Below are 42,098 nucleotides of genomic sequence, written 5' to 3' on the forward strand. Positions count from 1 at the left end.
CACCGCGCCGGACGCGCCCCGCTGATCGACCTCGGCGCGCTCGCCGACGACAGCCGCCGCGGCGCCCTGTTCGAGAGCATCGGGCCGATGATGGCCGCGCTGACGCCGGAGACGGTGGCCCGGGACACCGCCGCCTACCTGGACTTCCTCGCCGCCCAGCCGGACGTCGCGCCGGGTCCGGCGGCGATCACCGGGTACTGCATGGGCGGCATGAACGCGCTGCGCGCGATCGAGGCGCTGCCGGACCGGATCGCCGCGGCGGCCGCGTTCCACGCCGGGCGGGTCGTCACCGACGCGCCGGACAGCCCGCACCTGGGCCTCGGCGCGGTGAGCGGCGAGCTCTACTTCGGGCACGCCGACGCCGACCCGTCGATGACCGCCGAGCAGATCGCCGTGCTGGAGAAGGCGCTGGACGCGGCCGGTGTCACCTACCGCTCCGAGGTCTATCCCGGCGCCCGCCACGGCTACACCCAGTCGGACACGCCGATGTACGACGAGCAGGCCACGAAGCGGCACTGGGCCGCGTTGTTCGACCTGCTCGACCGCACCTTCGGGCGCTGATCCGGGCGCCGGCCGGGCCGGGCGGACGATTCACCGGCACGGGGGCGGGTAACCGGCGACATGGCCGACCGCCCTCGCGACACCGTCCGCTCGCCCCTGGACCGGGTGGTCGAGCGGGGCGGCAGCGCCCTCGCCCGGGCCCGTGCCGAGGGCGGCATGGCCAGCCGGAACCGGATGCGCCAACTGGAGATCACCTTGGTGATCTCCGCGCAGGCCGGGCTGGCCGCGGCGCTCGCCGCGCTGCTCGCCCAGTGGCTGCTCGGCTCCGGCGGGCACGTCTTCGCCCCGGCCGCCGCGGTCGGCACCATCGCCACCGCGATCGGCCAGCGGGCCCGGCGCACGTTCGAACTGCTCATCGGCGTGGGCCTCGGCATCGTGGTCGGTGACCTGCTGCGCGCCCTGCTCGGCAGCGGCTCCTGGCAGACGGGCCTGGTGGTCACGCTCGCCATCGCCACCGCGCTGCTGGTGGCCGGGCGCGGCGGCGCGCTGGTCGGCCAGGCCGGTGGTACGGCGGTGCTGATCGCCACGCTCGCGCCGGTGCAGCCCGGTCTGGAACTGCCCCGGCTCTTCGACGCGCTGGTGGGCGGGCTGGTCGGCCTGTTCGTGGTGGCGCTGCTGCTGCCGGTCAACCCGATCCGGGTGCTGGGCAAGGCGGTGGAGCCGGTGACCGCCGGGCTCACCGCGCAGCTCGACGCCGTCGCGCACGCGCTGACCCGGGGCGACGCCGACGAGGCTCAGCGCGCGTTGGAGGACCTGCGCGGACTCGAGCCGGACATCGGGCGGCTCAACGACGCGCTCAGCGGGGCCGAGGAGGTGGTGACCATCGCGCCCGTCCGCTGGCGCCGCCGGGCCCAGTTCCACAGGTACGCCGAGGCGACGCAGCACCTGGAACGGCTGGTGCTCTACGCCCGGTCGATCGCCCGGCGCTCCGCCACCGCGTTGCAGTACGACGAGCCGATCCCGCCCGCGCTCCCGGACGCGGTGGTCCGCCTCGGCGCGGCCACGCGGGAGCTGAACCGGGCCTGCCGCGGCGGCGACGACGAGGACCTGGAACGCACCCGGGAGTTGGTGCGGGAGGGCGCGGAGCTGGCCGGACGCGCGTGGTCGCAGGGGGTGCGCACCTACGGCGAAGCGATGATCAGCGACCTGCGGACCGCGCAGAGCGAGCTGCTGCGGGCCACCGGCTGCCGGGCCGAGGACGCCAACGGCAGCGTGCGCCGGGCCGCCGGCGCGGGCGAGGCCGAAGCGCGCCCGCCGATCCGGGCCCGGATGAGCCGGCCGGTCCGGCGCCGGGTGGCCGGGCGGGGCGTGCCCGGTCGGCGCCCGGACATGTTCCGCCCGCCGACCCGCGTCGGCTGAGCGCCGCCGAAGGCCACCGGGCGGCAACTGGCACCTGCCCCGGCCGGTCCGGCTCGTTAGCGTCGGCCCATGGACACCCGTCACGCCGCCCTGGTCGCGCGGTTCGCCGCGCTGACCACCGCTCACGTCGCCGACGCCTGCCTGCGCGCCGGCGTCGAGGTCCGGTGCGCTCCGGCCGCCGTACGCCCGGTGCTGCCCGGGCGGCGGCTTGCCGGGCCGGTCCGCCCGGCCCGGCACGTCGGCAGCGTGGACGTCTTCCTCGAGGCGATCGAGCGGGCCGCCGAGGGGGACGTGCTCGTCGTCGACGACGGCGGGCGCACCGACCGGGCCTGCGTCGGCGACCTGGTGGTGCTGGAGGCGCGGGCCGCCGGGCTGGCCGGCCTGGTGGTGTGGGGCGCGCACCGCGACACCGTCGACCTGGTGGCGGTCGGGCTGCCGGTGTTCAGCCGCGGCGCCACCCCGAGCGGGCCGCTGGAGCTGGACCCGCGCCCGGACGGGGCACTGGAGCACGCCCGGGTCGGGTCGTTCACCGTCGGCCCGCGGGACCTGGCCCTGGCCGACGACGACGGCGTGCTGTTCGTGCCCGCCGACCGGGCCGGGGACCTGTTCGGCCTGGCCGAGTCCATCCGGGACACCGAGCGGCGGCAGGCCGACCGGATCCGGGCCGGCGAGTCGCTGCGGTCGCAGGTCGGCTTCGCCGCGTACCTGACGGCCCGCGCGGCCGACCCGGCGCTGACGTTCCGGGCGCACCTGCGCGCCGTGGGCGGCGCGATCGAGGAGTGAGCCGCTCAGCCGCCGCGCGCCCACAGCGCCAGGCGTACCCGGTTGGGGCTGCCGGTCTTCGTCATCAGGCTGGTGATGTGCGTCTTCACCGTGGTCACGCCGATGTGCAGCCGGTCGGCGATCTCGGTGTTCGACAGTCCATCGGCCACCAGGTCCAGCACGTCCCGCTCGCGGGCGGTCAGCTCGGCCGCGCGCCGGGGCGCGCCGGCGCGGGCGTGCACCGCGCGTTCGACCAGCCGGCGCAGGATCTCCGGGCTGAACGGGCTGTCCCCGGCGGCGGCGCGGCGGATGCCGTCCAGCAGGTCGGCCGGGGGCGCGTCCTTGAGCAGGAAGCCGCAGGCGCCGGCGGTCAGCGCCGGGTAGAGGTGGTCGTCGTCGCCGAACGTGGTGAGCACCATGATCCGGGTGGCGGGCCGGTCGGCGAGGATCCGGCTGGTCGCGGTGATGCCGTCGACGCCGGGCATCCGCAGGTCCATCACCACTACGTCCGGCCGCAGCCGGGCGGCGAGGGCGATCGCGTCCCGGCCGTTGTCGGCCTCGCCGACCACGTCGAGGTCGGGCTGGGCGTCGCAGAGCATCCGCAGACCGGCCCGGATGAGGTGCTGGTCGTCGACCAGCAGCACCCGGATCACGCCGGCTCCGGCGCGCCCGCGCGGGGGCGGGGCGTGTCGGGGGCGGGCCCGGCCGCCGGCAGCACGGTCCGTACCCGCCAGCCGGACCCGGTGGGCCCGGCCTCCAGCCGACCGCCGAGCACCTCCACCCGTTCCCGCATGCCGACGATGCCGTGGCCGCCGCCGGAGGGCACCCCGGCCGGCGCCGCGCCCCGCCCGTCGTCGGACACCGCCCAGTGCACCGCGCCGTCCTCGACCGACACGGTCAGCTGCGCCCGCGCCGCCGCGCCCGCGTGTTTCGCCACGTTCGTCAACGCCTCCTGGGTCAGTCGCAGCACCGCCTGGCCGCGTACCGCGTCGAGCGCGCCGACAGCCGGGTCGACGTCGGCCTCCACCACCACGCCCGCCTGCCGGGCCCGGTCCACCGCCGCGCCGAGCGCCGCCGGAAGCGCCGACGGCTCGATCGCGGTCAGGGCGGCGTCGCCGCGTACGCCGTCCGGGTCACGCAGCACCGCCACCAGCCGCCGCAGGTCGGTCAGCGCCGCCGTGCCGGTGGCGTGCACGTCGTCGAACACAGCGCCGACCCGGGGGTCCAGGTCGGGCAGCACGTGCCGGGCCACCCCGACCCGCAGCACCATCGACGCGACGTGGTGCGCGAGCACGTCGTGCAGTTCCCGGGCGATGGCGCCGCGCTCGTCGGCGCGGGCCGCCCGGCTCTCCGACTCGCGCCGGCGCCGGTCCGCCTCGGCCCGCTCCTCGGCCTGCCGGCTCAGCTCCCTCGTGGTCCGCACGACCAGCCCGAGCAGCAGGGGCAGGCAGACGGTGACGGCGAGCCCGAACAGCCCGGTCAGCGCTGTGCGGACCGGTTCGCCGATCAAATTGGTCAGGTCGACGGCGGCGAGCAGCCCGGCGCCGAGCCAGATCGTGCGCGGCCGGGTGGCCCGCATGGTCAGCTCCAGCAGCGCCCAGCTCGCGCCGACCTGGTTGATCATCACGTCGTCGACCAGCGGGAACGCCGCCGCGAGCAGCGCCGACTGGAGGAGCAGGTTCAGCAGCGGCCGGCGGTGGCACAACAGCGCCAGGAGAAACGCCGGGACCGCCAGCGCCCACTGCGTTCCGGTGGGCCCGGGGCGGCCGTGCACGCCGACGACCAGGTAGCCGATGCCGCTGAGATCCAGCAGCAGGATCCGCGCGAGCGTGTCGCGTGCGTCGAACAGCCGACCGACCCAGCCCACCGCGTCAGCCTAGGCAACCGGGGCGGCCGGGGCCACCGCGTTGGCTCGCCGCCGCCGGACGGCGCGCAGTCCGAGATGGACGGCCAGCCCGAGCGGGCCGAGCAGGACGGTGAGCAGCAGCACCGGAGCGGTGAGCAGGGCCGGCAGCCCGCGCTCCCGCGCGTCCTGCCAGATCCACCGGCCGACGAACAGGTCGAAGGCGATCATGTGGGCCCAGGCCGCCGCCGCGCCGTCTGCGGTGCCGAGCAGGTCCCGCAGCCCGTCGAGGGTGGGCGCTGTCACCACCGGCAGCACCGTTCCGAGCGACGGGAGCACGAGGACGGCGTAGACCAGCAGCACCGGCGCGACGATCAGCGGTGAGCCGACGATCCGGGCGGTCCAGGACCAGCGCGGCGCGAGGATCATCAGCGCCCAGAACGGGGCGGCGAGCAGGAACGTCAGGTCGAACAGGATCCCGGTCATCCGACGAGCACCACCCCGGCGCGGCGGGCCCGGCGCGCCAGCACCAGCGCGGAGGCGGTTGCCGTGGCCGCCACCAGCACTCCCGCCGCGGCGAGCGTGAGCGCGTCCGGGGCGAGCAGCGGCTGCCCGCGCAGGGCCTGGGCGGTCACCAGCAGCGTGAGTCCCGCGTACGCGGCCCCGCCGACGAGCACCAGCCGGGCCCGGGTCAGCCCGTCCAGCCGCCGGCCGAGGAACCGGTCGAGCAGGATCGCCAGCAGCGGCAGCGCCTGCAGCGCGTGCATCCCGACGAAGTGCCCGACGCGCAGGTCGCCGCCGGTGGTGCTCCAGCCGAGCAGCGGCAGCCCGGGACCGCCGTCGGGCACCCCGACGCTGTGCGCGCCGCTGATCCCGGCCGGCGCTCCGGCGGGCTGCCGCATGACCATCGGGAACGCGACGACCATGCCGAGCAGGGACACGGCGAGGCCGAGCCGTACCGCGTATCCGCCGGCGCGGTCCGCGAGCGACCGGCGGGACAGCACGACCGCCAGCACGAGCTGGGCGGCGAACAGCACGGTGATCGCCGCGCCCATGACGCTGTACAGCATCGCGTCCAGTGTCGTGGCGCCGTTGAAGTGGCTCGCGGTGCCGCGCAGCACCTGGCCCACGATGATCGTCATCTCCAGCACCGCCATGGCCACGATGAGTGTGGCCGCCCGCTCGGCGGCCCGGCTGCGGCGCGGCAGCAGGGACAGCATCCAGGCCAGCGTGACGCCGTAGAGCACGAACGAGATCGCGAACTTCAGCGGCTTGGCCCAGATGGGCGCGCCGGTCAGCACGCGCGGGTCGGCGACGACGCCGACCGCGGCGACGACGGTGAGCACCGCCATCGCGGACACGAGGAGCATCAGGGGGCGGTGCCATCCGGCCGCCCGGTTCCGCACGGTAGTCATGCCTGTAGATGCTGGTGGCGGACCGGGACCCGCGCGCCCGTCCGCAGGCCGCGTCCGTGACCCCGGGTCGGAGCGCGCCTCCTACCGGGGGAGGAGGCGGAGCGGTCAGTCCGGCAGCCGGGGCATCTCGACGCCCGGATCGCGGCCGAGCAGCACCCCACGGGTCAGCGCCCGTGATCCGAAGCGGTCGCGTACCGCGTCGACGGCGGCGTCCAGCGCCGGACCCGGGTCGGCGGTGAACGGCAGGGCCAGCTGGGTGTGCCCGCCGCCGAGGTTTGCCACCGAGACGCCGAGCAGCGTGACGCCGCGCAGCGCGATCTGCGGCAGCGCGGCGCCCAGCAGGTCACGGGCGGCGTCGCGCAGCGGCGCGGTCTGCGCGGTCGGCTCGTCGAGCGTGTGCGACCGGGTGACCCGCGTGTAGTCGGCGAAACGCAGCCGCAGCGTCACCGTGCGGCCGGTGCGCCGGGCCGCGCGCATCCGCCCGGCCACCCGGTCGACCAGACCGGCCAGCACCGCGTCCAGCTCGGCGGGGGAGTGCGGGCCGCGCCCCAGCGCGTGCTGCGCGCCCATCGAGGAGCGGCGGCGGCCCACCTGCACCGCCCGGGGGTCGCGGTTGTGCGCCAGGGCGTGCAGGTGCCGGCCGGCGCCCGCGCCGAGCAGCGACACCAGCGCCGGCTCGTCCAGCCGTGCCACCTGCCCGACGGTACGGATGCCGCGTTCGCGCAGCCGGGCGGCGGTGACCGGGCCGACGCCCCACAGCCGCTCCACCGGCAGCGGGTGCAGGAACGCCAGTTCCCGCTCCGGCTCGACCACCAGCAGCCCGTCCGGCTTGGCCACGCCGCTGGCGACCTTCGCCAGGAACTTCGTCCGGGCCACGCCGACGGTGATCGGCAGGCCGACCTCGCGGCGTACCCGCTCCCGCAGCGTGGCCGCGACGGCGGCCGGCGTTCCGGCGAGCCGCCGCAGCCCGCCCACGTCGAGGAACGCCTCGTCGATGCTGAGCCCTTCGACCAGCGGGGTGGTGTCCCGGAAGATCTCGAACACCGCCCGGCTGGCGGCCGTGTACGCGGCCATCCGGGGCGGCACCACGATCGCGTCCGGGCAGAGCCGCCGCGCCTGCCGGCCGCCCATGGCGCTGCGCACGCCCCGGGCCTTGGCCTCGTAGCTGCACGCGAGCACCACGCCGCCGCCGACGATCACCGGCCGGCCGCGCAGCCGGGGGTCGTCGCGCTGCTCGACCGAGGCGTAGAACGCGTCCAGGTCGGCGTGCAGGATGGTGGCCTCGCTCGACACCCCGCCATCCTCGCACACATGTTCGAACAGGCGCGGCTGACCTGCCCGGACGCACGCGACCGGCCGGCGGATGGCTCCCGCCGACCGGCCGCGTGCGCCTCACCGTCCGTAGACCTCGAACTCGTAGAGCGAGAAGCCGTACGAGGTCGCCCGCGTCACGCCGTACATCCGCACGTAACGGGCGCTGACCGGGGCGAACGTCACGTTGTCGACGCCGCCGTTGCCGGTGGTGGTGCTGAACACCGGCTGCCAGGAGTTGCCGTCAGCGGAGACCTCGATCCGGTAGCCGGTGGCGTACGCGGCCTCCCACCGCAGCACCGCCCGGCTGATCGTCCGGGCCGAGCCGAGGTCGACCCGCAGCCACTGGTTGTCGTTGTAGCTGCTGGCCCAGCGGGTGCCGAGGCTGCCGTCGACCGCCTTGGCCGGGGTGTTGCTGGTCAGGAACTGCGTGCTGGACGCGGTGGCGGTACGGCCCTGCGCCAGGTTGGTCACCGTGTCGCCCCGGCGCGCCGGGAACGACACGACCTGCTGGTACGTGGGCCGGTTCTGCCAGCCGATCAACGGGTGGGTGATGCCGCCGAGCCCGGACTGGGCGATCGCGTCGGCGCACCACTGGTCCCCGGCACCGCAGGACGAGTCACCCGGGTAGACGGTGGCCGCCGGGGCGGCGGTGGCCTGGCCGAGCGTGTCCAGCAGCGCCTGCCGGCACGCGCCCAGGTTGCCGTTGCCGCAGTACGTGCGCCCGAGCCCGCCGGCCACCGGGTCGCCGAGCACCGCGCGCAGGTCCTTGTCGACGTAGCCCCACCAGCCGTACTGGAACGCCGAGCCCTTGTGCGCCTGGCCCTGCGACGCCCAGCTCACGCTGCCGTCGCGCGCCGCGTTCTGCCCGCCCGAGGGCGACTCGTTGACCTGCAGCGCGTCGACCAGCGCGCCGTACAGGTCGGGGCCGAGGCCGGGCCGGAACTGCGCCGCCGCCAGCAGCGGCCACCAGGCGTCGAAGATCCGGATGGCGTCGGCGTGCTGGTAGACCTTCGAGCCCGGTGACGTCTCCACCCGGCGGGACCCGGCCTGCTGCCAGGCCCGCAGCTTGGTCACCGCGGCGGCGAGCGCCGGGTCGGTGACCGGCGTGCTGTCCAGCACCCGCAGCAGTTCGCCGAGGACCTGCTGGCCACGCAGGTCGGTGACTCCCGCCTCGGCGGTGATCCGGACGACGTCGGCGCGGCTGAGCTTGCGCTGGGCGATGGCGGCCTTCACCGGGCCGTCGAGCAGTTGACCGCGGTGCACCGCGCCGTAGCTGAAGTTGCCGTCGGCCGCGCCGAAGTCCCGCGCCTGCTTGTTGTTCCAGCTGACGTAGTAGTCCTGGTTGACCGACTGCGGGTGGGCCGACGCCGGTGCGTAGGTGGCGTCGTTGGTGTCCGGGTTCCAGCCGACCCACTCGTACGCCGGCTCGGCCTTGGCCGGCAGGTTCGGGTCGAGCGTGGCCGGGCGGACCGGGTTCGCGCCGGAGTTGTAGTACGCCGCCTCGGTCGAGTTGACGTAGAACCAGTTGAACGCGTACCCGACGTTCGCGGCGGACGCCTGGAACGCCGCCGCGCTGCCCATCGCCGCCGGGTCGTTGAACGCCTGGAAGCCGATCGCCGAGTCGGCCTCGTGCCGGTAGGTGGAGCGCAGCTTCGTGAACGCGGTCGGCTGCCCGTTCACCATGCCCCGGTAGGCGACCAGCCCGTACTTGGTGCGCAGCGCGCGCAGCGTGTACGCGCCGGCCGGGGTGGAGTCGGCGAGCGTCGGCGACCACGAGTTGCGCTTCTCCAGCACCTCCATGGCCACGCACTGACCGCGGTAGAGGTAGCGGTTGGAGCGCAGCGTCGGCGCGGTGCCGTCGGTGGTGCACAGCGGCACCGCGTACGTGTCGGTCAGGTCCTGGGAGGCGGAGGTGGCGCTCCACGCGTAGTCCTGCCCGCGGCCGAGCAGCACGTAGAGGTTCAGCCCGGCGAACGCGGCGCCGCGCGCGCTGATCCCCGGCCCCTGCAGTTCCTGGAGCATGAGCAGCTGCGGGGCGAAGTAGCCGGTCTGCGGGCCGAACACGGCCACCGGGTTGCCGGTGGTGGTGTGCCGGCCGGAGACCACCACCGCGTTTGACATGCCGTGCGTGCGCAGGGTGGACAGGCCGCCGAGCAGGTCCTTGGTGGCGGCGCTGCTGCCGGTGCGGGCAGCGGCCCCGCCGGTGGCGTCGTACGCGAGCGGCTCGGCGACCACGGTGCCCGCGTCCGGCAGCACCGCGCTGGTGGCGCCGGGCGGTGTCGCGCCGTACGGGAAGCTCTGCCCGTCGTGCAGCGTCAGCACGGTCTCCGGGTCGTTCTGCGAGCGGAACGCCGCCCAGACCCGGTCGCCCTCGGTCGGGCCGTACTTGGCGCGGGCGGCCACCCGGACCAGCGCGGACCGGACCTCGCTGCCGCCGCCTCCGCCGAACAGCCCGCCGATGACGCCGGCGGTGGCGATCAGGTCGGTCATGGTGAAGTGCTTGGGCTTCCCGGCGCCGGTGAGCACGTACTCGCCGGGGTAGTTGTCGTCGGCGATCGACTTGTCGATGTAGGCGTTGATGCCGGCGATGTAGTCGGCCACGTCGGTGTAGAGCTGCTGGCCCCGGGTGCCCTTGAGGCGCAGCGCGTCCACCTGGGCCTGGAGGTCCGCCTCGGTGTAGGGCGAGTTGGCCCAGACGCTCTGCTCCAGCTCGCGGTTGCCGGGGGCGCCACCGGCGAACGAGCTGACGTTGCCGCGGCCGACGTGCCGCAGCAGGTCCATCACCCAGAGCCGGTCCTGGGCTCCGGCGTACCCGGCGCCGAACATGGTGCCGCCGCGGGTGGTGCCGGTGACGTGCGGGACGCCGGTGGCCTTGTCCCGCACGATGGTGACGTCCGAGCGTGGCGAGATCCTGCTCTCGACCTGCGCGTCGGGGACGCCGAACGAGGCGTCGTTGTAGAAGTGGGCGATCTGCTCGTCGGTCAGCCCGGCGTAGTTGTAGACCAGGTTGGCGTACTCGTCGAGCTGGTCGCTGGAGTGCGCGGGCCGGGTGCCGAGCGCCTGGTGGGCGAGGATCGCCACGAGCGTGGCGTTGCCGTTCTGCCCGGGCGGCAGGATGTCGGCGCACTGGCCGAGGCAGTAGTCGTCGGGGGTGAACGTGGTGGCGGCGAGCGCCGGTGACGGCGCGATGACCGTCAGGACGCTCGCGGTGAGGGCGGCGGTGGTGAGCGCCGCGAGGCGGGCACGGATGGCGGGTAATGGCATGGCGATCCTCCGGGGGACGCGGAGTAGGGCCGTTCGGTACGCCCGGCTGACGGCGTCTCGGCCTCCGCGCCCGGGCGTCCTGCCCGGAGGTGAGAATGACTCATATCTATCTGCGGGCAATGATCGGGGCACCACCGCCGTCCGGGATAGCCGTCGTTCACCAGTCGTCAATGCCGACGTTTCGCCGTGATCCCGGCCGTAACGACGCGGTGGGGGTGGCGCCGTTGCCACCCCCACCGCTCTCCCCGCCGGTGCGCCGTCAGTGCTTGTGGAACGACTGGCGCACCACACCCCCCACCAGCGCGCACCAGGTGGTGGTGCTGATCTTGCCGTTGGGTGGTAGTCCGTGCAGGCGCTGGAGGTCCTTCACCGCCGTGCGGGTGGCGTGGTCGTACTCGCCGGTCTCGATCACCTCGGCGTAGCCCTTGGCGGCGAGCATGAACTGCGCCGCGGCCACCGGGACGCCGGTGGACTTCTGGTCCAGCTCCGGGGCGAGGGTCTCCCAGGTCGGCGCGGTCAGCGTGGCGTCGACGTCGACCGGGATGCCGTTGCGCGCCTGCCAGTCCTGCACGGCGGCGACGGTGGCCGCGTCGAACACGCCGGTGACCGGCACGGTGTAGCCGCGGAACGTCAGCAGGCGCTGGGCGACCTGGACCACCGGGCCGCCGACGAAGCGCCAGATGTCCGGCCAGCGGCGGGCCGGCACGTCGCCGAGCCTGGTGCCGAGCTGCTTGAACACCGCGCGGCGCAGCGCCGGGAACTCCCGGTAGAACATCGCGCCCGGGCAGAGCGTGGCCCGGAAGTCCCAGTGGCCGAAGATGTCGTGGGCGTGCAGCCCGTACTGCCGGCAGATCGCGGCGCACAGCCGGGCGAGGGAGTCGAGCAGTTCCTCCGGCGGCGTCTCGGTGACGTACGTGCCCTCGTTCTCGATGCCGATGGCCCGCCCGTTCTCGCCGGGGCAGTGCGCGGCGATCATCTGCCGGTCGCCGGCGCGCAGCCGGTCCAGGCTGCCGTGCCGTCCCTCCAGGACGTGGCCGCCGCGGCTGACGGTGAAGTGCTGCCCGGTGTCGGACCAGCCGTTGCCGTCCATGTGCAGGTCCTGGCAGTCGCGGGCGAGCTGCTTGGCGTGCTCCTCGGAGTAGTCCGTGACGTTCGGGAACGCCATGTGGTGCACGATGATCTTGTTGGTGGGGGTCGCGCTCACCGACAGCGGATCGGCCGGCGGGCGGGCGGCCCACTCGTCGCAACCGATGATCCAGTCGAGGTCCGCGCCCGGCGCGGCGTGCGCGGCGGTCGGCCGGACGAGCTCGCTCCCGACGACCGCGACCGCGGCGGCGCCGAGGCCGGCCCGCAGCAGCGTACGGCGGTCCAGCTCGGGGTGGTCGAAGTGCATTCCGCCTCCTCGATGGCCCGGCCGGGGCCGGGTGATGTAAAGGAACTCCAACGGCTGCGCGCGAGGTGGAGAATATTGCCAAGGCGGCGCGGCGCGCCAGAGGACAAAAGCGACGTTCGCCGGGCCGCTCCTACCGCCGGAGTAGGCGATCTCACGTCCGCTGACCGGGATGGACCATGTCGCGTCGTGATCGGCCGTGGCAGCCTGGACCCGTGCAGTCGCCCAGCCCGGCCGGGATTCTCGTGCTCGTCGCGGTGCTCGCGGCCGCCACCGCGTTCGGCTGGTGGCGCCGCCGCCACGACGGGCGGCTGCGCGCCGTCCGGAAGCGCCCATCGGACGCCGCCGCGCCGCACCGGGCCACCCTCACCGCCCTCGGGGTACGCCCCGGCGAGCGCACGCTGGTGCAGTTCTCCGCCCCGGTCTGCGCGCCCTGCCGGGCCGCCCGCCGGGTCCTCGCCGACGTCGCCGCCCGCCTCGACGGGGTCACGGTGCTGGAGGTCGGCGTGGACGAGCACCTCGACGCGGCCCGGGAACTGGACGTGTGGCGTACCCCGACCGTGCTGGTGGTGGACGGCGCCGGCCGCGTCGTGCGCCGGGCCGCGGGCGTGCCCGACCGCGACGAGCTGATCGCCGCGCTCACCGCCGGGGCGGCCCGATGACCGGCGTACGGCTGACCCGCCGCCGGGTGGTGGACCACGGGCGGCTCGCCGCGAGCCTCTGTGCGCCGGTCCGTCCCGCCTGACCGACCGCCCCCGCACGAACGGACCCACCCCATGCTGCTCGACCCCCGGGGACCGCGCTTCGCCGCCGTCCTCACCACAGTCGTCCTCGCCGTCGTCCTCGTCACCGGCTCCGGGCTGCTCCTGCTCGCCCAGGCCGTCGTGTTCGCGCTCACCGCGCTCAACCCGCGCCTCGGCCCGTACGGGCTGCTGTTCCGCGCCCTGGTGGCGCCCCGGCTGGACCCGCCGGCGGAGCTGGAGCCGGTCGCCCCGGTGCGCTTCGCCCAGCTCGTCGGCCTGGTCTTCAGCGTCGTCGGCGCGGCCGGCTGGCTCGCCGGGATGCCCGCCCTCGGCCTGGCCGCCACCGGCGCGGCGCTGGCCGCGGCGTTCCTCAACGCCGCGTTCGGGCTCTGCCTCGGCTGCGAGGCGTACCTGACGATCCGCCGTCTGACCGGGCGGCCGCTGGCCGGCCGGGTGGCGGCGCCCCCGCGCTGACCGCCCGCCCGTACGCTGGCCCCGGCGGATGGGGGAGGGGCATGGCAGGTCGCGCACGGCTGGACCGGCGCAGCGTGCTCGTCGCGGCGGGCGGACTCGCGGTGGCCGGGATCGGCGTGCCGGTCGGCCTGGCCGCCACGAACGACCGGCCACCGCCGCCCGCGCCGCGCGGACGGCGGCCGATCAGCATGGCGATGCACCTGCACGCCTCGTTCAGCGAGGGCGTGGCCAGCTACGCCGCCCACCTCGACCAGGCCCGCCGCAATGCCGTCGACGTGCTCTGGTGGACCGACCACGACTTCCGGGTCGCCGCCCACGACCACCGCCGGGTCGTCCACTTCGACGGCCCGGAGGAACGCGAGGGCGGGCTGGCCTGGACGTGGCAGCCGGCCACCGAGGGGCGGCTCGCCGCGTCGGCCGCCGACTTCGTGGACGTCCCCGATGCCCCCGACGGCCCCGGCCGCGCGCTGCGCCTGGTCGCCGCCGGGACCGGCGCCCACTGGTACGCGGGCAAGGCGTGGAACTGGACGCACACCTCCAACATCTCCGACACCACGCTGCACCTCGACGTACGCCCCGAAGCCGCCGGCCGGGACGCCACGCTCACCGTGGAGATCGCGCTGTCGCACCACCCCGCCGGACCCGGCCGCCCCGCCGGGCAGCTCGTGCTGCGCTACCGCCTCGGCGGCGTCGACACGGTCCGGCACTCGGTCGACGGCCGTTTCGGCACCGTGGAGCGGCCCGCCCCGGCCGGCGCCTGGCAGCGGCACACGTTCGAGCTGCTCGCCGACGTGCGGCGGCTCTGGCCCGGCCTGGTGGCGGGCGACAACTCGCTGCGCGGGCTGCGCCTCGGCGTCACGGTGGCAGGAGGCGCGCGCGGCGCGTACCTGGTGGACCGGCTCGTCTTCGACCGCGCCCGCCGCGCCGGGCAGGCCGGCGAGGAGATGCGCGCCGAGGTGCTGCGCGGCTACGACGGGGCGTACCCGGGCGTGACCCACCACCGCGCGTACGAGGTGTCGATGGTGCGGCACCTCAACTGGTTCGGCGGCGACGGCACGCTGCCGAGCTTCCCGTCCCCGCCGTACCGGGACAACGACGTCGAGGCCACCGAGAAGATGGTGCGGTTCCTGCACTCGCACGGCGGGGTGGTGTGCTGGAACCATCCGCTGGACACCGAACGCCGCGAGTCACTGGCCCGGCTGCTGGTCAGCCGCAACGCGCTCGGCGTCGACCTGATCGAGATCGGGCGCCGGCCGGTCGAGGACTACCTCTGGGCGTACGACGTGGCGGCCCGCAACGCGATCCCGCTGACCGCCGTGGGCGTCACCGACGACCACGACGGCACCGACTGGCGGGCCGGCCGGGACCGGAACGTCACCTCCGTCTGGGCGGCCTCGACCGGCCGTGACGACCTGGTCGCGGCGCTGCGCGCCGGGCAGGCGTGGTTCGCCGACCTGGCCGGTTACCGGGGCGCGCTGGACCTGGAACTCGGTGGCCGCAGCGGCATGGGCGCGCTCGCCGTGCTCGCCGAGGACACCGTCACGGTGCGGCTGCGCGCCACCGACCTGCCCGCCGGGGCCACACTGGAGGTGGTCACCGGCGAGGTCGACCGGGCCGGTGTCGCGGACCCGACTCCGGCGGTCCGGGTCGGGCGGGTCCCGTGGCGGCAGTTGCGGGCGGGCTGGCACGACCAGCCGGTGCGCGTCGGCGCCGGCACGTACGTGCGCACCCAGGTACGCGACCGTGAGGGCGAGATCGTCGGCGCCAGCAACCCGATCTGGCTGCTCCGCACCCCTCCGCCCGCAGGCATCCCCCCACCCCGCCGCTTCTGACCGCCACCCTCCGCCTGTTCCGTCGATCATGAAGTTGACGGCGATGTCGGTCCCTTTTGTCCACGCCAACCTCATGATCAACGAGGTGAGGGTGGTTGCCGGGATCTGGTACTCGTGGCGGTGTGTCCGATACCGACCACCTACCGCGCCGCGCCGTGCCGCGCGGGCGCCCGGCCGCCGACCGGCGGCCGGAAGCAGCCGTTGCGCCGATGGCCGGCCGCCCCGGCCCGGTGAGAATGACCAGCGAGGCGGCATCCGACACCCGCCCGTGGGACGCGGTGGAGTCTGTCGCATGAGCGGCTGGGAACTGTCCGGCTACACGCCGGTCCGCCGGCTCGGCGCCGGCGCGTCCGGCAGCGTCGTGCTCGCCACCCACGACCGGACCGGCACCCCGGTCGCCATCAAGTACCTGGTCCGTGACCTCGGCGAGGACTCGTCGTTCCGGACCGCGTTCCGCGCCGAGGCCCGGCTGCTCGGCGAGATCGACGACCCGCACGTCAGCCGCCTCTACGAGTACGTGGAGAGCCCGCACGGCGCGGCCATCGTGATGGAACTGGTCGACGGCGTGTCGCTGCGCCAGATGCTGCGCGCGCACGGCCCGACCACGCCCGAGGCCGCGCTCTGCGTCCTCAAGGGCTCACTCGCCGGCCTGGCCGCCGCCCACGCCCACGGTGTCGTGCACCGCGACTACAAACCGGAGAACGTGCTCGTCACCGGCGCCGGGCTGAGCAAACTCGCCGACTTCGGCATCGCCATGCCGGTCGGCCAGGGCTCCGACACGACTGTCTCCGGCACGCCCCGCTACATGGCCCCCGAGCAGTGGACCGGCGCCCCCGCCGCCCCGACGTGCGACGTCTACGCCGCCACCGCCACGTTCTTCGAATGCCTCACCGGCCGGCCCCCGTACCAGGGACCGGACCTGCTCTCGCTGCGCGACCAGCACGCCTTGGCGCCGATCCCCGCCGAGGCGGCGCCCCCGCCGGTGCACGAGCTGCTGCGCCACGGCATGGCCAAGCGCCCCGACGAGCGGCCCGAGTCCGCCGAGGCGTTCCTCGGCCTGCTGGAACAGGTGGCCGGCGCCGGCTACGGCCCGCAGTGGGAGGAACGCGGGCTGCGGGAGCTGGGCCGCCGGGCGGCGCTGCTGGCCGCGCTGTGGCCGTTCCCCGAGCGGGCCGAGGGGGCCACCGCCGTCGCCTACACCGAGGTGGCGGACACGGCGCTCGGCGCGCGCTCCGGCCGGCGCGGACTGTTCCGCAAGGGCCGCACCCGTACCGCGCTGGCCGCCGGAGCCCTGGCCGCCGCCGTCGTGGCCGGCGGCGCCGGCTACAGCTACGCCGCCAACGACGGCACCGACGCCGCCGCCCCCACCGGCCCGGCGAGCGCCGCCCCGGCCACCACGACCGCGCCCACACCGGACCCGACCGCCGCCGGGTCGCCGAGCCCGTCGCCGACACCCACCCCGCCCACCGCGTCACCGCCGCCCGCGCCGTCCGCCACCCCGGACCGGACCGGGTCGCCGACCCGCGCCGGCACGCCCACCCCCAGCGCGTCGCGCAGCACCACCCCGCCACCGCCGGACGTGACCGCGCCGGTCGTGGACGGGGTACGCGCCGACCCCGGCGAGCTGGACCCGAAGGGCTGCCCCTACGGCGCGAAGAGCAGCACCGTCACCGCCACCGTCACCGACGACCGCAGCTCCCCGGCCGCGCTGACCGTCACCTTCGGCTACACCCTCGACGGCGCCACCGGAACGGTCCGGATGGCCGCCGCCGGCCGCGGCGTGTTCACCGGCACGCTCGGCCCGCTGTCCACGCCCAAGCGCAGCGCCCGCATCCCGATCCGGGTCACCGCCGCCGACGCCGCCGGCAACACGACCACCTCGGCGTCACCGGTGTACGTGACGCTCTACCACGACTGCACCCCCGGCTAGGAGTACGACAGTGCCCGCTGCCCAGCACCGCATCCCGTTCCGGGGACGTCCGGCGTGACCCGGCCCGACGAGCCCACCGAGGCGCTGCCGACCCGCGCCCTGCCGGTGACCCCGCCCGGGGACGCCGATGCCGCCGAGCCGACAGTCCACCTCGTCGCGCCCCGCGCCGCCGCCGAGGCGGAGCCGACCGTTTCTCTGTCTGCGGTGAACGGCGAGCCGACGGTGCCGCTGTCCGTGGACGGCGCGGAGCCCACTGTGCCACTCGCCCGGCCGGAGGTGGACCGCTCGCCAGATGCCGAGCCGACCGTCCACCTGAGTCCGGCTCCGGCTCCGGCAACGGCTCCGATTCCGGCCCCGGGCACCGTGACCGGGCAGGCGACAGTGCGTCCGCGGCCGGCGCCGCCGGCCAGGGGCCCGGGCGTGGAGCCGACCGTCTCGTGGCAGCCCACCGGGGTACCGCATGGGCACCAGGCCGGCGGGCCGCCGGCGGCGACGGGCGCCGGGGCGTACCCGGATCGGACCGTGGGCGCGCGGGCGCCCAGCGGCGTCCCGGCGCCCGCGCCCGGCGGCGAGTTGCGCTTCGGGCCGGGCGTGCCGGTGACGCCGCCGCCCGCGCCGCCCTGGCCGACCGCGCCCCCGATCCGGCCGCGACCGGTCTGGCGGCGTGTCGTCTCGGTGCTGTCCACGCTGCTCACCGCCGCGCTGCTGCTCACTGTCGGCCTCTACCTGTGGCAGCGGCTGCGCCCGATGGAGGTCGAGCAGGTGTCGGTGGCGGCGAACCGGCCGGCCGGTGTCGCGTGCGACGTGACGGTGGACGTGGTGGCCACGGTACGGACCAACGGGCGCGCCGGAACGATCCGCTACCAGTGGTTCCGCTCGGACGGCCCGCCCGGCGCGGTGCTCACCGAGCGGGTCGGCAGCGGGCAGCACACCGCGACCCTCACCCTGGAGTGGACGTTCTCCGGAGTGGGCACGACAGTCGGCACGGCCACCGTCAACATCATCGAACCGGCGCCGATGCAGGCCGGCACCCGCGTCAGATACCGCTGTCCCGGCGGCTGACCGCGTTTCCCCGCGCGCGGGTCCGGGTAGCCCCACCCGAACAAACCTGGACCACGTACGTGGAGGCCCTTCGATGAGAGACAACTTCGGGGACGCGGTGGGCGACGCGTTCCGTTCGGTGATGCTGTTCCTGCCCAAGGCGGTCGCGTTCGTCGCGATCCTGATCGCCGGCTGGCTGATCGCCAAGGCCGTGCTGAAGCTCGTGGACAAGGTGCTGGAGCGGGTCCACTTCGACCGGGCCGTCGAGCGCGGCGGCATCAAGACCGCGCTGGCCCGCTCCAAGTACGACGCCAGCGACATCGTCGCCAAGCTCGCCTACTACGGCGTGCTGCTGGTCACGCTCCAGCTCGCGTTCGGCATCTGGGGCCCCAACCCGATCTCCGACCTGATCGCCGGTGTGATCGCCTGGCTGCCCCGGGCGTTCGTCGCCATCGTCATCGTGGTGGTCGCCGCGGCCATCGCCCGTGCGGTGAAGGACATCATCTCCAGCGCGCTCGGCGGCCTCTCCTACGGCCGGGTGCTGGCGAACCTCGCCTCGGTGTTCATCCTGGGCCTCGGCGTCATCGCCGCGCTCAACCAGATCGGCGTCGCCACCACTGTCACCACTCCGGTGCTGATCGCGGTGCTCGCCACCGTGGGCGGCATCCTGGTCGTCGGCGTCGGCGGCGGCCTGGTCCGGCCGATGCAGAGCCGCTGGGAGAACTGGCTGACCCGGGCCGAGGAGGAGTCGCGCACCATCGCCACGCACGCCCGCGCGTACCAGGCCGGGCGCCGCGACGTCGAGGCCCGCCTGGCCGCCACCGGCCCGTACGCGGACTCCGAGCTGACCCAGCCGGTGAGCCGGGACGCCGAGGCGGACCGCACGCAGCCCGTCCCCGCGTACCCGGCCACCCCGGCCGCCGCCGGTGCGGACGCCACCGAGCCGGTGCCGGCGGAGGCCACGCAGCACATTCCGGCGTACGCGGACTCCGACCGCACCCAGCCGGCCACGCCGCGTCAGCCGACCGCCGAGCAGGCCGCGGACAGCGAGGCCACCATGGTCATCCCGCAGGCCGACGTGGAGAAGTTCCGCCGCTGACCTGGCGGCAGTGACACTCGGGGCGGGACCGCACGGTCCCGCCCCGATCTCGTGCCCGCCGGGGGACCACCGGGGCGCCTCGCGGCGGATAGGATCCCGGCATGACCTGGCGATGTTGATGCCCTACTGAGCGACGAGGCCGCGGGCCGCCGCGGACGCCGTGCATTCCGGCCGGTGTCCGTCACGTCCCGTGGGAAGGTCCCATGCTCGTCGCTCCTGCCCGCGTACCCGCGACCCGCCGCCTGGCGGCGACGCTCTACGGGTACGCGTTCCTCACCGACCTCGTCCTGCTCTACCCGCTCTACGTGCTGCTGTTCGCCGACACCGGGTTGTCGGTCGGGCAGATCTCCTCGCTGTTCGTGCTCTGGGCGGCCGCCGGCATCGTGCTGGAGGTGCCCTCCGGGGTGTGGGCCGACACGGTGTCGCGCCGGCTGCTGCTGTGCCTGGCGCCGCTGCTCGCCGCCGCCGGTTTCGCGCTCTGGGTGCTGCTGCCGTCCTACCCGGCGTTCGCCGTGGGTTTCCTGCTGTGGGGCGCCGGTGGCGCGCTGCGCTCGGGCGCGCTGGAGGCACTGGTCTTCACCGAGCTGGAGCGTCTCGGTGCGGCCGACAGGTACGCCCGGCTGATCGGCCGGGCCCGCACCGCCGAGGTGCTCGGCGCCGTCGGGTCCGGGGTGCTCGCCGGGCCGGCGTACGCGCTCGGCGGCTACCTCGCGGTCGGCGCGGCCAGCGTGGCGACCTGCCTGCTGGCGGTAGCCGTCGCGGCCCGCTTCCCGGAACACCGCCCACGATCGTCCGCGCCGGTTCCAGGTGGCGAGCCGCCCGGGCCGCGCGCGAGTGCCGCGCCGGGTTACGACGAGCCCGGCTGGCTGGACAGCCTGCGCCTGGGCCTGCGCGAGGTGCGCGCCGACCGCCGCGTCCGGGCCGCCGTGCTGCTGGTCGCGGCGGTGACAGCGATCTGGGGTGGGCTGGACGAGTACACCGGGCTGCTGGCCGCCGACATCGGTATGGCCGAGGTGGGCGTACCGCTGCTGCTCCTGCTGGTCTGGGCCGGGATGACTGTGGGTGGGCTGCTCGCGCCGCTGGGCGAGCGGCTGTCCCACCGGGGGTACGCGGGCCTGCTGGTGTTCGCGGCGGGCGCGACGGCGGCCGGGGCGCTGCTGCGGCACCCGGCGGGGTTCGTGCTGCTGGCCGCCGCGTTCGCCGCGTTCCAGCTCGCCACGGTGCTCGCCGACGTGCGGCTGCAGGCCCGGATCGCCGGGTCGGCGCGGGCCACCGTCACGTCGCTGGCCGGGATGGCCACCGACCTGACCATCGTCGCCTTCTACGCCGGGTACGGGCTGCTCGCCGGCGCGGTCGGCAACCCGGCTGCCTTCGCGGTCGCGGTGCTGCCGTACCTGCTGGTGGCGCTGTGGCTGTTCACCGGTCGAGCATGAATCACCAGAAAAGGGACCAATGGTCGCGTTCGCGGCCTAGCGTGGGTCCGGAAATCGGCGACCCCGGGGAGACGATCGCGGTGACGTTGGAAGCAGAGCGCACACTGCGCGACGAGGACCTGACCGGGCTGGCGGAGCTGGCCGCCCAACTCCGTGTGGACGCCATCCGGTGCAGCACGATGGCCGGCTCCGGGCACCCGACATCGAGTCTCTCCGCCGCCGACCTGCTCGCCGTGCTGGTCGCCCGGCACCTGCGCTACGACTGGTCCTACCCGGGCAACCCCGGCAACGACCACCTGATCCTCTCCAAGGGGCACGCCTCGCCGCTGCTGTACGCGGTGTTCCGGGCCACCGGCGCGATCAGCGAGCAGGAGCTGCTGGAGACGTACCGGCAGGCCGGGTCGCGCCTGCAGGGCCACCCCACGCCGGTGCTGCCCTGGGTGGACGTCGCCACCGGCTCACTCGGGCAGGGGCTGCCGGTCGGCGTCGGGGTGGCGCTCGCCGCCCAGTACCTCGACCGGTCACCCGCGCACGTCTGGGTGCTCTGCGGCGACAGCGAGACCGCCGAGGGATCGGTGTGGGAGGCGCTGGACAAGGCCGGGCACTACGGGCTGCGCAACCTCACCACGATCGTGGACGTCAACCGGTTCGGCCAGCGCGGCCCCACCGAGCTGGAGTGGGACCTGGACACCTACCGGCGTCGTGTCGAGGCGTTCGGCTGCCGGGCGATCGTCGTCGACGGCCACGACCTGGGCGCGATCGACGAGGCGTACGGGCAGGCACGCGAGGCCACCGGGCCGACAGTGGTGCTGGCCCGCACGGTCAAGGGCAAGGGCGTGCCGGAGGTGGAGAACGACCCGGCCTGGCACGGCAAGGCGTTCGACCCAGAACTGGCCGACCGGGCCGTACGGGCGCTCGGCGGCCCCCGCCGGATCCGGGTCGCCGGACCGAAACCTCCCGCCGCGCCGCGCACCGCCGCCGCCGAGCACCGGCAGCCGGAGCTGCCCCGGTACGAGCGCGGGACGAAGGTGGCCACCCGGAACGCGTACGGCGACGCGCTGCGCGCCCTCGGCGCCGCCCGGCCCGACGTGGTCGCGCTCGACGGAGAGGTCAGCGACTCCACCCGGGCGGAGAGCTTCGCCGCCGCGTACCCCGATCGGTTCTTCCAGATGTTCATCGCCGAGCAGCAGCTCGCCGCCGCGGCGGTGGGCCTGGCGGTACGCGGCTACCGGCCGTTCGCGGCGACCTTCGCCGCGTTCTGGTCCCGGGCGTACGACTTCATCCGGATGGCCGGGGTGTCCCGGGCCGACATCGCGCTCGTCGGCTCGCACGCCGGGGTCGAGATCGGCCCGGACGGCCCGTCCCAGATGGGGCTGGAGGACATCGCGGCGCTTCGCGCGGTGCCCGGCTCCACGGTGCTCAGCCCGGCCGACGCGGTCTCCTGCGCGGCGCTGGTCGCCCAGATGGCCGACCACCCGGGCATCACCTACCTGCGCACCACGCGCGGCAAGTACCCGGTGCTCTACGACGACGGCGAGCCGTTCCCGATCGGCGGCAGCCGAATGGTGCGCGACGGCGGCGACGTGGCGCTGCTCGGCACCGGCGTGACGGTGCACCTCTGCCTCACCGCCGCCGACGAACTGACCCGCGAGGGCATCGACGCGCGCGTGATCGACATGTACTCGATCAAGCCGGTGGACCGGCAGCGCCTCGCCGAGACCGTGGTGGAGACCGGCGGGCGGCTGGTGGTGGTCGAGGACCACTACCCGGAGGGCGGGCTGGGCTCAGCGGTGCTGGAGGCGCTCGCCGACCTGGGCGAACCGTCCCGGGTCAACCACCTGGCGGTACGCGGGCTGCCCGGCTCCGGCACCCCCGCCCAGCAGTTCGACCGGGCCGGCATCGGCGTCGGCGCGATCGTCTCGGCGGCGCGGGCCCTGGCCTGAACGCCTGGTCGCCGGGGCCAGGTCAGCGGCGGTGTTTGCCGAAGCCGGCGGCGGGTAGCCACGCTGCCGTTGCGACGGGAGGACAGACGATGGCTGAACCGGAGTTCTACGCGCGGGTGTCCGCCCGCGCCGGCGTACCGGTCGAGACGGCCCGCGCGCTGACCGAGGCGACGCTGCGCACGCTCGCCGAACGGATCAGCGGCGGCGAGGCCGACGACCTGTCCGCGCACGTCGCGCACGAGCTGCGTCCGCTGCTGGCACGCGCCCGGGTCGAGGACCCGGAGGTCTTCGGGTACGACGAGTTCCTGCGCCGGGTCGCCGAGCGCTCCGGCGCGACCCCGTCCGACGCCGAGCGCGGCGCGCGGGCGGTGCTGCAGGCGCTGCACCGGGTGGTCGGGCCGGCCCAGTTCAACCGGGCGCTGTCCCAGCTGCCGCGCGAGATCGCCGAGCTGGCCCAGCCCGCCCCGCGCCCGGCCTAGGCGAAAGGAAGGGCCCCTTGTTAACGCCTCCGGTAGAGGAAGGGCCCCTTGTTAACACCCGCCGCCGCAGGCTGCGCGCGTCGGTGCCGGGGAGGCGTCACTCGGGCAGCGCGTCCAGGTAGACCCAGCGGCCGTCCTCGCGGGCGAAGCGGCTGTGCTCGGCCAGCACGCCCGCCCGGCCACCCTCGCGGTAGTGCGCCCGGAACCGGACCGTGCCGGCGCTGTCGAACAGGCCGCCCTGACCGGTCTCCACGATCTCCAGCCGGGTCCAGCGCGTGCCCGGGTCCAGCTCCAGCCGGTCGGGCCGGGTGCTGGGGTGCCAGCTGTGCCGCAGGTAGGCGGCGTCGCCGAGCGCGAACGCGCTGAACCGGGACCGCATCAGCGCCTCCGCGGTCGCCGCCGTCGCCTCGCCCCGGTGGACCGGGGCGCAGCAGTCCGCGTACGGCCGGCCGGTGCCGCACGGGCATGCCGCCGTCCGTTCACCCCGTCTCGCCATGCCGCGATTCTCCCAAGCCTCGGAGAGGTGTTAACAAGGGGCCCTTCCTCTACCGGAGGCGTTAACAGGGGGCCCCTCCTTACACCTCAACCCAGTAGGCTTCCCGGACCATGAGCGTGAGTCCGACTCAGCGTGTCCTCGACCCCGATCAGGTCCGCCGATACCTCACCGCCTCGCTCGGGCCCGGCGTCGAGGTGGCCGACTGCGGCCCGCTGTCCGGTGGCGGCTTCGCCGCCGTGTGGCAGGTACGCCTCACCGACGGCCGGGACGTGGTGCTCAAGGTCGGTCCGCCGCCGCACGTGCCGCTGCTGCGCTACGAGCGGGACATGGTCGGCGCGGAGGCGCACTACCTGCGCCTGGTGGCCGACCGCGCACCGGGGGTGCCGACGCCGGTGCTGCTGCACCACGGAACCGACCCCGAGCTGGGCGACTGGCTGCTCATGGCGCGGCTACCAGGTCGTACCCTCTGGGACCTGAGCCAGGCCGGCGCGGACGTCGGGCCGCTGCGCGAGGAGTTCGRCCGCGCGCTCGCCGCGCTGCACGCCGTCACCGGCGAGCGGTACGGCTACGACGGCGACCGGGCGCACGGGGCTACCTGGCGGGACGCGTACACGGCGATGGTGGACGACATGCTCGCCGACGCCGCCGACTGGGCGGTGCCGCTGCCGGTGCCGGCGTCCCGGATCCGGGAGCTGGTGGCGCGGCACGCGGCGGTGCTCGACGCGGTACGCCGCCCGGCGCTGCTGCACTTCGACGGCTGGGCCGGCAACGTGCTCGCCGTGGACGGGCCGGACGGCACGCCCCGGCTCACCGGCCTGGTCGACGGCGAACGCTACCTGTGGGGCGATCCGCTGATGGACCTGGTGTCGCCGCTGCTGTTCCGCCGCGCCGAGGACGAGCCGGACGACCCGCTGGTGCGCGCCTACCGGGCGGCGGCGCCGTTCCCGCTCGACGCCGGGGCGCGGCGGCGGCTCGGGTTGTACCGGCTGTACCTCTACCTGCTGATGACCGTCGAGATGCCCAGCCGGAACATCACCGCCGACAACGATCCGGGCCGGGTGGCGCTGCTGGCGAAGCTGCTCGACGCGGAACTGGCCGACCTGGAAGGCTGAGCGTCAGCGGGTAGCGGTGGCGAAGACCACGATGTTGTCCGGGTAGCTGCCGGTCCGCGGGTCGAACCGCCCGCCGCACGTGATCAAACGCAGCCGCGCAGCAGCGTCGCCGCCGTAGACCCGCGCGGTGGGGAAGCGTTCCTTCGGGTACGCCCCGACGCCGTCCACGGTGAACGCCGCCGTCCGGCCGTCGGCGCGCAGCACCCGGATCGTGTCGCCGGGGCGCAGCCGGCCGAGGTCGAAGAAGACCGCCGGGCCGTGCTGCGAGTCGACGTGCCCGACCAGCACCGCGTTGCCGGCCTGGCCGGGGGCGGGACCGGGGTGGTACCAGCCGGTGACCTCCGGGCGTTCCAGCGGCGGCACCTCCAGCGCGCCGTCGGCGTCGGTGGCCACCGGCACGATCTCGGCGTCCACGCCGATGCGCGGGATGGTCACCCGCACCGGTGTGGCGCGGGGGAGCGCCGGGCCTGCCGTACCCGGTCGTTCGGTGGCGGGCGCGGCGGAGACGCCGGGCTGTGGCGGTGGCGTCGACGTGGTGCCGAGCCCGGCCGAGACCAGTCCGGTGCCGGTGGCGGCGGCGACGGTGACGGCGGTGACCACGACGGCGGTGCGCAGCCGCGACCGGCGCTGCGACTCCGACAGCATCCCACCTCCGTCCGACAGGGACGTGCCGCCCGCGCCGGGTGCTCCGGCGCGGGCGGACCGCTCGACGATCCGGTCAGGCGACGGCGCCCGCGCGGCGTCGGCGGATGACCGCGTACGCGCCACCGGCGAGCGCCCCGGCGGCCAGCACGCCCCCGGCGACCAGCACCCCGGTGTCGCCGTCGCGCCCGCCGCCACCGGCCTGCGCGCCGCCGATCGGGGTGACGGTGAACGTGGCGCTGCCGCCGTCGCTGCCGTCGCCGCACGTGGTGGCGACGGTGTACGTGCCGAGCGTGAATCCGGCGGTGAACAGCTCGGCGCTCAGGCCACCGCCCGCGGCCGCAGTGGTGGACCGGACGTTCTGGTCCCGGTCCGGGCCGGTGACCCGGAAGATCGCGTCACCGGCGTTCGGGTTGCACGTGGTGGTCAGCACGACGGTGCCGCCGACCGGGGTGGCGGCGGGTGAGACTCTGGTGTCCGCCAGCGCGGCGGCCGGGAGCAGCAGTGCGCCGAGGCCCACGCCGAACGCCGCCGATCCGAGAAATGACTGTGCCTTCATCCGCGTCTTCCCTCACTTTTCGTCCGCTGTAGGCGTGGGACGTCGTTCGGGTGGCCAACTCCGTGACGAGCACCGGTGTGGCCAACACTAGGAGGGTTGCGGCGGTCACTGGGGGTAATTGAGAAATCTTCGTTGCCGTCCGGTGTGCTCCCTGCCGCCGTCGGAGGGTGGACATGCCGGGCCAGGCCGGACGGCGAGCCGTCCCGCTTCGCCGTGTCTGGGTCCGCTGTCCGTTTCGCGCCTACCGGACGGGCGGTTCCGGCCGGACCAGCCCGGTGTCGTACGCGAGCACCACCGCCTGGATCCGGTCGCGCAGGCCCAGCTTGGTGAGGATCGCCGAGACGTGTGTCTTCACGGTGGCGGTGCTCAGGTGCAGCCGGGCGGCGATCTCCGCATTGGACAGTGCCCGCGCGGTGAGCGTCAGCACCTCCCGCTCGCGGGCGGTCAGCACTGCGAGGGCGTCACCGGTGGGCGTGGGCGCGGGCAGCCGGTCGGCGTACCGGTCCAGCAGCCGCCGGGTCACAGTCGGCGCGAGCAGCGCCTCGCCCCGGGCCACCACGCGTACCGCCTCGGCGAGGTCGGCCGGGCGGGTGTCCTTGAGCAGGAACGCGCTGGCCCCGGCGCGCAGCGCGGCGTAGACGTGTTCGTCCAGGTCGAACGTGGTCAGCATGACCACCTTGGCCGGGTTGCCGGCGGCCACCAGGTCGCGGGTGGCGGCGATGCCGTCGCGGCGGGGCATCCGCACGTCCATCAGCACCACGTCCGGCCGCGTACGCGTCGCGACTGCGACCGCCTCGACCCCGTCGGCGGCCTCGCCGACCACGCTCAGGTCGGGCCGCGCGTCGAGGACTGTGCGCAGCCCGGCGCGGATCAGCTCCTGATCGTCGGCGATGACCACCCGTACCGTCATCGGGCCGCCTCCACCGGCAGCCGGGCGTGGACCCGGAATCCGCCGGCCGGCAGCGGGCCGGCGTCCAGTGTGCCGCCGAGCAGCCGGGCCCGTTCCCGCATGCCGACGATGCCGCGCCCGGTGGTCGTGCCGGGGCGGCGGGCGGGCGCCGGGCCGTCGTTGACGACCTCCAGCCGCAGTACGCCGTCGCGGTAGTGGACGTCCACGTCGGCGTGGGTGGCGTGCCCGTGGCGCAGCGCGTTCGTCAGCGACTCCTGCACGATCCGGTACGCCGACAGCTGCACCCCGCCGGGCAGCGCCTCGCCGTCGTCGTCGCGCCGCAGCGTCACCCGCAGGCCCACCGCCCGTACCGCGTCGGCGAGCGCGTCGAGCTGCGCCAGTCCCGGCTGCGGTCCGTCCGGTTCGGACCCGTCGTCGAGGGCGAGCGCGTGCAGCATGGCCCGCAGTTCGGTCAGCGCCGACCGGGCCGCCGTGTCGATCGCGGCGAGCGCGGCGCGGGCCTGCTCCGGCTGCTCGTCGAACACGTCCTCGGCGGCGGCGGCCTGCACCGCGATGACCGCGACGTGGTGCGCCACCACGTCGTGCAGCTCCCGGGAGATCCGCTCCCGTTCGGCGGCGCGTACCTGCCGTTCGCGCTCGCCGCGCCGTTGCGCCTGGCCCCGTTGCAGTTCGCCGAGCGTCCAGCTCAGGCCCAGCGCGGTCACCGCCAGCAGCAGGTCCCGCCAGCCGCCGGTGACCAGCTTCCACGGCGTGGGCGCGAGCAGCAGCCCGAGCGCGACGAGCGAGTACCGGGGCGGGCGCAGCCGGGCCACGTACGCCATCGGCACCGCGACCAGGCCGAGCCAGCCGAGCTGCGGGCAGAGCGCCTCGAGGCCGACGCCGGCGAGCGCGGCGACGCCGAGGGCGTACCCCGGGTGGCGCCGGATCCACAGCAGACAGCCGGCCTGCGCGACGGCGAGGCCGACCGCGACGGCGGTCGCGCCGCTCGTGTCCGGGCCGGCGTCGGAGGCCAGCAGCGCGAGCAGGCACACGGCGAGGCTCACGGTGGCGATGCCGCCGTCGAGCAGCAGCAGGAACCGGGACCGGGACGCGCACCTCATGTCCGGATGCTAGGCCGCGTGCGCACCGCTTCTCATCGGTCGCCAGACCGAGATCCGGGCGGGTGATCGGTCCGGCGACGGAGCCGGAAACCGCTCCGCGGCGCGATCCGCGGGGCGGCCCGCCGGACCTAGCGTCGGCGGCAGTCGTCCCGATGCCGAGGAGCCACCGATGGAAACCACGATTCCGACCGCCGCCACCCGCCCGACCCGCCGCCTGGTGCGGCTGCTGACGGTGCTCGCCGCCACCGTGGCCACGCTGCTGGGCTGGGTGGTCGCGGTGCCGCTGGCCGGGGTGGATCTGACCGCGCGCACCGGTTCGGACGTGCAGCGGGTGACGCCGGTGGCGGTGGCGGTGAGCACGCTGCTCGCCGGGCTGTCCGGCTGGGCGCTGCTGGCCCTGCTGGAGCGGCTCACCGCCCGCGCCCGGACCGTCTGGACGGTGGTCGCGGGCCTGGTGCTGCTGGTGTCGCTGCTCGGGCCGCTAAGCGGGGGAGTGGGGGGTGCGGCGACGCTGACGCTGGTGGCGTATCACCTGGTCGCGGGCACGGTGCTGATCACCGGTCTGCGCCGCGGCGCCGCCGCCTGACGGGCCGGGCCGCCGCGACGGGGGCAGGCGGCCCGGCCTCCAGAACTAGCCTCCTAGGATGCCCTACGCGATGTGACGCTCGAAATTCCTCCGCCACCGATGTCGAGAACGGGCAGGCGGCTTCGTCCCCGGAGTGAACGCGGCCAGAATGGGTCGCACCCTCCACGAGGAGACACAGATGAAGTACCTGCTCCTGAAGCACTACCGCGGCGGTCCGACCCCGGTCACCGACATGCCGATGATCGACAAGTGGACGCCGGAGGAGATCTCCGCGCACGTGAACTACATGCAGGAGTTCGCGGCCCGGCTGCAGGAGAGCGGCGAGTACGTCGACGGCCAGGCGCTCGCCCCGGAGGGCACGTTCGTCCGCTACGACGGCGAGGGCCGACCGCCGGTGACCGACGGTCCGTTCGCCGAGACGAAGGACCTGATCGCCGGCTGGATGGTGATCGACGTGGACAGCTACGAGCGTGCCCTCGAACTGGCCGCCGAGCTGTCGGCCGCGCCGGGGCAGGGCGGCAAGCCGATCCACGAGTGGCTGGAGCTGCGCCCGTTCCTGACCGCGCCGCCGACCATCACCGAGTGATCCGTCCGATGGACGAGGTCGCGCTCCGCAGCCTCATCCCGGGCGTGCTCGGTGTCCTCGTCCGCCGCGGAGCAGACTTCGCGGCGGCCGAGGACGCCGTGCAGGACGCGCTGATCGAGGCGTTGCGTGTCTGGCCGGCCGACCCGCCCCGCGACCCGTTGGGCTGGTTGGTGACCGTGGCGTGGCGCCGGTTCCTGGACGCGGTCCGCGCCGACGCCGCCCGGCGCCGACGGGAGGACCTGATCGAGGAGGAGCCGCCGCCCGGCCCGGTGCCCGCCGTGGACGACACGCTGCGGCTCTACTTCCTCTGCGCGCATCCGTCGCTGAGCCCGTCGTCGGCCGTCGCGTTGACGCTGCGCGCCGTCGGCGGGCTCACCACCCGGCAGATCGCGCAGGCGTACCTGGTGCCGGAGGCCACCATGGCGCAGCGGATCAGCCGGGCCAAGCGCACCGTCTCCGGGGTTCGCTTCGACCAGCCCGGTGACGTCGCCACCGTGCTGCGCGTGCTGTACCTGGTGTTCAACGAGGGCTACTCCGGCGACGTGGACCTGGCCGCCGAGGCGATCCGGCTCACCCGGCAGCTCGCCGCCGCGATCGACCACCCGGAGGTGGCCGGGCTGCTCGCGCTCATGCTGCTGCACCACGCCCGCCGGGCCGGCCGGACCGCGCCCGACGGCAGCCTGGTGCCGCTGGCCGAGCAGGACCGTGGCCGGTGGGACAGCGCGCTGATCGCCGAGGGCGTGGGCATCCTGCAGACCGCGCTGTCCCGCGACCGGCTCGGCGAGTTCCAGGCCCAGGCCGCGATCGCGGCACTGCACGCGGACGCGCCCGCCGCCGCGGAGACCGACTGGGTGCAGATCGTCGAGTGGTACGACGAGCTGGTGCGCCTGACCGGCAACCCGATCGCCCGGCTCAACCGGGCGGTCGCGGTCGGCGAGGCGGACGGCCCGCGCGCCGGGCTGGCGGCGCTCGCGGCGCTTGACGACACGCTGCCCCGGTACACGGCGGTGGCCGCGTACCTGCACGAACGCGACGGCGATCCGGACCGGGCGGCCGGCCTGTACGCCGACGCGGCCCGTCGCGCGGCCAGCCTGGCCGAACGCGACCACCTCAACCGGCAGGCGGCCCGCCTCAACTCCCGCCGCCCCGGATAAACCGGTCGGCAGGGTTCGTCGCCGCTGGTAGGTTGCCTCGCCGTGACGGGGGAACGGCTCGGCGGGCGCTTCGCCCGACTGTGGACGGCGAGCACGCTGTCCGCGCTGGGCAGCGGGACGGCGACTGTGGCCGCGCCGCTGTACGTGGCGTCGCTCACCGACGATCCGCTGGTGGTGTCGGCCGGGGCGGCGGTGTCGTGGCTGCCGTGGCTGCTGTTCGCGCTGCCCGGCGGCGTGCTGGCCGACCGGGTGGACCGGCGGCGGCTGATGGTGCTCATCGACTGGGTACGCGTCGGCGCGCTCGCCGTGCTCGCGGCGGCGATGCTCGCCGACCGGGCCGGGATCGCGCTGCTGTACGCGGTGCTGTTCGTGGTGAACACCGGCGAGGTGGTGTTCCGGACCGCCGCGCAGGCGGTGCTGCCGGCGGTGGTGCCGCGCTCGCTGCTGGAACGCGCCAACGGGTGGCTGGGCGGCGGCACCCAGGTGATGCAGAACATGATCGCCGGCCCGCTCGGCGGGTTCCTGTTCGTGCTGGCGGCGTCGCTGCCGTTCGCCCTGAACGCCGGCACGTACGCGCTCAGCGCCGTGCTGGTCGGGCTGCTCGCCGGGACGTACCGGGCCGGGCCGGCGCCGGACGGGCGGCGTTCGGCGCGGGCGGAGGTCGCGGAGGGGTTCCGCTGGTTGTGGGGGCAGCGGCTGCTGCGCACCATGACCGTGCTGATCGGCCTGCTCAACGTCACGCTCACCGCCGCCGTGGCGGTGCTGGTGCTGCTCGCCACCGAACGGCTGGGTCTCGGCTCGGTCGGCTACGGCGCGTTGTTCACCTGCATGGCAGTGGGCGGCGTGCTCGGCTCGGTGGTGGGGGACCGGCTGATCGCCGCGATCACGCCCACCTGGACGGTGCGGACGGGGCTGCTGGTCGAGGCGGGACTGCACCTGGCGCTGGCCGCGTCCCGCAGCGCGGCCGTGGTCGGGTTCGCGCTGTTCGCGTTCGGGGCGCACAGCGCGCTGTGGAACATCGTGGCGAACTCGCTGCGGCAGCGGCTCACCCCGCCCGCGTTGATGGGCCGGGTCGGCAGCACCACGTTGTTCGTCGCGGCGGGCGGAAACTGCGTCGGCGCGCTGCTGGGCGGTGTGGTGGCGGCCCGGTTCGGCATCACCGCGCCGTACTGGGTGGGTTTCGTGGTGGCGGTCGCGGTGATCGCCGCGACGTGGCGGGTCTTCGACCGGGCGACGGTGGCCGCCGCCTACGCCCAGCCGGCCCCGCAGGAGCCCGCCCCGGTGGCCTGAGCGCGGGTCGGCCGAGGGCCGCGCCCGCCGATGTGACAGCGTGGTCGGGTGCAGGCATCCTCAGCGGTCGACGTCGACCTCGCGCTGGTCGGCGGCGGCGGCGCCGCGTCCCTGGTCCTGGCCGCGCTGGACCGCCACGGCGTGACCGGGCTGCGGGTCGCGGTGGTCGACCCGGTGCACAAACGCGGCCAGGACCGCACGTGGGCGTTCTGGGGCCTGCCCGGTGACGACCTGGATCCGTTGCTGAGCGCGAGCTGGTCGCAGGTCGACGTGGTCACGCGCGCCGGCCGCCGCGTCCTCACGCTCGACCCGCTGCGGTACGCCATGCTGCGCTCCGCCCCGGTCTACGACCGGGCTGCCGCGGCCGAGCGGCGGCTGGACGCGGTCCGGATCAGCGCTGCGGCGGGGGAGCTGCACGACGACGGTGAGCGGGTCGCTGTCCGCGACCCGGACGGGCGTGAGCTGGTGCGGGCCGGCTGGGTGCTCGACTCGCGGCCCCGGCGGCCCAGGCGGCCGGGGCGGACCAGTTGGTTGCAGCACTTCCGGGGCTGGTGGCTGGCCGCCGACCGGCCGACGTTCGATCCGCAGCGGGCCGTTCTGATGGACTTCCGCACCCCACAGCCGCAGCGCGGCGTCTCCTTCGGGTACGTGCTGCCTGTCGACGACCGGTTCGCGCTGGTCGAGTACACCGAGTTCGGCCCGGCCCTGCTCGACGACGCGGGCTACGACACGGCGCTGCGCGGCTACGCGGACCTGCTCGGGCTGGACCTGACCGCGCTGCGGGTGCGGGAGGTCGAGGACGGCGTGATCCCGATGACCGACGGCCCGTTCGAACCCCGTCCCAGCCCGCGGGTGGTGCGGCTGGGCACCGCCGGTGGGGCGACCCGCCCGTCCACCGGGTTCACGTTCTCCGCGATGCTGCGCCAGGCCGACCAGGTGGCCCGGGCGCTCGCCGCCGGCCGTCCGCCGGTGCCCGCGCCCGCGTACCCGGGGCGGCACCTGTGGATGGACGCGGTGGCGCTGCGCGCGCTGGACCGGGGGCACGTCGGCGGGGTGGAGTTCTTCGAGCGGCTGTTCGACCGCAACCCGGCGGAGCGGGTGCTGCGGTTCCTCGACGGCGTGACCAGCCCGGCCGAGGATCTGGCGGTGATGCGGTCCAGCCCGCTGCTGCCGATGACCGGCGCGGTGCTCGGCGACGCGGCCGGCCGGCTGCGGGCCCGCCTGCGCCGCTAGCCTGCTCGCCTGCCCGGGTCGTGGCCGGCGTCTGCCTTCTCGGCGCTACCGGCGGCCGGTCGCCTCGGCGACCCGGTCGCGCACCAGCGCCCGCAGCTGCTCCATCGGGTCGCCGTCGCCCGCGCCGAGCCGGTTGCGCACCGCCGCCACCGTCAACCCCAGATCCGGGTACGCGAACGCGAGGCTGCCGCCGCTACCGGCGGTGCCGAACGATCCGTCGTCCTCGACCGCGTACCCGAGCCCGAACGTGCTCTCCTGGCCGAACACCCACTCCTGGGCGCGTACCGCCGGGGCGGACACCTCCCGCATCCGTGCGGTGGAGATCAGCCGTACCCCGTCGACCGGGCCGAGTAGCGCCGCGTACATCCGGGCCACCGCGCGGGCGCTCATCGTGCCGACCGACGGCACGTCGGCGCGCAGCACGTCGGGGCGGGCACCGATGACGGTGTCGGGGCGTACGCCGGGCGGGGCGACCGCGTCGAAGTGCGGCAGGTTCGCCCCGGCCCAGGTCATCAGCGCGGACAGGCCGGCGTCCTCCAGCCGGGCCAGCCGGGCCAGGTCCGCCTCCGGTACGGCGAGGAACAGTTCCCGGTCCACGCCGAGCGGCCCGGCCACCTCGTCGGCGAGCACCCGCGACACCGGCGCGCCGGTGACCCGCCGGACCACTTCGCCGAGCAGCCACCCCCACGTCCAGGCGTGGTACGCGAGCCGCTCGCCGGGTTCCCACAGCGGCCGCGCGTCTGCGAGCAGCTCGCACATGCGCGTCCAGTCGGTGAAGTCCTCCGGCGTGACGTCGGCGGGCAGCGCGGGCAGGCCGGCGGTGTGGGTGAGCACGTGCCGCAGCGTGATGGCGTCCTTGCCGTGCCGGGCGAACTCCGGCCACACCGCGGCGAGCGGCAGGTCGTAGTCGAGCCGTCCCCGTTCGGCGAGCACGTGCACGACGGTGGCGGTGAGTCCCTTGCCGGTGGAGACCGCGTGCACGGGCGTGTCGGCGGTCATCGGCCGTCCGGTGGTGGTGTCGGCGAGCCCTGCGTGTTCGGAGACGATCGCCACCCCGTCCAGGTACGCGGCCACCTGCACACCGGCCTCCCGGCCGGAGGAGACCAGCTCGTCGATCGTGTCCCGTACCTCGGCCCGCAGGCCGTCCCACCGCGTGTCCACGATCTCGCAGCGTGCCAGACCGCCGCGCCGCCGTCGCTCGCTTTTCGGCCGCCGGTTCTCCGTCGCTGCGTGCTCGGCCGGGCGGCGGCGCTCAGCGGGCGAGTGTCGTCGGCGTGGCGCCGGTGGTGCCCTGGGTCGGCAGCGGGTCCGTGTCGCCGGTGAGCAGCCGGGCGCGCAGCGCGTCGATCGTCTGCGCGTCGACACCGAGCCGGCCGGTCACGTACCCGTGCACGGAACCGTGTGCGGCCCGCAGGTCGGCCAGCACCAGCCGGATGACCTCGGCCGGCGCCCGCCCGTACGCGGGCCAGCCCGGCGTCGCGCCGCCGTTGCGGTCCCGCCACTCGGCGACCAGCCGGTCGGTGGCGTGCTCGGTGAGCGCGAAGTCCGCGGCGATCTGGTCGTCGTCCACCCCCAGCAGGGACAGCACCAGCGCGGCGAGCAGGCCGGTGCGGTCCTTGCCGGACGCGCAGTGGAACACCAGCGGATGCTCGCCGTCCGCGATCACCTCGACCGCCCGGCGCAGCTCGGCCACGCCGTCCTCGGCCACCTCGGCGTACCGGTCGGCCAGGTAGCGCCACGGGTCCACGTCGGGATCGATGTCGGCCTGCACGTACGGCCGGTGCTCGATGCTCAGGTTGTGCCAGGTGACGCCGAGGCTCTCCGGGGCCCGGCCGCGGTCGGCGATCTCCCACGGGTACCGCAGGTCGATCACGGTGCGGACGCCGAGCGCCGCGAACTGCTGCAGGTCGTCACCGGCGAGCTTGGCCAGCGAGTCGGAGCGGTAGAGGCGGCCCCGGGCGACGGTGCGGCCGTCGCCGGTCCGCCAGCCGCCGAGGTCCCGGAAGTTGCAGAGGGTGGCGAAGTCCGGGGGAGTGGTCATGCCGGCACGGTAGCCGCGCGCGGCGGGTCGGGTGGTCCCGCGTGCTCGCGTACCCGGTAGGTTGCCGGGCATGGCGGAGGCGGAGACCGGCCGGGTCGTGGAGATCTGGACCGACGGCGCGTGCAGCGGCAATCCCGGGCCCGGCGGGTGGGGCGCGGTGCTGCGCTGGGGCGGGCACGAGCGGGAGCTGTGCGGCGGCGAGGCCACCCCGACCACCAACAACCGGATGGAGCTGACCGCCGCGATCCGGGCGCTGGAGAGCCTGACCCGCCCGGTCACGGTACGGCTGCACACCGACAGCACCTATGTGCGCAACGGCATCACCGGCTGGCTGAACTCGTGGAAGCGCAACGGCTGGCTGACCGCCGCGAAGCAGCCGGTCAAGAACGCCGACCTGTGGCAGGCGCTGGAGGCGGCCTGTGCCCGGCACGACGTGACGTGGCTGTGGGTGAAGGGCCACAACGGGCACCCGGAGAACGAACGCGCGGACGCGCTGGCGAACCGGGGCATGACCGAGGCGCGGAGCGGCACGGCCGTCGCCCCGCGCACGCGTCAGCGCAGCGGCCGGCCCTCCTCGATCTCCTCCGGCTCCTCGGACGGGTCGCCGGTCCCGGAGACCGCGTCGACGTCGTAGCCGGCGCGGCTGACCTCCCGCGCGGACCGGCGGTCCTCGGCGGGCAGGTCGGCGAAGTCGTCACCGGTGTCGTCGGTGGTGTGCAGGGACTCGCCCGGCGGGCGCAGGGACGCCTCGTACGCGGTCACGCCGTCGGGTTCGTCGCCGGCCGCGCGGCCGAAGGACTCTTCACTGGTCATGTCGCACTCCTGCCCGCAGCGGGTGACGGCAAACGTTCAGCGGGCGGCGTCCGGGTGGGTCGGCATCGAGGAGCCGCCCGAGCTGCTGCCGGAGGCGCCACCCGCCATGCCGGAGCCGTCGTCCTCGGTCACCTCGTCCGGTTTCGGCACGCCGGGCGCGGGCGCCGGCACGTCGGTGTCCGCGGCCGTCTGCACCAGCGGAACCTGCCCGGCCTCGTCCTCGGCGTGCGCCGGATCGACCGGCTCCTCACCGTCGCGTGCCCGATATCCCACCGGTGCCCCTCCCGTCGACCAACAGTCGTCCGCGACGCCTACCCCACCCCATCCCCACCAAACCCCGCCCCCTCCGCCCTCCGGCCCCCTTCTCCCCGTTGATCAAGGAGTTTGTGTCCCGATCCGGCCCCGAACCAGCCACAAACTCCTTGATCGTCGCCCAGTGTCCGGACCGGTGGGCCGGGCGGGTCAGCGGCGGCGGGGGCGTGGCCGCGGGCGGGCCGGGGTCAGCGTCAGGGACCAGTGAGCCGGGCGGCGCAGCCCCGGCGGCAGGACCGTGCGGTGGTCGCCGCGCGCGGCGTCGAGCTGCGACTGGTGCGTGAACAGGCACTCGCTCAGGTCTGCGCCGCGCAGGTCGGCTCCGCGCAGGTCCGCGCCGGTCAGGTCGGCCGCGCCGAGCCGTACGCCCCGCAGGTCCGCGCCGATCAGGCAGGCGCCGCGCAGGTTGGCCCCGGCCAGCGGCGTACGGCGCAGGTCCACAGCGATCAGCGTCGCGCCCCGGCGGTCCGGGCCGGCCTTCCCGGCGCGGGCCTGTTCGGCGGCGCGGGACAGGAGCCGGTTGGCCCGGTCCCGGTGCGCGTCGACGTCGAGCGCGAGCAGCTCGTCAGGGGTGCCGTCGGCGAGCCGGCCGGTCTCGTCCAGCGCGGCGGTCAGCTCGTCGCGCAGCGGGCCGGGCGGGGTCAGGCGTACCGCCTCGGTCAGATACCAGAGCAACTCGTGCAGGGGCCGCAACACCGCGAAGGTGTCGAACATCCGCGCTGCGGTGGCCGGATCGGCGCGCCAGTCGCGGCCGGCGAACGTGTGCCGGGTGAGGTGCTGGCCGGCGCCGAAGCAGTCGAACACGGTGCATCCGGGGAAGCCGCGTTGCCGCAGCTCGGTGTGGATGCCGCAGCGGAAGTCGGCGCCCAGGTTCGGGCAGGGCCGTCCGGCGGGCTTGTCGATGGCGAAGTCGGCGGACGCGGTGAACGCCGGCGCGACGCAGCAGACCCCGGCGCAGCGCGAACAGTCCGCCCGCAGCTCCCGCCCGCCACCGACCGTGCGCGCCTCCACAGCACCCCCGTCCACCCGCACCATTCTCCGCACCCACCCCACCCCCACCCCACCCGCCCCACCCACCCCGTCGATCATGAGGTTGACGGCGACAAAACGGACGGCAACCGCCGCCAACCTCATGATCAACCAGAACGAGAGGGGAGGGTCAGAAGGTGAAGAGAGAGGCGGTGGTGCGCTGCATCAGGCAGGGGTTGGTGAACGTACGCGTGTAGGAGACCGGGCGGTTCTGCCAGAAGCCTGCGGCGCGGGCGACGACCGGGGCGTACTGGGAGGTGCACGGCGCGCCGTCCACGTCGAGCGCGTCCAGGTCGCCGTCGACGCGGGCGACGAGCCGGCAGGCGGTGATCGGGTCGGGGTGCAGACCGCCGGTCGGCCCGCAGGTCAGCACCGTGGCGTGTACGCCGGCGCCGTCGTCGACGGTGAGCAGCAGCACCGAGGGGGTCTGCGGGCCGGGGCGCGGCGCGGCCTGCGCGGGGGAGGCCGGCGCGCCGAGGGCGCCGAGCGCGGCGACCAGGGCCAGTGCGGCGGTACGTCGGGCGAAGGGCATGGGTGGTCCTTCCGTCGGGGCCCCGGGGTGCGGGGCCGATGGGTGGCCCGGTCCGTCGTGCGCAACCGGGCCGCCGAGAACCCTAGGTGGACGGTGTGAACGCGAAGAGTCACGAAGTGTTACACCCGTGGGCCGCGTCGCGCGTACGGTGTGACATCGGCGTACGGGAATGCCCGAACGGCTGACAACCGCTTCCGCGCCTCGCGTAAACGCATTCCGAATAAGCGTGACGCCTGCCTGAAAGGCTGACAACCAAATCGCCCCGTTATTGCGCCGATGCATTCCGTACGCCGGATCGTTGTCAATGGACGACAACCGGAACGGCCGTTACCGTAACGATTCTTTCCGGTGCTCCGTCTCCCTTTACCGTCGGGTGGCAGGGCGTTTTCGCCCCCGTCGGAGGGACTGTTCATGAGCGATCTCTCACACCCGCCGCCCCGGACCACGGCCGCCGACGCGACCATTTCCGTCCCGGAGATCCAGGCCGGCCCGGAGCCCGCCGGCCGGACCGCCGAGTTCGTCGGCCGGTCACCGAACCAGCTCGCCTGGCTGCGGCTCAAGCGGGACCGTACGGCCCGGGTCAGCGCCCTGACGCTCCTCGTGGCCGCAGTGGTGGCGCTCGGCGCGCCGCTGCTGGGGCGGCTCACCGGAATCGACCCGACCGACAAGTTCGTCGACCGTTTGAACGATTTCGGAATGCCGATCGGGTATGCCGGCGGGATCAGTTCCGATCATTGGCTGGGCCTTGAGCCGGGCAGTGGCCGGGACATCCTGATGCAACTGGTCTACGGTCTTCGGACGTCGCTGTTCATCGCGTTCACCTCGGCGCTGCTGGCCTCGTGCATCGGCGTCGCGGTCGGTGTGCTGGCCGGATGGGCCAGAGGCTGGCTGGACAGTCTCGTCAACTGGCTGATCGACCTCACGCTGGCGTTCCCGTTCCTCATCTTCGCCCTCGCGGTCATCCCGATCCTGCAGGACCGCTTCTACTCCGACCGGGAGGCGCCGTCGCCGGCCTTCCGGGTGGCGCTGATCGTCGCCACCTTCGGCCTGTTCAGCTGGACGTACACCGCACGGCTGGTCCGCGGGCAGGTGATCTCGCTGCGGGAGCGGGAGTTCGTCGACGCGGCCCGGGCCGCCGGCGCCGGCACCGCGCACATCCTGCTGCGGCAGCTGCTGCCGAACATCTGGGCGCCGATCCTGGTCACCGTCTCGCTGATGGTGCCCCAGTTCATCGCCATCGAGGCAGCGCTCGCGTTCGTCAACATCGGCGTCACCGAACCCACGCCCGACCTGGGCCGCATGATCTTCAACAGCATCGGCTACGTCGCGAGCGACCCCTGGTACACCCTGTTCCCCGGGTTGACGATCTTCCTGCTGGTCCTGGCGTTCAACCTGCTCGGCGACGCGCTGCGCGACTCGCTGGATCCCCGCTCCACCCGGTAGTCCCCACGGCCATCACACGCCCGGCCGGCGGGGGCCGCCGGGCACGAAGGGAGCACACCGTGCGCGCACGAACCCGGACACTGACAGGTGTCCTCGCCGCGGCGGCGCTGGCCGCCGCCGGCTGCAACCCCACGCCCGACGACAGCGGCGGCGACGACCAGAAGACCAAGACCCAGAGCGGCTCGATCTCGTACGAGGCCGCCGACAACCAGGGCCCGGCGAAGCCCGTCGACGGCGCGTCCCGGGGCGGCACCCTCACCGTCATGCAGCCGGCCGACTTCGAACACCTCGACCCGGCCCGCAACTACGTCAACGTGCAGCAGGTCGCCGGCGGGATGCTCTACCGCCCGCTCAACGGCTACAAGGAGGACGGCACCGGCAAGCTGCTGCTCGTCGGCGACCTGGCCACCAACCCCGGCAAGGACGTCGACGGCGACTGCAAGGTCTGGGAGTTCACGCTGCGCGACGGCGTGCGCTACGAGGACGGCACGCCGGTGAGCAGCAAGGACGTCGCCCACGGCATCGCCCGCTCGTTCGCGGCGAACCTCAACGAGGGCCCGCACTACATCCAGCAGTGGCTCTACCCGGGCGGGGCGTACAACGCCACCTACAAGGGACCGTACGACGGCGGCAAGCCGGTGCCCGACGGCGTCACCACCCCCGATGACCGGACCATCCGGTTCACGTTCCCGCAACCGCACTGCGACATGCCGTACGCGGCGGCGCTGCCCACCAGCGCGCCGGTGCCCGCCGCCAAGGACACCCGCGCCAACTACGATCTGCGGCCGTTCTCGTCCGGCCCGTACCGGGTGAAGTCCTACCAGCGCGACGTGTCGCTGGAGCTGGAACGCAACCCGAACTGGGACCCGGCGACCGACCCGCTCCGCAACGCGTACCCGGACACGGTCCGGATGACGTTCGGCCTGGAGCAGGCCCAGATCGCCGAGCGGCTGGTCGCCGACGGACCGGCCGACCAGGCGGCGCTGAGCTGGTCGGACGTGCCGCCGTCGGTGCTGCCCCGCACCACCGGCGCCGGCGTCGCCGACCGGGTCGTCCGCGGCCCGACGCAGTACAACTGGGTGCTGAGCATCAACACCCAGCGGGTCACCGACCTGAGCGTACGGCGGGCGCTGAACTACGCGGTCGACAAGGACGCCCTGCTCAAGGTGCTCGGCGGCCAGGCCGCCGGGACACCCGCGACCACGCTGATGTCACCCACCACCGCCGGGTTCGTCCCGTACGACGTGTTCAACGCCCCGGTGACCGGTGACAAGGCGAAGACCGCCGAGCTGCTCGCCGGAAAGCGGCCGAAGCTGGTGCTCGCCCACTCCAGCCTGGAACTGCGTACCCAGCAGGCCGAGGCGCTGCGCAAGAACCTCACCGACATGGGGTTCGACATCGTCATGAAGCCGATCGACAACAGCAGCTACTACGACGAGGTGGGCCGCAAGGACAACCCCTACGACCTGTACCTCACCGGCTGGGGCTCGGACTGGCCCACCGGCTCCACAGTCATCCCGCCGGTCTACGACGGACGGGAGATCGTGGCCGAGGGCAACCAGAACCTGTCGTACCTCGACGAGGCGTCGGTCGGCGCGGAGATCGACCGGGTCCGTGCCCTGCCCGCCGCGGAGCAGGACGCCGGCTGGATGGCGCTCGACCGCATGATCATGGAGAAGTACGCGCCGGTGGTGCCCTGCTACTACGACGCCACCTACGAGCTGCACGGCTCGAAGGTCGGCAACGCCTTCCTCAGCGACGCGTTCGGGATCATCTCGCTCAACGGCATCTACGTGAAGAAGTGACAGCCGCGCGGGGACGGCTGCCACGGCGGCCGTCCCCGCGCCCCACCCGGGGGAGGTGCTCCCGTTGCTCCGTTTCGTCGTCCGGCGGCTGCTCGTCGCCGCCCTGACCCTGGTCGTCATCAGCCTCGTCACATTCGGTCTCTTCTTCGCGGTGCCGAGCAGCCCGGCGAAGGTGATGTGCGGCAAGAACTGCACGGCCGAGGACATCGCCCAGGTCGAGCGCCGGCTCGGCATCGACCAGCCGCTACCCCGGCAGTACGCGGACTTCGTCGGCGGCGTCTTCGCCGGCCGTACCTACGGCGAGGGGGACTTCCGGCAGGACTGCCCGGCGCCCTGCCTGGGTTACTCGTTCCGCAACAACCAGCCGGTCACCGAGATCGTCGCGCAGCGCGCCCCGGTGACGTTCAGCATCGTCCTCGGCGGCGCCGTGCTCTGGCTCGGCCTCGGCATCTCCCTGGGCATGGTGTCGGCGCTGCGCCGGGGTACGGCGTTCGACCGCGCCGCCATCGGCGTCACACTGGCCGGCGCGTCCATGCAGGTCTACTTCTTCGGTCTGATCCTGCTCTACCTGCTGGTCTACTCCACCGGGCTGCTGCCGTTCCCCAGCTACACGCCGCTGACCGAGAGCCCGGCCCGGTGGGCGGCCGGGCTGCTGCTGCCCTGGATGACGCTGGGTTTCCTCAACTCGGCGCTGTACGCCCGGCTGTCCCGGGCGCAGATGCTGGAGACCCTGTCGGAGGACTTCATCCGTACCGCCCGGGCGAAAGGGCTGCCCGCGCGGCAGGTGCACACCCGGCACGCGCTGCGCGCGGCGATCACGCCGATCGTCACCATCGCCGGGCTGGACATCGGCACCAGCCTCGGCGGCACGTTCATCACCGAGACCATTTTCGGCCTCCAGGGCCTCGGCAAGGCGACAGTGGAGGCGGTGCAGTTCCTCAACCTGCCGGTGGTGATGGCGACGGTGCTGCTGGCGGCCGTGTTCATCGTGGTCGCCAACATCGTCGTCGACGTGCTGTACGCGGTGATCGACCCACGGGTCCGGCTGGGCTGAGGAGGAGGAGACGGACATGGTGGAGCTTCCGACGCCGCGACGCGGCGAGGACCCGTACCTGCGGGTCACGGATCTGCGGGTGCGGTTCGACACCGAGGACGGTGTGGTGCGGGCCGTGGACGGGGTGTCGTTCGCTGTCGAGCGGGGTCGCACGCTGGGGATCGTGGGGGAATCGGGTTCCGGTAAGAGCGTGACGTCGCTGGCGATCCTGGGTCTGCACAACGTGAAGCGGACGGCCATTTCGGGGGAGATCTCGGTGGGTGGTCGTCAGTTGGTGGGTCTGGGTGAGGAGGAGATTCGTCGGTTGCGGGGCCGGGACATGGCGATGATCTTTCAGGATCCGTTGTCGGCGTTGCATCCGTACTACTCGGTGGGCAGGCAGATCGCGGAGGCGTACCGGGTGCACCACCCCAGAGCCGGGCGGCGGGAGGCCCGCAGCCGGGCGGTGGACATGCTCGGCCGGGTCGGCATCCCGCAGCCGGCGAAGCGGTTCGATCAGTTTCCGCACGAGTTCTCGGG

41 protein-coding genes (1 of these 41 only partly in view) are annotated in these 42,098 nt (G+C 74.5%); 23 read left to right on the plus strand and 18 right to left on the minus strand.

What is annotated here, in order from left to right; all coding sequences use genetic code 11:
* The 3 genes from A8711_RS15835 to A8711_RS15845 form a co-directional block, all read left to right on the plus strand.
* A protein-coding gene (locus tag A8711_RS15835; RefSeq protein ID WP_069088633.1) for a dienelactone hydrolase family protein crosses the window boundary here: on the plus strand, positions 1–561 show its 3' portion. It extends 192 nt beyond the left edge of the window; only the last 561 of its 753 coding nucleotides appear in the window; the start codon falls outside the window, past its left edge; it ends in the stop codon at positions 559–561.
* A 60-nt stretch (positions 562–621) separates the two neighbouring features.
* Positions 622–1,920, plus strand: coding sequence for an aromatic acid exporter family protein (locus A8711_RS15840; protein WP_069088634.1), 1,299 nt, complete (start codon positions 622–624; stop codon positions 1,918–1,920).
* Positions 1,921–1,989: 69 nt separating this feature from the next.
* Positions 1,990–2,703, plus strand: a complete 714-nt coding sequence (locus A8711_RS15845; protein WP_069088635.1) for an RraA family protein — start codon at positions 1,990–1,992, stop codon at positions 2,701–2,703.
* Between the two features lie 5 nt (positions 2,704–2,708).
* Here A8711_RS15845 and A8711_RS15850 read toward each other — a convergent pair whose 3' ends face one another.
* From A8711_RS15850 to A8711_RS15880, 7 genes are all read right to left on the minus strand, one after another.
* Positions 2,709–3,335 (minus strand): response regulator transcription factor, encoded by a 627-nt coding sequence (locus A8711_RS15850; RefSeq protein WP_043323860.1) that lies wholly within the window; start codon positions 3,333–3,335, stop codon positions 2,709–2,711.
* Positions 3,332–4,549 carry a sensor histidine kinase gene (locus A8711_RS15855; RefSeq protein ID WP_064445876.1) on the minus strand — a complete coding sequence of 406 codons (1,218 nt, stop codon included), beginning with the start codon at positions 4,547–4,549 and terminating at the stop codon, positions 3,332–3,334. The genes A8711_RS15850 and A8711_RS15855 overlap by 4 nt, the downstream gene beginning before the upstream one ends.
* A 9-nt stretch (positions 4,550–4,558) precedes the next feature.
* Complete coding sequence (locus tag A8711_RS15860) at positions 4,559–5,011, minus strand: ABA4-like family protein (protein ID WP_064445877.1); 453 nt, start codon at positions 5,009–5,011, stop codon at positions 4,559–4,561.
* Positions 5,008–5,940: a hypothetical protein gene (locus A8711_RS15865; RefSeq protein WP_064445878.1), complete on the minus strand. Its 933-nt coding sequence runs from the start codon at positions 5,938–5,940 to the stop codon at positions 5,008–5,010. The genes A8711_RS15860 and A8711_RS15865 overlap by 4 nt, the downstream gene beginning before the upstream one ends.
* Positions 5,941–6,045: 105 nt before the next feature.
* On the minus strand, positions 6,046–7,233 hold the full coding sequence (gene dinB / locus A8711_RS15870; RefSeq protein ID WP_069088636.1) for a DNA polymerase IV: 1,188 nt from the start codon (positions 7,231–7,233) through the stop codon (positions 6,046–6,048).
* Positions 7,234–7,332: 99 nt separating this feature from the next.
* Entirely contained in the window at positions 7,333–10,518 is a 3,186-nt protein-coding gene (locus tag A8711_RS15875) for a penicillin acylase family protein (RefSeq protein WP_069088637.1), read from the minus strand.
* 259 nt (positions 10,519–10,777) lie between these two features.
* On the minus strand, positions 10,778–11,911 hold the full coding sequence (locus tag A8711_RS15880; protein WP_069088638.1) for an N-acetylmuramoyl-L-alanine amidase: 1,134 nt from the start codon (positions 11,909–11,911) through the stop codon (positions 10,778–10,780).
* Positions 11,912–12,123: 212 nt separating this feature from the next.
* Between A8711_RS15880 and A8711_RS15885 the strand changes: the two genes are divergently transcribed.
* From A8711_RS15885 to A8711_RS15925, 9 genes are all read left to right on the plus strand, one after another.
* Complete coding sequence (locus A8711_RS15885; RefSeq protein WP_233607907.1) at positions 12,124–12,570, plus strand: thioredoxin family protein; 447 nt, start codon at positions 12,124–12,126, stop codon at positions 12,568–12,570.
* A 114-nt stretch (positions 12,571–12,684) separates the two neighbouring features.
* Positions 12,685–13,125 (plus strand): DUF4395 domain-containing protein, encoded by a 441-nt coding sequence (locus tag A8711_RS15890; RefSeq protein ID WP_043323868.1) that lies wholly within the window; start codon positions 12,685–12,687, stop codon positions 13,123–13,125.
* Positions 13,126–13,166: 41 nt separating this feature from the next.
* Positions 13,167–14,957 carry a hypothetical protein gene (locus tag A8711_RS15895; protein WP_069088640.1) on the plus strand — a complete coding sequence of 597 codons (1,791 nt, stop codon included), beginning with the start codon at positions 13,167–13,169 and terminating at the stop codon, positions 14,955–14,957.
* Positions 14,958–15,249: 292 nt separating this feature from the next.
* On the plus strand, positions 15,250–16,887 hold the full coding sequence (locus A8711_RS15900; RefSeq protein ID WP_069088641.1) for a serine/threonine-protein kinase: 1,638 nt from the start codon (positions 15,250–15,252) through the stop codon (positions 16,885–16,887).
* A gap of 54 nt (positions 16,888–16,941) precedes the next feature.
* The gene (locus A8711_RS15905) at positions 16,942–17,949 is read left to right on the plus strand and encodes a hypothetical protein (protein ID WP_069088642.1); all 1,008 of its coding nucleotides are present in this window, start codon (positions 16,942–16,944) and stop codon (positions 17,947–17,949) included.
* A gap of 73 nt (positions 17,950–18,022) precedes the next feature.
* On the plus strand, positions 18,023–19,027 hold the full coding sequence (locus A8711_RS15910; protein WP_043323872.1) for a hypothetical protein: 1,005 nt from the start codon (positions 18,023–18,025) through the stop codon (positions 19,025–19,027).
* Positions 19,028–19,230: 203 nt separating this feature from the next.
* Positions 19,231–20,460, plus strand: a complete 1,230-nt coding sequence (locus tag A8711_RS15915; protein WP_069088643.1) for an MFS transporter — start codon at positions 19,231–19,233, stop codon at positions 20,458–20,460.
* Between the two features lie 80 nt (positions 20,461–20,540).
* Positions 20,541–22,403, plus strand: coding sequence for a transketolase (locus tag A8711_RS15920; protein ID WP_064445888.1), 1,863 nt, complete (start codon positions 20,541–20,543; stop codon positions 22,401–22,403).
* Positions 22,404–22,492: 89 nt separating this feature from the next.
* Positions 22,493–22,882 (plus strand): DUF2267 domain-containing protein, encoded by a 390-nt coding sequence (locus tag A8711_RS15925; RefSeq protein WP_043323876.1) that lies wholly within the window; start codon positions 22,493–22,495, stop codon positions 22,880–22,882.
* A gap of 97 nt (positions 22,883–22,979) precedes the next feature.
* On the opposite strand, the gene A8711_RS15930 is transcribed toward A8711_RS15925, so the two are convergent.
* Positions 22,980–23,378, minus strand: a complete 399-nt coding sequence (locus A8711_RS15930; RefSeq protein ID WP_043323878.1) for a YchJ family protein — start codon at positions 23,376–23,378, stop codon at positions 22,980–22,982.
* A 110-nt stretch (positions 23,379–23,488) separates the two neighbouring features.
* Between A8711_RS15930 and A8711_RS15935 the strand changes: the two genes are divergently transcribed.
* Entirely contained in the window at positions 23,489–24,490 is a 1,002-nt protein-coding gene (locus A8711_RS15935) for a phosphotransferase family protein (RefSeq protein ID WP_069088644.1), read from the plus strand.
* Positions 24,491–24,493: 3 nt separating this feature from the next.
* On the opposite strand, the gene A8711_RS15940 is transcribed toward A8711_RS15935, so the two are convergent.
* The 4 genes from A8711_RS15940 to A8711_RS15955 all read right to left on the minus strand — a co-directional run bounded on the left by A8711_RS15940 (position 24,494) and on the right by A8711_RS15955 (position 27,701).
* Entirely contained in the window at positions 24,494–25,135 is a 642-nt protein-coding gene (locus A8711_RS15940) for a class F sortase (RefSeq protein ID WP_069088694.1), read from the minus strand.
* Positions 25,136–25,208: 73 nt separating this feature from the next.
* Complete coding sequence (locus tag A8711_RS15945) at positions 25,209–25,691, minus strand: hypothetical protein (protein ID WP_043323881.1); 483 nt, start codon at positions 25,689–25,691, stop codon at positions 25,209–25,211.
* Between the two features lie 241 nt (positions 25,692–25,932).
* On the minus strand, positions 25,933–26,601 hold the full coding sequence (locus A8711_RS15950; protein WP_069088645.1) for a response regulator transcription factor: 669 nt from the start codon (positions 26,599–26,601) through the stop codon (positions 25,933–25,935).
* Positions 26,598–27,701: a sensor histidine kinase gene (locus tag A8711_RS15955; RefSeq protein ID WP_069088646.1), complete on the minus strand. Its 1,104-nt coding sequence runs from the start codon at positions 27,699–27,701 to the stop codon at positions 26,598–26,600. Before A8711_RS15955 ends, A8711_RS15950 begins: the two co-directional genes overlap by 4 nt.
* A gap of 169 nt (positions 27,702–27,870) precedes the next feature.
* Here A8711_RS15955 and A8711_RS15960 point away from each other — a divergent pair, with 169 nt between their 5' ends.
* The 5 genes from A8711_RS15960 (at position 27,871) to A8711_RS15980 (ending at position 32,550) form a co-directional block, all read left to right on the plus strand.
* On the plus strand, positions 27,871–28,287 hold the full coding sequence (locus tag A8711_RS15960; RefSeq protein WP_069088647.1) for a DUF6069 family protein: 417 nt from the start codon (positions 27,871–27,873) through the stop codon (positions 28,285–28,287).
* 178 nt (positions 28,288–28,465) lie between these two features.
* Positions 28,466–28,873 carry a YciI family protein gene (locus A8711_RS15965; protein ID WP_043323886.1) on the plus strand — a complete coding sequence of 136 codons (408 nt, stop codon included), beginning with the start codon at positions 28,466–28,468 and terminating at the stop codon, positions 28,871–28,873.
* Positions 28,874–28,881: 8 nt separating this feature from the next.
* Complete coding sequence (locus tag A8711_RS15970; RefSeq protein ID WP_069088695.1) at positions 28,882–30,027, plus strand: RNA polymerase sigma factor; 1,146 nt, start codon at positions 28,882–28,884, stop codon at positions 30,025–30,027.
* A 42-nt stretch (positions 30,028–30,069) separates the two neighbouring features.
* A complete protein-coding gene (locus tag A8711_RS15975; protein WP_043323888.1) occupies positions 30,070–31,317 on the plus strand; it encodes an MFS transporter in 1,248 nt (415 codons plus the stop codon).
* Between the two features lie 48 nt (positions 31,318–31,365).
* Positions 31,366–32,550, plus strand: a complete 1,185-nt coding sequence (locus A8711_RS15980; RefSeq protein ID WP_069088648.1) for a lycopene cyclase family protein — start codon at positions 31,366–31,368, stop codon at positions 32,548–32,550.
* Between the two features lie 45 nt (positions 32,551–32,595).
* On the opposite strand, the gene A8711_RS15985 is transcribed toward A8711_RS15980, so the two are convergent.
* Together A8711_RS15985 and A8711_RS15990 are read right to left on the minus strand one after the other, a co-directional pair.
* Positions 32,596–33,711 carry a serine hydrolase gene (locus tag A8711_RS15985; RefSeq protein ID WP_176722814.1) on the minus strand — a complete coding sequence of 372 codons (1,116 nt, stop codon included), beginning with the start codon at positions 33,709–33,711 and terminating at the stop codon, positions 32,596–32,598.
* A gap of 91 nt (positions 33,712–33,802) precedes the next feature.
* Positions 33,803–34,591, minus strand: a complete 789-nt coding sequence (locus tag A8711_RS15990) for a tyrosine-protein phosphatase (RefSeq protein ID WP_069088649.1) — start codon at positions 34,589–34,591, stop codon at positions 33,803–33,805.
* A 70-nt stretch (positions 34,592–34,661) separates the two neighbouring features.
* On the opposite strand from A8711_RS15990, the gene rnhA reads away from it, so the two are divergent.
* Complete coding sequence (rnhA, locus tag A8711_RS15995; protein WP_069088650.1) at positions 34,662–35,225, plus strand: ribonuclease HI; 564 nt, start codon at positions 34,662–34,664, stop codon at positions 35,223–35,225.
* Here the strand turns inward: rnhA and A8711_RS16000 are convergent.
* The 4 genes from A8711_RS16000 to A8711_RS16015 form a co-directional block, all read right to left on the minus strand.
* A complete protein-coding gene (locus A8711_RS16000; RefSeq protein WP_043323893.1) occupies positions 35,144–35,404 on the minus strand; it encodes a hypothetical protein in 261 nt (86 codons plus the stop codon). The two genes, rnhA and A8711_RS16000, sit on opposite strands and share 82 nt — an antisense overlap.
* 36 nt (positions 35,405–35,440) lie before the next feature.
* Entirely contained in the window at positions 35,441–35,677 is a 237-nt protein-coding gene (locus tag A8711_RS16005) for a preprotein translocase YidC (protein ID WP_069088651.1), read from the minus strand.
* Positions 35,678–35,866: 189 nt separating this feature from the next.
* Positions 35,867–36,751, minus strand: a complete 885-nt coding sequence (locus tag A8711_RS16010; RefSeq protein ID WP_069088652.1) for a pentapeptide repeat-containing protein — start codon at positions 36,749–36,751, stop codon at positions 35,867–35,869.
* 124 nt (positions 36,752–36,875) lie between these two features.
* A complete protein-coding gene (locus A8711_RS16015) occupies positions 36,876–37,277 on the minus strand; it encodes an SSI family serine proteinase inhibitor (RefSeq protein WP_069088653.1) in 402 nt (133 codons plus the stop codon).
* A 411-nt stretch (positions 37,278–37,688) separates the two neighbouring features.
* Here A8711_RS16015 and A8711_RS16020 point away from each other — a divergent pair, with 411 nt between their 5' ends.
* From A8711_RS16020 to A8711_RS16035, 4 genes are all read left to right on the plus strand, one after another.
* Positions 37,689–38,720 (plus strand): ABC transporter permease, encoded by a 1,032-nt coding sequence (locus tag A8711_RS16020; protein ID WP_069088654.1) that lies wholly within the window; start codon positions 37,689–37,691, stop codon positions 38,718–38,720.
* Positions 38,721–38,779: 59 nt separating this feature from the next.
* Positions 38,780–40,525 carry an ABC transporter substrate-binding protein gene (locus A8711_RS16025; RefSeq protein WP_069088655.1) on the plus strand — a complete coding sequence of 582 codons (1,746 nt, stop codon included), beginning with the start codon at positions 38,780–38,782 and terminating at the stop codon, positions 40,523–40,525.
* A 64-nt stretch (positions 40,526–40,589) separates the two neighbouring features.
* Positions 40,590–41,579 (plus strand): ABC transporter permease, encoded by a 990-nt coding sequence (locus A8711_RS16030; protein WP_043330115.1) that lies wholly within the window; start codon positions 40,590–40,592, stop codon positions 41,577–41,579.
* A 16-nt stretch (positions 41,580–41,595) separates the two neighbouring features.
* A partial coding sequence (locus A8711_RS16035) for an ATP-binding cassette domain-containing protein (RefSeq protein WP_141707662.1) occupies positions 41,596–42,098 on the plus strand: 503 nt, incomplete at its 3' end.

The sequence above is a fragment of the Micromonospora sp. II genome (genome assembly GCF_001709195.1).
Taxonomy (GTDB): domain Bacteria; phylum Actinomycetota; class Actinomycetes; order Mycobacteriales; family Micromonosporaceae; genus Micromonospora; species Micromonospora chalcea.

Coding starts and splice junctions, on each gene's coding strand:
- A8711_RS15940 (WP_069088694.1), bottom strand. CDS start 25,135: ATGCTGTCGGAGTCGCAGCGCCGGTCGCGGCTGCGCACCGCCGTCGTG.
- A8711_RS16015 (WP_069088653.1), bottom strand. CDS start 37,277: ATGCCCTTCGCCCGACGTACCGCCGCACTGGCCCTGGTCGCCGCGCTC.
- A8711_RS15890 (WP_043323868.1), top strand. CDS start 12,685: ATGCTGCTCGACCCCCGGGGACCGCGCTTCGCCGCCGTCCTCACCACA.
- A8711_RS15840 (WP_069088634.1), top strand. CDS start 622: ATGGCCGACCGCCCTCGCGACACCGTCCGCTCGCCCCTGGACCGGGTG.
- A8711_RS15970 (WP_069088695.1), top strand. CDS start 28,882: ATGGACGAGGTCGCGCTCCGCAGCCTCATCCCGGGCGTGCTCGGTGTC.
- A8711_RS15925 (WP_043323876.1), top strand. CDS start 22,493: ATGGCTGAACCGGAGTTCTACGCGCGGGTGTCCGCCCGCGCCGGCGTA.
- A8711_RS15865 (WP_064445878.1), bottom strand. CDS start 5,940: ATGACTACCGTGCGGAACCGGGCGGCCGGATGGCACCGCCCCCTGATG.
- A8711_RS15845 (WP_069088635.1), top strand. CDS start 1,990: ATGGACACCCGTCACGCCGCCCTGGTCGCGCGGTTCGCCGCGCTGACC.
- A8711_RS15915 (WP_069088643.1), top strand. CDS start 19,231: ATGCTCGTCGCTCCTGCCCGCGTACCCGCGACCCGCCGCCTGGCGGCG.
- A8711_RS15930 (WP_043323878.1), bottom strand. CDS start 23,378: ATGGCGAGACGGGGTGAACGGACGGCGGCATGCCCGTGCGGCACCGGC.
- A8711_RS15945 (WP_043323881.1), bottom strand. CDS start 25,691: ATGAAGGCACAGTCATTTCTCGGATCGGCGGCGTTCGGCGTGGGCCTC.
- A8711_RS15880 (WP_069088638.1), bottom strand. CDS start 11,911: ATGCACTTCGACCACCCCGAGCTGGACCGCCGTACGCTGCTGCGGGCC.
- A8711_RS15960 (WP_069088647.1), top strand. CDS start 27,871: ATGGAAACCACGATTCCGACCGCCGCCACCCGCCCGACCCGCCGCCTG.
- A8711_RS15860 (WP_064445877.1), bottom strand. CDS start 5,011: ATGACCGGGATCCTGTTCGACCTGACGTTCCTGCTCGCCGCCCCGTTC.
- A8711_RS15875 (WP_069088637.1), bottom strand. CDS start 10,518: ATGCCATTACCCGCCATCCGTGCCCGCCTCGCGGCGCTCACCACCGCC.
- A8711_RS15955 (WP_069088646.1), bottom strand. CDS start 27,701: ATGAGGTGCGCGTCCCGGTCCCGGTTCCTGCTGCTGCTCGACGGCGGC.
- A8711_RS15990 (WP_069088649.1), bottom strand. CDS start 34,591: ATGACCACTCCCCCGGACTTCGCCACCCTCTGCAACTTCCGGGACCTC.
- A8711_RS15895 (WP_069088640.1), top strand. CDS start 13,167: ATGGCAGGTCGCGCACGGCTGGACCGGCGCAGCGTGCTCGTCGCGGCG.
- A8711_RS15910 (WP_043323872.1), top strand. CDS start 18,023: ATGAGAGACAACTTCGGGGACGCGGTGGGCGACGCGTTCCGTTCGGTG.
- rnhA (WP_069088650.1), top strand. CDS start 34,662: ATGGCGGAGGCGGAGACCGGCCGGGTCGTGGAGATCTGGACCGACGGC.
- A8711_RS15950 (WP_069088645.1), bottom strand. CDS start 26,601: ATGACGGTACGGGTGGTCATCGCCGACGATCAGGAGCTGATCCGCGCC.
- A8711_RS16000 (WP_043323893.1), bottom strand. CDS start 35,404: ATGACCAGTGAAGAGTCCTTCGGCCGCGCGGCCGGCGACGAACCCGAC.
- A8711_RS15965 (WP_043323886.1), top strand. CDS start 28,466: ATGAAGTACCTGCTCCTGAAGCACTACCGCGGCGGTCCGACCCCGGTC.
- A8711_RS15900 (WP_069088641.1), top strand. CDS start 15,250: ATGAGCGGCTGGGAACTGTCCGGCTACACGCCGGTCCGCCGGCTCGGC.
- A8711_RS16020 (WP_069088654.1), top strand. CDS start 37,689: ATGAGCGATCTCTCACACCCGCCGCCCCGGACCACGGCCGCCGACGCG.
- A8711_RS16010 (WP_069088652.1), bottom strand. CDS start 36,751: ATGGTGCGGGTGGACGGGGGTGCTGTGGAGGCGCGCACGGTCGGTGGC.